The sequence below is a fragment of the Sphingopyxis sp. 550B genome (assembly GCF_057401805.1).
Genome location: NZ_CM171610.1, coordinates 654,759 through 711,287 on the forward strand (window position 1 = coordinate 654,759; position 56,529 = coordinate 711,287).

At 67.7% G+C, this 56,529-nt stretch carries 53 protein-coding genes and 1 tRNA gene (2 of these 54 running past the window's edge); 32 read left to right on the forward strand and 22 right to left on the reverse strand.

From position 1 onward, the window contains the following. Positions 1–1,789, reverse strand: partial view of a TonB-dependent receptor domain-containing protein gene (locus tag AC2S9W_RS03000; protein ID WP_067186430.1) — the 5' portion only. 581 nt of this gene lie to the left of the window's left edge; only the first 1,789 of its 2,370 coding nucleotides appear in the window; it begins with the start codon at positions 1,787–1,789; the stop codon falls past the left edge of the window. Between the two features lie 110 nt (positions 1,790–1,899). On the opposite strand from AC2S9W_RS03000, the gene AC2S9W_RS03005 reads away from it, so the two are divergent. Together AC2S9W_RS03005 and AC2S9W_RS03010 are read left to right on the forward strand one after the other, a co-directional pair. Then, positions 1,900–2,658 carry a response regulator transcription factor gene (locus AC2S9W_RS03005; RefSeq protein WP_286748612.1) on the forward strand — a complete coding sequence of 253 codons (759 nt, stop codon included), beginning with the start codon at positions 1,900–1,902 and terminating at the stop codon, positions 2,656–2,658. An 8-nt stretch (positions 2,659–2,666) separates the two neighbouring features. After that, the gene (locus AC2S9W_RS03010) at positions 2,667–3,995 is read left to right on the forward strand and encodes an ATP-binding protein (RefSeq protein ID WP_158682344.1); all 1,329 of its coding nucleotides are present in this window, start codon (positions 2,667–2,669) and stop codon (positions 3,993–3,995) included. Between the two features lie 21 nt (positions 3,996–4,016). On the opposite strand, the gene fdhD is transcribed toward AC2S9W_RS03010, so the two are convergent. Beyond that, a complete protein-coding gene (gene fdhD, locus AC2S9W_RS03015; RefSeq protein ID WP_082737382.1) occupies positions 4,017–4,847 on the reverse strand; it encodes a formate dehydrogenase accessory sulfurtransferase FdhD in 831 nt (276 codons plus the stop codon). Between the two features lie 138 nt (positions 4,848–4,985). Between fdhD and AC2S9W_RS03020 the strand changes: the two genes are divergently transcribed. Continuing rightward, on the forward strand, positions 4,986–7,253 hold the full coding sequence (locus tag AC2S9W_RS03020) for an FdhF/YdeP family oxidoreductase (RefSeq protein WP_486571611.1): 2,268 nt from the start codon (positions 4,986–4,988) through the stop codon (positions 7,251–7,253). Positions 7,254–7,339: 86 nt separating this feature from the next. Here AC2S9W_RS03020 and AC2S9W_RS03025 read toward each other — a convergent pair. Beyond that, positions 7,340–7,413: transfer RNA gene (locus tag AC2S9W_RS03025), tRNA-Gln, on the reverse strand. 154 nt (positions 7,414–7,567) lie between these two features. Here AC2S9W_RS03025 and AC2S9W_RS03030 point away from each other — a divergent pair. Together AC2S9W_RS03030 and AC2S9W_RS03035 are read left to right on the forward strand one after the other, a co-directional pair. Beyond that, on the forward strand, positions 7,568–8,872 hold the full coding sequence (locus tag AC2S9W_RS03030) for an FAD-dependent oxidoreductase (RefSeq protein WP_486571612.1): 1,305 nt from the start codon (positions 7,568–7,570) through the stop codon (positions 8,870–8,872). Further along, a complete protein-coding gene (locus AC2S9W_RS03035; RefSeq protein WP_067186441.1) occupies positions 8,872–9,294 on the forward strand; it encodes a DoxX family protein in 423 nt (140 codons plus the stop codon). Before AC2S9W_RS03030 ends, AC2S9W_RS03035 begins: the two co-directional genes overlap by 1 nt. 9 nt (positions 9,295–9,303) lie before the next feature. Here the strand turns inward: AC2S9W_RS03035 and AC2S9W_RS03040 are convergent, their stop codons facing one another. Next, positions 9,304–10,575: a dipeptidase gene (locus tag AC2S9W_RS03040; RefSeq protein ID WP_067186443.1), complete on the reverse strand. Its 1,272-nt coding sequence runs from the start codon at positions 10,573–10,575 to the stop codon at positions 9,304–9,306. Positions 10,576–10,734: 159 nt separating this feature from the next. Between AC2S9W_RS03040 and AC2S9W_RS03045 the strand changes: the two genes are divergently transcribed. After that, complete coding sequence (locus tag AC2S9W_RS03045) at positions 10,735–11,937, forward strand: M20 metallopeptidase family protein (RefSeq protein WP_082737383.1); 1,203 nt, start codon at positions 10,735–10,737, stop codon at positions 11,935–11,937. A gap of 60 nt (positions 11,938–11,997) precedes the next feature. After that, a complete protein-coding gene (locus AC2S9W_RS03050; protein WP_404950427.1) occupies positions 11,998–12,366 on the forward strand; it encodes a GxxExxY protein in 369 nt (122 codons plus the stop codon). Positions 12,367–12,421: 55 nt separating this feature from the next. Here the strand turns inward: AC2S9W_RS03050 and nadB are convergent, their stop codons facing one another. The 3 genes from nadB to AC2S9W_RS03065 are packed head-to-tail and all read right to left on the reverse strand — an operon-like array spanning position 12,422 to position 15,370. Then, positions 12,422–14,008: an L-aspartate oxidase gene (gene nadB, locus AC2S9W_RS03055; RefSeq protein WP_486571613.1), complete on the reverse strand. Its 1,587-nt coding sequence runs from the start codon at positions 14,006–14,008 to the stop codon at positions 12,422–12,424. Further along, positions 14,005–14,454: an endonuclease domain-containing protein gene (locus AC2S9W_RS03060; RefSeq protein ID WP_076077351.1), complete on the reverse strand. Its 450-nt coding sequence runs from the start codon at positions 14,452–14,454 to the stop codon at positions 14,005–14,007. Before AC2S9W_RS03060 ends, nadB begins: the two co-directional genes overlap by 4 nt. Further along, a complete protein-coding gene (locus AC2S9W_RS03065) occupies positions 14,447–15,370 on the reverse strand; it encodes an ABC transporter ATP-binding protein (protein ID WP_067111773.1) in 924 nt (307 codons plus the stop codon). The genes AC2S9W_RS03060 and AC2S9W_RS03065 overlap by 8 nt, the downstream gene beginning before the upstream one ends. A 109-nt stretch (positions 15,371–15,479) precedes the next feature. Here AC2S9W_RS03065 and AC2S9W_RS03070 point away from each other — a divergent pair, with 109 nt between their 5' ends. From AC2S9W_RS03070 to AC2S9W_RS03120, 11 genes are all read left to right on the forward strand, one after another. Then, on the forward strand, positions 15,480–16,040 hold the full coding sequence (locus tag AC2S9W_RS03070; RefSeq protein WP_424543360.1) for a DUF4402 domain-containing protein: 561 nt from the start codon (positions 15,480–15,482) through the stop codon (positions 16,038–16,040). Positions 16,041–16,091: 51 nt separating this feature from the next. Further along, entirely contained in the window at positions 16,092–16,295 is a 204-nt protein-coding gene (locus AC2S9W_RS03075) for a zinc-finger domain-containing protein (protein WP_424537896.1), read from the forward strand. Positions 16,296–16,358: 63 nt separating this feature from the next. Further along, positions 16,359–17,801, forward strand: coding sequence for a metalloprotease TldD (gene tldD / locus AC2S9W_RS03080; protein WP_486571614.1), 1,443 nt, complete (start codon positions 16,359–16,361; stop codon positions 17,799–17,801). 156 nt (positions 17,802–17,957) lie between these two features. Then, entirely contained in the window at positions 17,958–19,196 is a 1,239-nt protein-coding gene (locus AC2S9W_RS03085; protein ID WP_486571615.1) for a hypothetical protein, read from the forward strand. Between the two features lie 78 nt (positions 19,197–19,274). Continuing rightward, positions 19,275–19,673 (forward strand): hypothetical protein, encoded by a 399-nt coding sequence (locus tag AC2S9W_RS03090; protein ID WP_486571616.1) that lies wholly within the window; start codon positions 19,275–19,277, stop codon positions 19,671–19,673. A 216-nt stretch (positions 19,674–19,889) separates the two neighbouring features. Continuing rightward, positions 19,890–20,468, forward strand: coding sequence for a DUF924 family protein (locus AC2S9W_RS03095; protein ID WP_067186455.1), 579 nt, complete (start codon positions 19,890–19,892; stop codon positions 20,466–20,468). 34 nt (positions 20,469–20,502) lie between these two features. Continuing rightward, a complete protein-coding gene (locus AC2S9W_RS03100; RefSeq protein ID WP_067186457.1) occupies positions 20,503–21,066 on the forward strand; it encodes a pyridoxamine 5'-phosphate oxidase family protein in 564 nt (187 codons plus the stop codon). Beyond that, a complete protein-coding gene (locus AC2S9W_RS03105; protein WP_067111731.1) occupies positions 21,066–21,278 on the forward strand; it encodes a putative signal transducing protein in 213 nt (70 codons plus the stop codon). Before AC2S9W_RS03100 ends, AC2S9W_RS03105 begins: the two co-directional genes overlap by 1 nt. A gap of 65 nt (positions 21,279–21,343) precedes the next feature. Continuing rightward, complete coding sequence (locus tag AC2S9W_RS03110) at positions 21,344–22,039, forward strand: endonuclease/exonuclease/phosphatase family protein (protein ID WP_067186459.1); 696 nt, start codon at positions 21,344–21,346, stop codon at positions 22,037–22,039. 400 nt (positions 22,040–22,439) lie between these two features. Continuing rightward, positions 22,440–22,778 carry a P-II family nitrogen regulator gene (locus AC2S9W_RS03115; RefSeq protein ID WP_067112661.1) on the forward strand — a complete coding sequence of 113 codons (339 nt, stop codon included), beginning with the start codon at positions 22,440–22,442 and terminating at the stop codon, positions 22,776–22,778. Between the two features lie 19 nt (positions 22,779–22,797). Next, positions 22,798–24,147 (forward strand): ammonium transporter, encoded by a 1,350-nt coding sequence (locus AC2S9W_RS03120; RefSeq protein WP_067186460.1) that lies wholly within the window; start codon positions 22,798–22,800, stop codon positions 24,145–24,147. Between the two features lie 361 nt (positions 24,148–24,508). Here AC2S9W_RS03120 and AC2S9W_RS03125 read toward each other — a convergent pair whose 3' ends face one another. The 11 genes from AC2S9W_RS03125 to gluQRS form a co-directional block, all read right to left on the reverse strand. Next, positions 24,509–26,095, reverse strand: a complete 1,587-nt coding sequence (locus tag AC2S9W_RS03125; RefSeq protein WP_067186465.1) for a GMC family oxidoreductase — start codon at positions 26,093–26,095, stop codon at positions 24,509–24,511. A 104-nt stretch (positions 26,096–26,199) separates the two neighbouring features. Beyond that, positions 26,200–27,114: a sterol desaturase family protein gene (locus AC2S9W_RS03130; protein ID WP_067186467.1), complete on the reverse strand. Its 915-nt coding sequence runs from the start codon at positions 27,112–27,114 to the stop codon at positions 26,200–26,202. Continuing rightward, positions 27,107–27,589: a hypothetical protein gene (locus AC2S9W_RS03135; RefSeq protein WP_234002518.1), complete on the reverse strand. Its 483-nt coding sequence runs from the start codon at positions 27,587–27,589 to the stop codon at positions 27,107–27,109. The genes AC2S9W_RS03130 and AC2S9W_RS03135 overlap by 8 nt, the downstream gene beginning before the upstream one ends. Then, positions 27,586–28,020 carry a protein tyrosine phosphatase family protein gene (locus AC2S9W_RS03140; RefSeq protein ID WP_067112652.1) on the reverse strand — a complete coding sequence of 145 codons (435 nt, stop codon included), beginning with the start codon at positions 28,018–28,020 and terminating at the stop codon, positions 27,586–27,588. The genes AC2S9W_RS03135 and AC2S9W_RS03140 overlap by 4 nt, the downstream gene beginning before the upstream one ends. A 223-nt stretch (positions 28,021–28,243) precedes the next feature. Continuing rightward, positions 28,244–30,016, reverse strand: a complete 1,773-nt coding sequence (gene recQ, locus AC2S9W_RS03145) for a DNA helicase RecQ (RefSeq protein WP_067187212.1) — start codon at positions 30,014–30,016, stop codon at positions 28,244–28,246. Between the two features lie 8 nt (positions 30,017–30,024). Further along, complete coding sequence (locus AC2S9W_RS03150; protein ID WP_486571617.1) at positions 30,025–30,891, reverse strand: 3-hydroxyacyl-CoA dehydrogenase NAD-binding domain-containing protein; 867 nt, start codon at positions 30,889–30,891, stop codon at positions 30,025–30,027. Between the two features lie 135 nt (positions 30,892–31,026). Then, on the reverse strand, positions 31,027–32,013 hold the full coding sequence (egtD, locus tag AC2S9W_RS03155) for an L-histidine N(alpha)-methyltransferase (protein ID WP_486571618.1): 987 nt from the start codon (positions 32,011–32,013) through the stop codon (positions 31,027–31,029). Between the two features lies 1 nt (position 32,014). Next, a complete protein-coding gene (gene egtB, locus AC2S9W_RS03160) occupies positions 32,015–33,322 on the reverse strand; it encodes an ergothioneine biosynthesis protein EgtB (protein ID WP_486571619.1) in 1,308 nt (435 codons plus the stop codon). A 254-nt stretch (positions 33,323–33,576) separates the two neighbouring features. After that, positions 33,577–34,158, reverse strand: a complete 582-nt coding sequence (locus AC2S9W_RS03165) for a cob(I)yrinic acid a,c-diamide adenosyltransferase (RefSeq protein ID WP_486571620.1) — start codon at positions 34,156–34,158, stop codon at positions 33,577–33,579. A gap of 115 nt (positions 34,159–34,273) precedes the next feature. After that, the gene (locus AC2S9W_RS03170; protein WP_067113372.1) at positions 34,274–34,498 is read right to left on the reverse strand and encodes an HIG1 domain-containing protein; all 225 of its coding nucleotides are present in this window, start codon (positions 34,496–34,498) and stop codon (positions 34,274–34,276) included. 9 nt (positions 34,499–34,507) lie between these two features. After that, positions 34,508–35,359, reverse strand: a complete 852-nt coding sequence (gluQRS, locus tag AC2S9W_RS03175; protein WP_486571621.1) for a tRNA glutamyl-Q(34) synthetase GluQRS — start codon at positions 35,357–35,359, stop codon at positions 34,508–34,510. A 168-nt stretch (positions 35,360–35,527) separates the two neighbouring features. On the opposite strand from gluQRS, the gene AC2S9W_RS03180 reads away from it, so the two are divergent. From AC2S9W_RS03180 to ppc, 3 genes are all read left to right on the forward strand, one after another. Beyond that, positions 35,528–36,094, forward strand: a complete 567-nt coding sequence (locus AC2S9W_RS03180) for an HNH endonuclease (protein ID WP_067113387.1) — start codon at positions 35,528–35,530, stop codon at positions 36,092–36,094. A gap of 81 nt (positions 36,095–36,175) precedes the next feature. After that, positions 36,176–36,598, forward strand: coding sequence for a YbaY family lipoprotein (locus AC2S9W_RS03185; RefSeq protein WP_486571622.1), 423 nt, complete (start codon positions 36,176–36,178; stop codon positions 36,596–36,598). A 52-nt stretch (positions 36,599–36,650) separates the two neighbouring features. Continuing rightward, on the forward strand, positions 36,651–39,320 hold the full coding sequence (gene ppc, locus AC2S9W_RS03190; protein WP_286749727.1) for a phosphoenolpyruvate carboxylase: 2,670 nt from the start codon (positions 36,651–36,653) through the stop codon (positions 39,318–39,320). Positions 39,321–39,446: 126 nt separating this feature from the next. Here the strand turns inward: ppc and AC2S9W_RS03195 are convergent, their stop codons facing one another. From AC2S9W_RS03195 to AC2S9W_RS03205, 3 genes are all read right to left on the reverse strand, one after another. After that, positions 39,447–40,250: an SDR family oxidoreductase gene (locus tag AC2S9W_RS03195; protein WP_067113381.1), complete on the reverse strand. Its 804-nt coding sequence runs from the start codon at positions 40,248–40,250 to the stop codon at positions 39,447–39,449. 125 nt (positions 40,251–40,375) lie between these two features. After that, complete coding sequence (locus AC2S9W_RS03200) at positions 40,376–41,494, reverse strand: acyl-CoA dehydrogenase family protein (protein WP_286749726.1); 1,119 nt, start codon at positions 41,492–41,494, stop codon at positions 40,376–40,378. Positions 41,495–41,627: 133 nt separating this feature from the next. Then, positions 41,628–42,809: an acyl-CoA dehydrogenase family protein gene (locus tag AC2S9W_RS03205; RefSeq protein ID WP_067109766.1), complete on the reverse strand. Its 1,182-nt coding sequence runs from the start codon at positions 42,807–42,809 to the stop codon at positions 41,628–41,630. A 176-nt stretch (positions 42,810–42,985) separates the two neighbouring features. Here AC2S9W_RS03205 and AC2S9W_RS03210 point away from each other — a divergent pair, with 176 nt between their 5' ends. The 11 genes from AC2S9W_RS03210 (at position 42,986) to AC2S9W_RS03260 (ending at position 55,813) form a co-directional block, all read left to right on the forward strand. Continuing rightward, positions 42,986–43,858, forward strand: a complete 873-nt coding sequence (locus AC2S9W_RS03210; protein WP_286750112.1) for an SDR family NAD(P)-dependent oxidoreductase — start codon at positions 42,986–42,988, stop codon at positions 43,856–43,858. Beyond that, entirely contained in the window at positions 43,855–45,279 is a 1,425-nt protein-coding gene (locus AC2S9W_RS03215; RefSeq protein ID WP_286750113.1) for an MFS transporter, read from the forward strand. Before AC2S9W_RS03210 ends, AC2S9W_RS03215 begins: the two co-directional genes overlap by 4 nt. Then, entirely contained in the window at positions 45,276–46,715 is a 1,440-nt protein-coding gene (locus AC2S9W_RS03220; protein WP_286750114.1) for an MFS transporter, read from the forward strand. Before AC2S9W_RS03215 ends, AC2S9W_RS03220 begins: the two co-directional genes overlap by 4 nt. A gap of 113 nt (positions 46,716–46,828) precedes the next feature. Continuing rightward, a complete protein-coding gene (locus AC2S9W_RS03225; RefSeq protein WP_067109747.1) occupies positions 46,829–48,121 on the forward strand; it encodes an acyl-CoA dehydrogenase family protein in 1,293 nt (430 codons plus the stop codon). 114 nt (positions 48,122–48,235) lie between these two features. Continuing rightward, entirely contained in the window at positions 48,236–49,327 is a 1,092-nt protein-coding gene (locus AC2S9W_RS03230) for a Zn-dependent alcohol dehydrogenase (RefSeq protein ID WP_286750115.1), read from the forward strand. Positions 49,328–49,370: 43 nt separating this feature from the next. Continuing rightward, entirely contained in the window at positions 49,371–50,444 is a 1,074-nt protein-coding gene (locus AC2S9W_RS03235) for a phosphotransferase family protein (protein ID WP_486571623.1), read from the forward strand. Beyond that, positions 50,441–51,214 (forward strand): SDR family NAD(P)-dependent oxidoreductase, encoded by a 774-nt coding sequence (locus AC2S9W_RS03240; RefSeq protein ID WP_486571624.1) that lies wholly within the window; start codon positions 50,441–50,443, stop codon positions 51,212–51,214. The genes AC2S9W_RS03235 and AC2S9W_RS03240 overlap by 4 nt, the downstream gene beginning before the upstream one ends. Positions 51,215–51,216: 2 nt before the next feature. Beyond that, positions 51,217–52,020 (forward strand): SDR family NAD(P)-dependent oxidoreductase, encoded by an 804-nt coding sequence (locus AC2S9W_RS03245; RefSeq protein WP_486571625.1) that lies wholly within the window; start codon positions 51,217–51,219, stop codon positions 52,018–52,020. A 12-nt stretch (positions 52,021–52,032) separates the two neighbouring features. After that, positions 52,033–53,235: a serine hydrolase domain-containing protein gene (locus AC2S9W_RS03250; protein WP_486571626.1), complete on the forward strand. Its 1,203-nt coding sequence runs from the start codon at positions 52,033–52,035 to the stop codon at positions 53,233–53,235. A gap of 23 nt (positions 53,236–53,258) precedes the next feature. Then, complete coding sequence (locus tag AC2S9W_RS03255) at positions 53,259–55,292, forward strand: 3-hydroxyacyl-CoA dehydrogenase NAD-binding domain-containing protein (RefSeq protein ID WP_486571627.1); 2,034 nt, start codon at positions 53,259–53,261, stop codon at positions 55,290–55,292. Between the two features lie 290 nt (positions 55,293–55,582). Next, the gene (locus tag AC2S9W_RS03260) at positions 55,583–55,813 is read left to right on the forward strand and encodes a hypothetical protein (RefSeq protein ID WP_486571628.1); all 231 of its coding nucleotides are present in this window, start codon (positions 55,583–55,585) and stop codon (positions 55,811–55,813) included. 133 nt (positions 55,814–55,946) lie between these two features. Here AC2S9W_RS03260 and mmsB read toward each other — a convergent pair whose 3' ends face one another. Next, on the reverse strand, positions 55,947–56,529 hold the 3' portion of the coding sequence (gene mmsB / locus AC2S9W_RS03265) for a 3-hydroxyisobutyrate dehydrogenase (RefSeq protein ID WP_486571629.1). The gene runs 308 nt beyond the window's last position; the window shows 583 of its 891 coding nt (coding positions 309–891); its start codon lies beyond the right edge, outside the window; it ends in the stop codon at positions 55,947–55,949.

Sequence of the window (56,529 nt, forward strand, 5' to 3'; positions counted from 1 at the left end):
CGCAGGGTTGGACAACTGTCGAAGCGATCTTGTCCTTGAACTTGTTGTGGAACAGCGTGACGTTGATGCCGCTGTGTGGTGACGGGTTCCAGTAGAGCGCGATCTCGCTGTTGACGCTGGTCTCGGGCTTCAGATCGGGGTTGCCGATGAAGGGACTGGTGCCCTGGCTGCCGAAACCGCGAATGCCGTCGTAGAGATCGGTGGTCTTGGGCGTCTTGTAGCCCGTGCTGACCCCGCCCTTCAGCGTCAGGGTCGGGTTGATCTCGAAGTTGGCATAGAGGCGCGGGCTGAGATGCCCTCCGAACAGATTATGGTCGTCGTAGCGCAGCCCGCCGGTGACCGTGAACCCGTCGACGATGGTCCAGTTGTCCTCGGCGAACAGCGACCAGATCTTGTGGTCCTGCACGGCGTCGATCCCGCCGACCGATGCTTCGAGGCCGAAGACCCCGTCGTCGAGCGCCCCGTCGATATATTGGCCGCCGATCACGAAATGATGCCGGCCGGCGAAATTCTCGACCGGGATGTCGACGCGCGCGTCGAGCGTATATTGCGCACTTTCCAGCGTGCGAAGCGGGCGCGGCAGGAAGGTGGATTCGGCAAGCGCGCGGCGCTGCGCAGTCGTCAGCCCGGCATAGGCGCCGGTCCCGCTGTACATCTGTTGCAGCAGCAGGCGCTCGGCGACCGAGAAGGGCATGGTGCGGCCCTTGTTGTTCGTCTTCACATAGGCGAGCGAGACGAAGCTGCGCGCGAAGCCCCAGTCGCCATGATGCGTGACGGCCCAGTTGAGCCGGTCGAAGACCTGTTCTTCGGTATAGCCGACGCGCGGCTGCACGACGCCGCCGCTCGCGCGCCAGATGCTCTCGATCCCGTCGAGCGTCCCGAGCGGATAGGTGATCGCGCCGGTGCCGGGATTGACGATCGGCGTGTTGTCATAGACCTGCTTCGAATAATCGATGTCGAAGACGAAGCTGTGGTCGGGCGACGGAGTGAAGCTGATCGAGCCGCCATAGCTGCGGTTGGTGTTCTTCACCGTCTTGCCGCCGGTACCGAAACCCAGGCCGCGAACGTGCGATACGCCGGCCGGGTCGACCGCCGGCGCGAAATCGGGCTCGGACGGATAGCGCTTGTAGATCGAGCCGCGCAGCTTCAGGCCGATGACGCCGGGCACCACCGGGCCGCTGAGATTGGCGTCGAACGTCATGTCGTCGCCGAAGGCCGTATCCTCCTGGATGCTGCGGCCGATCGTCGCCGACCCGCTCCAGCGATCGAGAACCTTCTTGGTGATGATGTTGATCACCCCGCCCAGCGCGTCGGCGCCATAGAGCGTCGAGGCGGGACCGCGAATGACCTCGATCCGTTCGATGGCGTCGAGCGGCGGAATATGATTGAACTGGTTGCCGCCGAAGCTGTTGGGGTAGATGTCGCCATGATTGTTCTGACGCCGACCGTCGATCATGATCAGCGTATAGTCGGACCCCATGCCACGGATGCTGATCGTCCGCTGCCCGGTCTTGTCCGACGTCTCGCCGACGTCGACCCCCTCGATGTCGCGCACCGCGTCGATCAGCGTGATGTAGGGACGCTGGCGCAGCTCCGCCTCGGTCACCACGGTGATGCTGGCGGGCGCATCGGTGATCTTCTGCTCGAAGCCCGCCGCGGTGACGACGATGGCGTCGGACTGATCGTCCGCCTCGACCGCGCAGGCCGGAACGGCGATCAGCGCGGCCAGAACGGACAGGGCTGCGCCTTCGCCGAGGCGGAGCGTGCGAGCGCGAACAATAGTGGTCATTGTATTCCCCCGATATTGCGAATAATTAGCAAGAATGTCGGGGCGCGACCTGATGCCAAGCGGGCGTCCGGTCAATCCGGAATGCGCGAATGACAGGCAGGAGCAACACTTTGTTACAATTGGCGCCAGGCGACCGGCCGGTCCGGATACCGGCTATCGCGCACCACATCGTCATCGTCGACGACGATGCGGGCGTCCGCACGCTGCTCGCCCGCATCCTGCGCGAATGCGGCTACGACGTGACCGGCGCCGCCGACGGCCGCGAACTGGAGGCCGCCATGACCGAGCGTCCGGTCGATCTGGTCCTGCTCGACATCATGCTGCCGGGCGAAAGCGGCCTCGACATCTGCCGCATGGTGCGGGCGCGCAGCCAAGTCCCGATCATCATGATCAGCGCCCGCGGGCAGGAAAGCGACCGCGTCACGGGCCTGGACATGGGCGCCGACGACTATATCGCCAAGCCGTTCGGCCGGGCGGAGGTCCTTGCACGCGTGCGCGCGGTGCTGCGCCGCGTCAGCGACCCGCACGTGCCGCTCGACATTCCGGCGCCGGAGCAATTCGACTTCGCCGGCTGGCGCTATCATTCGCGGCGCTGCGAGCTGATTTCGCCGTCGGGCGCGGAGGTCGAGCTGACCGCGGCGGAGCATGAACTGCTGCTGGCGCTCCTGCGCCATCCGCAGCGCATGATCGGCCGCGAGCGGCTGATCGAGATGACGCGCAGCCGGATCGGCACGCCGAACGACCGCAGCATCGACGTGCTGATCAGCCGCCTGCGCCGCAAGCTGGGGGACGGACGGAAATCGCGGCCGATCATCCGCACGATCCGCGGCGGCGGCTACATGCTCGCGGTCGACGTCCGCGCCGACTGACGATGGCGATGCGGCACCTGCGATCGATGGGGATGGTCGGGCGGATCGCGCTCGTCGTGGCGGCGGCGCTGCTGCTCGAACTGCTCGGCAACATCGCGCTGCACCGCTGGCAGGAACCCGAACTCGTTTCGGCGGACCAGGTTCGCCGCATCGCCGCGCGGCTGGTCGAGGCGGAGCGTGTCGCGGTCGCCGCGCCGGTGCCCGACCGGGGGCGTGCGATGCATGCGCTCGCCGGCGACGGCATGACGCTCAACTGGGTGGCGCGGACCGTGATCACCGACATCGGCGCGGCGCCGGTCCGGCTCGGCGCGATGCGCGACCGGATGACCCGCAGCGAGCCGAGCCTGGCCGCGGGCGAGTTGCGGCTGACCCTGATTCCCTCCACCGCGCCGGGGCGGCGCGACCTTCTCGGCGCGCGCCGTCTTGCCGACGGCTCGTTCGTGACATTTCGCATCAGCCCCTTTCTGGGCGCCCCGCCGCGTCCGAACATGGTCGTCGCGATGCACCTGCTGCTGACGCTGAGCGTGCTGCTGGTCGCGGTTCTGATGGTTCGCGCGCTCATTCGACCGCTGCGCGATCTCGCCGAAGCCGCGGACGCGACGGGGCACGGCCGCACCGGCGCCTTCCGCATCGACGGGCCGCCCGAGGTCCGCCGCGTCGCCGCCGCCTTTTCCGCGATGCAGGCGCGGCTGATCCGGACGATGGACGATCATACGCAATCGCTGATCGCCGTGTCGCACGACCTGCGCACGCCGATCCAGCGCCTGCATCTGCGCGCATCGCTGATCGACGACCCCGAGACGCGCGAAGCGATGGCCGTGGACCTTCGCGAGATGGAACATTTCATCGGGTCGACGCTATCCTATTTCCGCAGCGGCGATGAGGAAGCGCCCCGGCTCGTCGACCTTGCGGCCATCGTGACGACCGCGGTGGACACGGCCGCGGATCTGGGGGCCGACATCCGCTATCAGGGGCCAGACAGGTTCGAGACGATGGCGAGGCCGGTGGCGATGAAGCGCGCGATCACCAACCTGATCGACAACGCCCGCCGTCATGCGCGGCGGATCGACGTATCGATGCACACCGACCCCGAAGCCATAGCGATCGACATCGACGACGACGGACCCGGCATTGCCCCCGAGCTGCGCGCGGAAGCCGTGCTGCCGTTCCGGCGTCTGGAGGTCGGAGCAGCGCAACGGCCCGGCGGCGCCGGTCTCGGCCTCGCGGCCGCCGACCGCGCCATGGCCACAATGGGCGGAAAGCTGATCCTCGCCAACAGTCCGCTCGGGGGCCTGAAGGCTCGTCTGGCCTTTCCGAATTCCACCGAAGGGGCTTGAGACTGACGGATTCCGGCATCGTCATCCGATATTGCCGTGACGGTCGCAGACGACGAGCGCCGCGTCCGGCCGCGCGAGCGCGACCAGCGTCAGGCCCGCCTTCGCCGCGCGTTCGACCGCGAGGCTGGTCGGCGCAGAGATGGTGACCAGCACCGGGCAGCCGGCGCGAACGGTTTTTTCCACCAGCTCGTAGCTGCAACGCGCGGTGAGCAGGATGAAACCGGTGCCGGGGTCGATGCCTTCGCCGGCGAGCGCCCCGATCAGCTTGTCGAGCGCATTGTGCCGCCCGACATCCTCGCGGGCGCGCAGGATCGCGCCGTCGGGCGTACAGAATGCCGCGGCGTGCACCGCGCCCGTGGCCTGCCCCAGCGGCTGATGATCGTGCAGCGCCGCCAGCGCGCGGGCGATCGCGCCGCGATCGGTCGCGATCCGCGCCTTCACCTCGGGCAGCGGCCTCAGGACCTGGGCGATATTCTCCATCCCGCAGATGCCGCAACTGCTTTCGGTGACGCGCAGCCGCGCGCGATCGAAGGCCCGGTCGGCATGTTCGGCGGGCAAGGCGATGCGGGCGACCATCCCCCCTTCGACTGCGTGAACATCGACCGAAAGGATCTGGTCGATCCGCTCGATCATGCCCTCGCTGAGCGCGAAACCGAGGGCGTAATCCCGCAGATCGGACGGCGTCGCCATCATGACCGCATAGCCGATTCCGCATATCTCGATCGAGACGGGCATCTCGATCGCAATGCTGCGCCGCAGTTCGGAATCGCCCGGATCGGCCAGGCCGATCCGGCGCACCGCAAGTTCGATGGTCCGTAATTCGGGCAAGATCGTCGTACCTCGTTCACGCATCGTCTGGCGGACCGGCCGTGGTTCGGCGCGCGCGGGGCCGCAGCTTCCCCATTCTCGCACGAGACCGGGATGCGATAGCCGGTGGAAAAGGAGCGCCCGACGTGCTTAGTTGCCCCGACATATGGGACATGGCTGATCATGGCTGACGACACTCCGCGCTACAAGCCCTACGACCGCCCGGCCGGAGGCTGGGGCGCGGCCGCGGCGACCGCCAAGGTGCTCCTCGAACAGAGCGTCGTCACCAAGGGGTCGCGCGCGTTGCTCGCCATGAATCAACCGGGCGGCTTCAAATGCCCGAGCTGCGCCTTTCCCGACGCCGACTGCAAGAAGACGCTGGAATTCTGCGAAAACGGCGCGAAGGCGCTGGCGCATGAGGCCACGAAGTTCCGGGTGACGCGCGAGTTCTTCGCCGAACACAGCGTCACCGCGCTCATGGAGAAATCCGACTATTGGCTCGAAATGCAGGGACGCCTCACCGAGCCGATGCGGTACGATCCGGCGAGCGACAGATATGTGCCCTGCCCATGGGACGAGGCCTTCGCGCTGATCGGCGAGCATCTGCGCGCGCTCGACAGCCCGCATGAAGCGGAATTCTATACGTCCGGCCGAACGCCCAACGAGGCCGCCTTCCTTTATTCCATCTTCGTGCGCCAGTTCGGCACCAACAATTTTCCCGACTGCTCGAACATGTGCCACGAGCCGACGAGCCGGGGCCTGCCGCCGTCCATCGGGGTCGGCAAGGGCACGGTCGTGCTCGAGGATTTCGAGCATGCCGAGGCGATCTTCATCATCGGACAGAATACCGGCACCAATTCGCCGCGCATGATGACCAATCTGGTCGAGGCGCGCAAACGCGGCATCCCGATCGTGGCGATCAATCCGATGCCCGAACGCGCGCTCATCAAGTTCACCGAGCCGCAGGACGTCGTCCAGATGGCCACATTCGGTTCGACGCCGATCGCCAGCGAATTCGTCCACGTCCGAATCGGCGGCGATCTGGCGATACTCAAGGGCATGATGAAGGTCATGTTCGAGCGCGAGGCGCAGGGCGAGCCGGTCCTCGACCACGCCTTCATCGCCGAGCATACGTCGGGCCTGGAGGCGGTGCGCGACGAGGTGATGGCGCTCGACTGGGCCGACATCGTCGCCCATTCCGGCGTCGAGGAAGACCAGATCCGGCGATGCGCCGAAATCTACATCCGCTCGAAGGCGACCATCATCTGCTACGGCATGGGACTGACTCAGCATCAACTGGGTTCGCAGCTCGTCCAGCAGGTCGCGAACATCCTTCTCCTCAAGGGCAATTTCGGTCGGCCGGGCGCCGGAATCTCCCCCATCCGCGGCCATTCCAACGTCCAGGGCGACCGGACCGTCGGCATCAACGAAAGGCCCTCGCAGGCCTATCTCGACCGCGTGCGCGATGTCTTCGGGTTCGAACCCCCGCGCGAGCATGGGCACCACACCGTCGAATCGGTGGAGGCGATGCTGAAGGGCACCGCGAAGGTCTTCATCGGCATGGGCGGCAATTTTGTCCGCGCCGTGCCCGATACCGATCTGGCCTATTCGGCGATGCGCGGGCTGGCGCTGACCGTCGGCATCGCCACCAAGCTCAACCGCGGCCACCTCGTCCATGGCCGCGACGCGCTCATCCTGCCGGTGATCGCACGCTCCGAACGGATCGAGACGGCGGCGGGCGAGCAGTTCGTCACGATCGAGGATTCGATGTCGAACGTCACGGCGTCGCGCGGCGTGCTGGAGCCCGCGAGCGAACATCTGAAGTCCGAGGTGGAGATCGTCTGCCGCATCGCGATGGCGACGCTTCCCGACAGCCGGATTCCCTGGGAATCCTATATCCACGACTATGGCCTCATCCGTGACCGGATCGCCGACGTCTATCCCGAAATCTACGCCGACTTCCCGGCGCGGATCCGGGACCCGAAGGGATTCCATCTCGACATCCCGCCGCGGCGGCTGGTCTGGCCGACCCCGAACGGCAAGGCGAATTTCCTGCTGCTGCCGGGTCTGGAAGTCGACGCGCGGGTCGACGACCCCGCGATGCTGAGGCTGGCGACGGTGCGTTCGCACGATCAGTTCAACACGACAATCTACAGCTACAGCGACCGCTATCGCGGCGTCTACAACGATCGCATGATCCTGTTCATGAACGCGGACGACCGCATCGCGCGCGGGCTGGAAAAGGGCGCGACCGTCGCGCTCGAAACGATCAGCACCAACGGGGTTCGGCGGCGGGTCGATGCGCTCACGATCATCGACTATCCGATGCCGCGCGGCGCGGTCGCAGGCTATTACCCCGAACTCAATCCGCTGCTGCCGCTCGACCATTACGACCGGATGAGCGGCACGCCAGCGGCCAAATCGATTCCGGTCCGCGTGGTGCCCGCCTGAACCTCCGCACCGGCAGGAGATTCCCATGGCGACCGCGACGCCCGATTTCGCAGCGGGCCGAGCATTCGATCATGCAGCATTTGCGATGGATGCCCCGCGAGGATTCGAACCTCGATAGACGGAATCAGAATCCGTAGTCTTACCATTAGACGACGGGGCAATGAGGCGGGCGCAATATGATTGCGCGACCGTCCTGTCAAGGCCGGTACGCCCATGCACAAGCACGCTTGCCCTCGCGCGAATCGCCGCTAGCATCGCGTCGATAACAATGGGGCCGCTCCCCGGGTGCAGGCCCCGCCGATGGAGGTGGACTGATGCGTCATGTCGCGATCGTCGGGTCGGGCCCGGCGGGCTATTATACCGCCGAAACCTTGCAGAAAGCCGACGATATCGCGATCGACGTCATCGACCGCCTGCCCGTCCCCTATGGCCTGATCCGCACCGGAGTCGCCCCCGACCATCAGTCGATCAAGGCGGTGTCGCGGCGCTATGAAGGCGTCGCGCTGACCGACAATGTCCGCTTCGTCGGCCATGTCGCGGTCGGCAGCGATGTCGGCATCGACGAACTGACCGATCTTTACGACGCCGTCGTGCTCGCCACCGGCGCGCCGCACGACCGGCCGCTCGCGATTCCGGGGGCCGACCGCCCGGGCGTGATCGGCAGCGCGGCCTTCGTCGGCTGGTACAACGGCCACCCCGATTTCGCCGACCTGAATCCGCCGCTCGACGCCCCCGGCGTCGCGGTGATCGGCAACGGCAATGTCGCGCTCGACGTCGCGCGCATCCTCGCCAAGACGCCCGCCGAGTTCGCCGGCAGCGACATCGTCGCGCACGCGCGCGAAGCGCTGGCGGCGAGCGGCGTGCGGCATATCCACATCCTCGGCCGCCGCGGCCCGCACCAGATCGCGATGACGCCGAAGGAGCTTGGCGAGCTGGGCCATCTCGAGCGCGCCAGCCCGCGCGTCGACCCCGCCGACCTGCCGCCCGAGGGCGACGACGCGATGCTCGAACCCGGCATGCGCAAGTCGGTGACGCATCTGCGCAGTTTCGCCGCCAATCCGGTCGCCAAGCCGGTGACGATCGATTTCGACTTCTTCGCCATGCCGGTCGCGATCGAGGGCACCGAGAGCGGGAACGGCCGCGTCCAGCGCGTCATCGTCGAGAAGACCGAACTCGACGCCGAACTGCGCAGCCACGGCACCGGCGAGCGCTACGCGATCGAGGCGGGGCTGGTGATCAGCTGCATCGGTTACCAGACGCCGCCGATCCCCGGCGTCCCCTATGAGCATGGCCGCGGCCGCTTCGCCAACGACGAGGGGCGCATCCTGCCCGGCCTCTATTGCGTCGGCTGGGCAAGGCGCGGGCCGAGCGGAACGATCGGCACCAACAAGCCCGACGGCATGCACATCGCCGAGATGGTGCTCGCGGACATCGGCCGCGGCGCCGACAAGGCGGGACGCCCCGGCCTCGACGCGCTGCTCGCGAGCCGCGGCGTGTCGCCCGTCACCTTCCGCGACTGGCGGCGGATCGAGGACGCCGAGGTCAAGGCCGCGCTCGACGGCAATCCGCGCGAGAAGTTCACCAGCGTCGAGGCGATGCTCGCCGCGATCGGCCGCTGATGGAGCATGCCCGCGCGGCGCTGCGCTGGCTGCTCGCGCTCGCTTATGCCTATGCGGGCTACCGACATCTGGCGACACCCGCGCCCTTCCTCGCCATCACCCCGCCGTGGGTGCCGCAGCCTGCTTTCGTCGTCGCGGCGACCGGCGTTGCGGAGATCGCAGGGGCAGCGGGGCTGCTTTTTCCCGCCATGCGCCGGACGGCCGGCTGGGCGCTCGCCCTCTATGCGCTGTGCGTCTGGCCCGCCAATGTGCATCATGCGGTTCATCATATCGCGATCGACGGCACGACGCTGGGCTGGGGATATCACGCGCCGCGCCTCGCCGCACAACCTCTGATCATCTGGTGGGCGCTATGGACGAGCGGCGCAATCGAATGGCCGTTCGGGCGACGGCACGCCCGCGAGCGCGCACGCCGACCATAGCGCGCAGCGCTATTTCACGACCGGGGTTTCGATCGGCGGTTGCCCCTTGCGGCTCGCGGCATAGGTCTCGACCGCCTTCAGCACGCGCAGCATGTTGCCGCTGGCGATCTTCTGAAGCTCGGCCTGCGTGTAGCCGCGCTTCGCCAACTCGACGAATAGCGCCGGATAGCCCGACACGTCCTCCATCCCGACCGGCGCCGAATCCATACCGTCATAATCGCCGCCGAGCCCGATGTGGTCGACCCCGATCGCTTTCTTCAGATAGTCGACATGGTCGGCCACCTTCGCGACATCGGTCGTCGGCGCGGGGTTCGCCCTGTCCCAGTCGGCCAGCGCCCTTTTCGCCGCGGCGGGATCGCCCGGATACTGCGCCTTCAGCCGCGCCTGCTCGGCGGTGCGCGACAGGCCGTGCGCGCGGACGTCGGCATCGAGGAAGCCGGGCAGCAGCACGACCATGACGATGCCGCCGTTCGCCTTGACGAGCGGGAGCACCGAATCGGGGACGTTGCGCGGATGATCGTTGATCCCGCGCACTCCCGAATGGCTGAACATCACCGGCGCGCGCGACGCTTCGAGCGCGTCCTTCATCGTCGCCTCGCTGGTGTGGCTGAGGTCGACGATCATGCCGAGGCGGTTCATCTCCTGCACCACCTGGCGCCCGAAATCGGTCAGCCCGTCGTGCACCGGCGCATCGGTGGCGCTGTCGCCCCACGGGGTCGCCCGGCCGTGCGTCAGCGTCATGTAGCGCGCGCCGAGCGCATACATGTCGCGCAGCACCGCCAGCGAGGAGGCGATCGACTGGCCGCCTTCCATCCCCAGCATGCCGGCGATCCGGCCCGCCTTCATCGCCTTTTCGAGCTCGGCCGAATTCGTCGCCAGAGCGAGGTCGTCGGGATAGCGCGCGATGAGCCGCTTCATCACGTCGATCTGTTCGAGCGTCTGCACGACCGCTTCGGATTCATCGTCGTTCGACGGGACGTAGACCGACCAGAATTGCGCGCCGACGCGCCCCTTGCGCAGCCGCGCAAGATCGGTGTGCATCGGCTGAACCGGCGGCGTCGCGCCGGGCTTCGCGGTGTGCTGCGTGTCGCGGAAATCGAAATCGTTGATCATGTTGCCCACGCGCCCGCGCAGCGCCCAGGGCACGTCGTTGTGGCCGTCGAACACCGGCGCGGCCTTGAGCGCGGCCTCGGCGACCGCCTCGGGCGACGACTGCGCCGCGGCGGGAACGGAAACAAGGGCGAGGGCGGCAAGGCCGCCGAGGAGCATGGTTCTGGTCATGGGGCGCGACCTTAAGCGCCGCGACGCGGAAATCGAGCCCCAATTTCGATCGTCGATGCCAGCCGCACCCCGCGGCGCGGCGGTCCGGCTTGACGCGCGAGTCCGCGCGGCGCAGCATTGCCGTTTCGCCGCGCATCTTTCGTCTGGAGAAATATCAACATGACCGACATGGCCCGAGGCTGGCCCACCGAAGCCGAGACGCTTCTCGACGACCTCGTCACCCTGCGCCGCGCGATCCACCGCGAACCCGAGCTGGGCCTGCAGAATCCGAAGACGCTCGCGAAGATCAAGGATGCACTCGCCGGACTGCCGCTCGAACTGCGCGAGGGGCCGTCGACCACCGGCCTGGTCGCCATCCTCCGCGGCCCCGCCAACGGCCGCACCGTGCTGCTGCGCGGCGACATGGACGCGCTGCCGCTGGTCGAGGACACCGGACTCGATTTCACGTCCGAAACCAGCGGCGCGATGCACGCCTGCGGGCACGACACCCATGTCGCGATGCTCGTCGGCGCGGCAAAGCTGCTGTGCGCGGCGCGCGAGCGGTTGGCCGGCACGGTGATGTTCATGTTCCAGCCGGGCGAGGAGGGGCACCACGGCGCGCGCTTCATGCTGGAGGACGGCCTGCTCGATCCGCTGCCCGATGCTGCCTTCGCGCTCCACATCATGCCCAACGCACCGCACGGCGTCTTCGCCGGGCGCGCCGGGCCGCTGCTCGCCTCGTCCGACGTGCTCCAGATCACCGTCAAGGGCGCGGGCGGCCATGCCTCGATGCCGCAGGACGCGGTCGACCCGATTCCCGTGGCCTGCGAGATCGTCACCGCGATCCAGACGATGGTGACGCGCCGCGTCTCGGTCTTCGACCCCGCGGTCGTCACCGTCGCGAAGATCGCGGCGGGTACGACGTACAACATCATCCCAGAAACGGCCGAGATGCTCGGCACGATCCGCACCCTGTCGCCGCACTGCCGCGCGATGGTCGCGAAGGAACTGAAGCGCCTCGCCCCCGCGATCGCCGAAGCGCACGGCTGCACCGCCGAGGTGGATATCGAGGAAGGCTTCCCCGTCACCATCTGCGACAGCCGCGCCGTCGCCTTCGGCCAGTCGGTGGTCGAATCGACGTTCGGCGAGGCGGCGTGGCTGACGATGGACAATCCGGTGATGGGCGCGGAGGATTTCTCCTACGTCCTCGAAAAGGTGCCCGGCGCGATGTTCTGGCTGGGCGCGAGCGAGGCAGGCAGCGACTGGCGGTCGTGCTGCGGCCTGCATTCGAACCGCATGGTGCTCGACGAAAAGGTCATGGCACGCGGCGCGGCGCTCCACGCGGCGCTGGCGGAACAGTTTCTGAGCGAGGGGTTCGGATAGAGAAAATCTCACGCAAAGGCGCGAAGGCGCAAAGGAGGGGCGATATTGGATATCGAGGAATTGGCGAGAATCACCGTCGATTGCGGATTTCATTTGCACAAGAATCTGGGTCCGGGACTGCTCGAATCGGTCTATGAGGCGATCATGTTCGACCAACTCGCACGTCGTGGCCTCGGCGTTCAGAGACAGGCGCCGATTCCGATCCGCTATGATGGCGTCGAATTGCCCGAAGGCTTTCGGGCCGACCTTCTGATCGACGGAAAATTGCTCGTCGAACTCAAATCGGTGGAGCGGCTATCGCCGCTGCACGGCAAACAGGTGCTGACCTATCTTCGCCTGCTCGACCTTCCGCTCGGCCTGCTCATTAACTTTGGCGGTGAAACCTTCAAAGAGGGCATCCGGCGCGTCGCGAACAATTATCGCGGCTGACATATTTTCTTCTTTGCGCCTTCGCGCCTTTGCGTGAGATTTTCCTACGCCAACCTCAAGGCACCAAGACCGTGTCGACCGCCTCGGGCAGCATGTCGGGATAGTCGAGCGTATAGTGCAGCCCGCGGCTTTCCTTGCGGTGGAGGGCGCTGCGGACGATCAGTTCGGCGCATTGTAGCAGGTTGCGCAGTTCGATCAGGTCGGTCGTCACGCGGAAATGGCCGTAATAATCCTCGATCTCGTGCGTCAGCATGTTGATGCGGTGCTGCGCGCGTTCGAGCCGCTTGGTCGTGCGGACGATGCCGACGTAATTCCACATGAAGCGGCGAATCTCGGTCCAGTTCTGCTTGATGACCACCTCTTCATCCGAATCGGTGACGCGGCTTTCGTCCCACGGGCGGATCGCGGGGGGGGCGTCGAGTTCGTCCCAGCGTGCGACGATGTCGCGTGCCGCCGCCTCGCCGAACACGAAGCATTCGAGCAGGCTGTTCGACGCGAGGCGATTCGCGCCGTGCAGCCCGCTTTCGGTGCATTCGCCCGCGGCGTAGAGGCCGGGCAGGTCGGTGCGCCCGGCGAGGTCGATCAATACTCCGCCGCACGTATAATGCTGCGCCGGCACCACCGGGATCGGCCCCGTCGTCATGTCGATGCCGAGCGTCAGCAGCTTTTCGTGGATGTTCGGGAAATGCCCCGCGACGAAAGCGGGATCGCGGTCGCTGATGTCGAGGTGGACATAGTCGAGGCCGTAGCGCTTGATCTGGTCGTCGTTCGCGCGCGCGACGACGTCGCGCGGCGCCAGTTCGGCGCGCGGGTCGTAATCGGGCATGTAGCGGTGGCCGGTCACCGGATGCTTCAATATCCCGCCTTCGCCGCGCACCGCCTCGGTGATCAGGAAATTCTTGACCTCCAGATTGTAGAGGCAGGTCGGGTGGAACTGCATCATCTCCATGTTGGAGACGCGCGCGCCCGCGCGCCACGCCATCGCGATGCCGTCGCCGGTCGCGCCGCGCGGCGCGGTCGAGAATTGATAGACGCGCCCCGCCCCGCCGCTGGCAAGGATCGTCGCGCGGCCGACATGCGCGTGGACCTGCCCGGTCGCCTCGTCGAGCGCATAGACGCCCCAGACGCGGCCCGACCCCGAATAGCGTTCCTCGTGCCGGCCGGTGATCAGGTCGATGCACGCCTGTCCCGGCAGCAGCGTGATGTTCGGGTGCTCCTCCGCCGTCTTGAGCAGCGCCGCCTGCACTGCCCAGCCGGTCGCGTCGTCGACATGGACGATGCGGCGGTGCGAATGCCCGCCCTCGCGCGTCAGATGCAGCGCGCCTTTTTCCATGTTGAAGGGGACGCCCATCTGGATCAGCCGTTCGATGGCATGCGGCGCATTCTCGACGACGCACTCGACCGTTTCGCGCCGGTTGAGCCCCGCGCCCGCGACCATCGTGTCCTCGATATGATTTTCGAACGTGTCGCCGGCGTCGAGCACCGCCGCGATCCCGCCCTGCGCCCAGGCGGTCGACCCGCCGGTCAGATTGCCCTTGGCGAGGACGAGCACCCGGCAATGGTCGGCAAGGCTGATCGCCGCGGTCAGCCCCGCGGCACCGGAGCCGATGATGATGACGTCGTGGGATGCTGCTCCGGTCATGCGCCTCCCCTCCCGCAGGCGGGAGGGGTCGGGGGTGGGCCCGAATTCAACGCGGCAAGAATCGCCATCAACACACCTTCCAGATTCGACACAACATCGGCGTTTGCAAAACGTAGCGTCTGATACCCTTGCGAGCGCAGATAGCCATCCCTGCGCCGATCTTCATCCTGTCGCGATTCATGAGAGATACCATCGAGTTCGACGACCAGCTTTGCTTCGCGACAAAGAAAATCGGCCACATAGGGGCCTATCGGCATTTGCCTGCTGAATTTCCAGCCTTCGAGCTGGCGCCTGGACAATGCGCGCCATAATATTCGTTCGGACGGCGTGGCTTCCCGGCGAAGCCTTTGCGCTTTCAGCGTCTCGCGCGGGCGAAACTTGCGGACAGGCCCACCCCCGGCCCCTCCCGCCTGCGGGAGGGGAGGAAAAGCGCTGCTTTCATCCATTCGCCGCCCGCGTCAGGTTCAGGAACACGTCCTCCAGATCGGCTTCGCGCGTCGAGACGTCGACGATGCCGTGGCCCATCGCATTCACCGCCGCGAGCACCTCGCCCGCGTTCATCCGGTCCTTGTTGTAGGCGATGGCGAGCCCGCGCTCGCCCTCGCGCTCGACCCGGTCGAAGGCGGGGTGCGACGGCAGCACGGTGATGTCGCGGTCGAGCGTGACCACCACCACCTTCTCTCGCGCCATGTCGACCATCTCGCGCGTCGGCTTGTTGGCGATCAGCCGGCCGTGGTTGATGATCGCGATGCGATCGCACAGCTCCTCGGCCTCTTCCAGATAATGGGTGGTCAGCACCACGGTGACGCCGCGGTCGTTGAGGCGCTGGACATAGTCCCAGAGCTGCTGGCGAAGCTCGATGTCGACCCCGGCGGTCGGTTCGTCGAGGACGATGATCGGCGGCGAGTGGACCATCGCCTTGGCGACGAGCAGGCGGCGCTTCATCCCCCCGGACAGAGTGCGGGCGTAGGCGTCGCGCTTGTCGGCGAGGTGCACCGCGGCGAGCAGTTCGTCCGAAATGCGCTGCGCCTTCGGCACGCCATAGAGTCCGGCCTGGATCTCGAGAGTCTCATAAGGGGTGAAAAAGGGGTCGAAGACGATTTCCTGCGGCACGATGCCGATCGAATATTTGGCGTTGCGCGGGTCGGCGTCGATGTCGAAGCCCCAGATGCTGGCACGGCCGCTCGTCTTGTTGACCAGCCCGGCGAGGATGTTGATCAGCGTCGACTTGCCCGCGCCATTGGGGCCGAGCAGGCCGAATATCTGCCCGCGCGGCACCTCGAAGCTGACATGGTCGAGCGCCTGCTTGCCGCCGGCATAGATTTTGGAGACGGCGTCGATGCGGATCGCGGCTTCACTCATCGCGCCTCCATAGCCTTCGCCCCGCGCGGACGAAAGGGGCTGGACGGCAAGCATTTCTTTACCACGATGGGCAACGCTATTTTCCGACATCGACGCTAGAGGAAAGCGGGTGAGGACCAGACACACCCTATCCCCGCAGCCCCTGCTGCGCGGCATCGCCGCCTGCGCGCTCGCCATGGCCCCGGCCATCGGCGCGCCGGCCTTCGCCCAGGCCAGCGCCCAGGGCGAAGCGGACGCCATCGTGCTGCGGCCGCTGTCCTTCTTCAAGGTGAGCGACCTCGATTTCGGCGACATCGTCGCGTCGAACGGCGCCGGAACGGTGCGCGTCGCCCCCGACGGCGCGCGCACACGCACCGGCGGCGTCACGCTGGCCGGCGGCGGCGGCGAACCGGCGCGCTTCGCCGGCCTCGGCAGCTATAACCGGCAGGTCAACATCTCGCTCGGCGCCAACAGCATCTGGATCACCGGGCCCGGCCAGCGGATGCGCGTGCGCGATTTCGAGATCGGCAGCACGCCGACCGCGATGCTGTCGACCGCGCCGACGCGCTTTCGCATTACCTCCACGCTCGGCAATTTCAATTTTCCGGTCGGCGCGACGCTCGAGGTCAACGCGAATCAGGCACCGGGCGATTACAGCGGCAGCTTCACCATCACGCTCGACTATCTCTGACCGTCCGCAGCCGATTGCCGAGGCCCGCCGCGCTTGCTATGGGCGCCGGCGATGACCAACGCTGCCCCCGCCCCCGAAACGCTCCGCGTCTCGAAAACCCGCATTGCCTGCGACGGCACAGGCGACGGCCTCGCCCATGCCGCGCTCGGCCACCCGCGCGTGTGGCTGGAGATCGATCCCGACGACGGCTTCATCGACTGCGGCTATTGCGATCGCCGCTTCGTGCTGATCGGCGGCGTCGCCGATCACGACTGAGGTCGGCAGCCAAATTCGGATCGCGCCCTTTCGCGGGCGCGCCGACCCGCCTATATCGGGGCGATGACAAGCCCGACCGACCCCCGCCGCTTCCTCTATCGCGCCGACGCGCTCGACCCCGACCTTGCGCAGCGCCTTGCGCGCGAAGCGCTCGCCCAGGCCGACGACGGCGAACTCTACCTGCAATATCGCGCCACCGAGAGCTTCGGCTTCGACGACGGACGGCTCAAGACCGCCGACTATTCGACCGACGCCGGTTTCGGCCTGCGCGCCGTGTCGGGCGAGATGACGGGCTTCGCGCATGCGAGCGACATCAGCGCCGGTGCGATCCGCCGCGCCGCCGAGACGCTGGCGCTGCTCGACCCCGCTAGGCAGGCGCACGCCGCGCCGCCGCCGCGCACCAACCGCCACCTCTATGACGAGGCGAACCCGCTCGACCTCATTCCCTTCGCGAAGAAGGTCGATCTCTGTCAGAAGGTCGACGCCGCCGCGCGCGCGCGCGACCCGCGCGTCGTGCAGGTGTCGGTCGCGCTTGCGGGAAGCTGGTCGGTGGTCGAGATCGTCCGCGCCGACGGCTTCCTCGCCACCGACATCCGGCCGCTCGTCCGCCTGCACGTCAGCATCGTCGTCGAAGAGAACGGCCGGCGCGAAAGCGGCTATTTCGGACTCGGCGGCCGCTACATGTACGACCATCTGCTCGAGGAGGCGCAGTGGAACCGCGCGATCGACGCGGCGCTCGACCAGGCGCTCGTCAACCTGCGCGCGGTCGATGCCCCGGCGGGCGAGTTCACCGTGCTGCTCGGCCCCGGCTGGCCCGGCGTGCTGCTGCACGAGGCGGTCGGCCACGGGCTGGAGGGCGATTTCAACCGCAAGGGCACCAGCGCCTTTTCGGGCCGCATCGGCGAGCGCGTCGCCGCCCCCGGCGTCACCGTAGTCGACGACGGCAGCCTCGAAAGCCCGGTTGGCGGCGGCCGCCGCGGCTCGCTGTCGATCGACGACGAGGGGACGCCGACCGGCGAGACGGTGCTGATCGAGGACGGCATCCTCAAGGGCTATATGCAGGACCGCCTCAACGCGCGGCTGATGGGCGCCGAGCCGACGGGCAACGGCCGCCGCGAAAGCTTTGCCCACGCGCCGATGCCGCGGATGACCAACACCTTCATGCGCGGCGGCAGCGACGATCCCGCCGAACTGCTGAGCCGCGTCAAGACCGGCATCTTCGCCAAGAGCTTCGGCGGCGGGCAGGTCGACATCGTGTCGGGCAAGTTCGTCTTTTCCTGCACCGAGGCCTACAGGATCGAGAACGGCCGGATCGGCGATTCGATCAAGGGCGCGACGCTGATCGGCGACGGCCCGAGCGTGCTGACCAAGGTCGTCGGCATTGGCAACGACATGGCGATCGACGAGGGCATCGGCATCTGCGGCAAGGGCGGCCAGAGCGTCCCCGCCGGCGTCGGCCAGCCGACGCTGCTGGTCAGCGGCCTGACGGTGGGCGGGACGGCCTGACGGCCCAGCCCGTCCCATTCCTCTGAATGATGCGCCCTGTGATGTGCGTCATTGGCTTGGCGCTTTGGGCCGGGCAACCTATAAGCCCATAAAGCACAAGAATATTCGGGCCGCGCCATCCGCCGGGATTGATCCCGATGACAGGGGAGGATTGACATGCGTTCGAGTCTGCATTTCGTTTCCGTGGCGGCGATCGCCGCGATGCTCGCCGCCGTTCCGGGATCGGCGCAAAAGACGAGCGGCCCCAAGGAACGCTATGAGATGGACGTCGCGACCGCGTCGGGCTTCGCGGCGATGGCGGCCGGCGGCGGCGGCATGGGCAGCGCGCTCGGCATGATGTTGGGCGGCGGTCCCGACAGCAAGGTAGCGCATACGCTCGACCTCCGGCTCGGATCGAATCAGGCGCCGACCAGCCCGCCGGTACGCGCCGACCATTATTTCGAGCCGCAGGCGAAGCTCGGCAAGTCGGTGCCGCTGCTCGGCCCCGAGCCCGGCAAATGGGCGCCGCGCGAGGAAACCAGCGACGCGATGCCCGACGGGTTCGAGCGCCCGAAGGGCCGGATGCTGCTGTTCTGGGGCTGCGGCGCCAAGGCCGGGCCGGGGCAGCCGGTGATCATCGACTTCGCGAAACTGGCGGCGGGACAGATGCCGCCGAACCTGTTCACCTCCACCGTCCCGCGCATTCGTGAGGTGACGACGGGCAACAGCAAATCCTACGCCGGATGGCCGAACAGCAAATCGTCGAAGCAGCCGCCGAAGGATTCGTCGCTGCTCGGCGCGCACCGCATCGCGGGCAATGTCGGCCCCGACATCAGCTTCACCCTCGCGCAGGATTATATGCCGGCGCTGAATGCCTCGACCGCGCAGCAGGCGGACGGGTCGATCCTGATCCGCTGGAACCAGCTTGCGCCCGCGACCGGCTATGTCGCCTGGGCCTTCGGGGGCATGGACCGCGGCGGCGCCGGCGGCGACATGGTGTGGTGGACGAGCAGCAGTGCGCGCGAATTCGGCGGCGGGCTGTGGGACTGGCTGCCGCCCTCGGTCGTCGCCAATCTGGTCACTAAGAAGATCGTGATGCCGCCGACGCAGACGAGCTGCCAGATCCCCGCCGAGGTCAAGAAGGCGTCGGGCGAGATGCTGATGGGCAACCTCAACGCCTTTGGGCCAGAGGCCAACTTCGCCTATCCGCCGAAGCCCGCGGGCAGTGCGGTGTGGAACATCGACTGGACGGCGAAGGTGCGCTTCCGTTCGCACACCATGCTGATGATCGGCGCCGATTTCGGGGGCATGGGCGCGGCAGGCGGTGCCGGCGACGCGAGCGCGCCGGCCGAAAAGCCCAGGAAGAAGAAGTGCAAGGGGCCGCTCGGCATACCATTGCCCGACGGAGCGTGCTGACCGACGAGTCAGGCCCGGTTCACGCGGATGCGGCTAGAGCGAACCGAGGGTGAGGATAACAACCTAAGGAGTCGAGCCATGCGTTCGCTTGTTCCCGTCCTCATCGCCGCCACGGCGCTCGCCGCGACGCCAGCCGTCGCGAAAGAGAAGCTCGCGCCCGAGGCGCAGCTCGCCAAACTGCTTGAAGGCCGCACCGCCGGCGAGCCGCAGGATTGCATCACCCTGTCCTCGGTCAGCGATTCGCAGGTGATCGACAAGACCGCGATCGTCTATCGCATCGGCGGCACCTTGTGGGTCAACCGGCCCACTACCGGCGCCGAATCGCTGAACGACGACGTCGTGCTGGTGACGAAGCTGCCGACCGGGCGGCTGTGCAGCATCGACACGGTCGAACTGCACGACCGCACCAGCCATTTCTATCGCGGTTTCGTCGGCCTCGGCAAATTCATTCCCTATCGCCGGGCCGCATCCGACTGACGCCGCCCGCGCGCGCGACGGCGTTCCTTCGAGCATGGTGTCGTCCCCAGCGCAAGCCGGGGTCCGATACGCAGCGCTACCTGACCTGGACCCCGGCTTTCGTCGGGGAACAGGGCGGTCGATATCCGGAAGGGATATGCGCCGGCTTGATCCCAAGGGCGCGGCAATCCAGAGTGCGCCCGCCATCATGAGACCGTCACCCGAAAGGACCCCGCCATGACCGACGACGACGACAGGCCGCCGCCCGCGCCGCCTGCCGATTGGGCGCAGCAATTGCTGGGCTTCTGGTTCGACGCCCACGGCATGGCCGACTGGTATGGCGGCGGTCCCGAATTCGATGCGGCGGTGCGCGAACGCGCGGCCGACTGGCACGCCGCGCTGCGGTCGCAGCCGGCCGCGGCCTTTCTGTCGGACCCCGATACCGCGCTCGCCGCGGCCATCCTGTTCGATCAGGTGCCGCGCAACATCTTTCGCGGCCATGCCGACGCCTTCGCCACCGACAGCCTCGCCCGCGCGATCGCGCGCGGCATCGTCGAGCGCGGCTGGGACAAGGCGTGGCCCGATACGCGGCGCCAGTTCGCCTATCTGCCGTTCGAACATAGCGAGGACATCGCCGACCAGCGCGAATCGTTGCGCCTGATGGGCGAACTCGCCGATCCGATCTTCCTCGACTATGCGCAGAAGCATTTCGCGATCATCGACCGTTTCGGCCGCTTTCCGCACCGCAACGCCGCGCTCGGCCGCGCGACGCGCCCCGAAGAGCAGGCCGCGATAGAAGAAGGCAGCAATTGGTGACGGAATCCGCCTCCGTCCCGCCGGAGCATCCGATATGGCCGAATTTTTCGACGCGCTGACCGACCGGCACATCGCCTTCATCGCGAAGCAGCCGGTCTTTTTCACCGCGACGGCGGCGCGCGACGGGCGGATCAACCTGTCGCCCAAAGGCTATGCCGACAGCTTCCGGGTGCTGTCGCCGACGCGGGTCGCATGGCTCGACCTCGGCGGGTCGGGCAACGAGACGCACGCCCACCTCGCCGCCGACGGGCGCATCACCCTGATGTTCTGCGCCTTCGACCGCAGCGCGCTGATCCTGCGCATCTATGGCCGGGGCCGCGCCGTACTGCCGCAGGATGCCGGATGGGACGATCTGGCACGCCATTTCACCCTGCTCCCCGGAACGCGGCAGATTTTCGACATCGCCGTCGACAGCGTGCAGACGAGTTGTGGCTGGGGCGTGCCGCGGATGGCATTGGAGCAGGAGCGCGACACGCTGCAGAAATATCACCGCCAGGCCGATGCCGGCGAATGGGTCGAGAAACATCAGGGCCGCACGCGCAGCATCGACGGCCTGCCGACCCGGCCGACCGACCGCTATATCGAGGGAGCCGCCTGATGCCGCTGGTCGAACTGATCCGCCTGCCGAACGGAGCCGAGGCCGAGCTGCTGCGCGGGCGGCTCGAAAGCGCGGGGGTGCACGCGGTGTGCTTCGACGCCGGAATGAACATCGCCGAAAGCGTCGGGCTGATGATCCCGGTGCGGGTGATGGTCCTCGACGAGGAACTCGCCGAGGCACGTGCGCTGCTCAGGGAATTTGACGTCGGCTAGATGCAACCCCATCTCACTCCCGTTCGTGTTGATGACAGCCCCATGAAAGACAGACGCTTCCGCCGATGATCAAGGTCGCCAGTTACAATATGCGCAAGGGCATCGGGCTCGACCGCCGCCGCGATCCCGGCCGCGTGCTGTCGGTGCTCGGCGAACTCGACGCCGACATCGTCGCGCTGCAGGAGGCCGACCGCCGCTTCGGCGCCCGCGCCAGCGCGATTCCGCCGCACATGTTCGAGGATCATAGCGATTATGTTCCGGTCGCGCTCGACGGCCGGCCGCTCAGCCTCGGCTGGCACGGCAATGCGCTGCTCGTGCGGCGCGGCGTGGAGATCGAAGAAAGCCATTCGCTGCACCTGCCGACGCTCGAACCGCGCGGCGCGGTCGCGGCGACGGTGCGCATCGGCGACACGCGGCTGCGCGTCGTCGGCATGCACCTCGACATATCGGGCCTGCGCCGCCGCCAGCAGGCGCGCGCGATCCTGAGCCATGTCGCCGAGGGCGAGCCTTTGCCGACGATCCTGATGGGCGATTGTAACGAATGGCGCGCGACGGGCGGCTGCCTTGCCGACTTCGGCGCGCAGCACCGGCCGGTCGACACCGGCCACAGCTTCCACAGCCGCCGCCCGGTCGCCCGGCTCGACCGCATCTTCGCCTCGCCTGAACTGGAAGCCGTCGACGCCGGCGTCCACCAGAGCCCGCTCGCCGCGCGCGCCTCCGACCATCTGCCGATCTGGGCGCGATTCAAGGCCGGCGACTGAGCGCGCTCCCGTCGAAACCGGCGGATCGCGCGGGACACCCGCTATGTCATTGCAAGGCTCCCTCAGGAGCCGCGGCAATCCCAGCCACCGTCGTTCCGCCTCGAACGAGATGACAGCGAATGGACTCGTCATTGCGAGCGGCGAAGCCGCGCGGCAATCCAGAGCGTGCGGTAACCGCCCTCGATTGCTTCGCTCCGCTCGCAATGACGAGGCTCCGGGATCGCATCTCGCGGCGATAGCCTAAATTTTAGGCACATCTACGACATGCTGCTTATTTCTCGAACGAATAATGTTATCGTAATCCAAAGTTTGACATAAAATGTCGCGCAAATCCTGTGCCGTGTCCGATCTGGCACGGCTGTTGCACCGCAGCATGATGCCACAAGCGAAAGGGGGCATCATGAAGCTGATCCTGGCGATCATCAAACCATATAAGCTCGACGAGGTGCGCGAGGCGCTGACCGCGCTCGGCATCGCCGGCATGACCGTGACCGAGGCGAAGGGCTTCGGACGGCAGAAGGGGCAGACCGAAATCTACCGCGGCGCCGAATATGCGGCGAACATGGTGCCCAAGGTGCGGATCGAGCTTGTCTGCGACGACGGAATCGCACCGCGCGTCGTCGAAACGCTGCAGCAAAGCGCCGCCACCGGCGCGATCGGCGACGGCAAGATCTTCGTGCTCGACGTCGGCCAGGCGGTGCGCATCCGCACCGGCGAGACCGGCGAGGCGGCGCTGTAAAATGACCAAGGGGACTGATATGACGTTCGCACAGAAAATGGCGGCAGCCACCGGCGCCGCCGGTCTCGCGCTGATCGCCGCGACACCCGCCTGGGCGCAGCAGGCCGCGCCCGAAGCCGCCGAAGCCGTTGTCGAAGCCGTTGTCGACAAAGGCGACGTCGCCTGGATGATGACTGCGACCGTGCTGGTGCTCACGATGATCCTGCCCGGCCTCGCGCTCTTCTACGGCGGCCTCACGCGCACCAAGAACATGCTGTCGACGATGACGCAGGTCGGCGCCGCCGCCTGCCTCGCGATGCTCGTCTGGGTCTGTTACGGCTACGGCCTCGCCTTCGGCCCCGAAGGCAATGCCTTCATCGCCTGGGGCAAGTTCTTCCTGTCGGGCGTCACCGCCGACAGCCTCGCCGATACGTTCAGCGACGGTTTCAAGCTGCCCGAATATGTCTTCATCAGCTTTCAGATGACCTTTGCCGCGATCACCCTCGCGCTGGTGCTGGGCGCGACGGTCGAGCGGATGAAATTCGCGGCGGTCATGGTGTTCGGCATCGTCTGGCTGACGATCGTCTATTTCCCGATCGCGCACATGGTGTGGGCGGCGGGCGGCCTGTTCTTCGAAATGGGCGCGCTCGATTTCGCCGGCGGCACCGTCGTGCACATCAACGCCGGTGTCTCGGCGCTGGTGGCGGCGCTGATCCTCGGCAAGCGCATCGGCTATCAGAAAGAGATCATGGCGCCGCACGCGCTGACGCTGACGATGGTCGGCACCGGCCTGCTGTGGGTGGGCTGGTTCGGCTTCAACGCCGGGTCGGCGCTCGAAGCAAACGGTTCGGCGGCGCTGGCGATGATCAACACCTTCGTCGCCACCGCGTCGGCCGGGCTGTTCTGGATGATCGCGGAGAAGGTCGCGGGGCACAAGCCGTCGGCGCTCGGCTTCTGCTCGGGCATCATCGCCGGGCTGGTCGCGGTGACGCCCGCCGCCGGCAACGCGGGGCCGTTCGGCGCCATCGTCCTGGGCGCGGCGGCGTCGGTGATCTGCTTCTACATGGTGACCGTCCTCAAGCCGCGGCTCGGCTACGACGACTCGCTCGACGCCTTCGGCATCCACGGCGTCGGCGGCATCGTCGGGGCGCTCGGCACCGCCATCGTCTATGCCCCCGGTCTCGGCGGGCCCGGCGGGGCCGATTATGCGATCGGCGGCCAGTTCGTCACGCAGGTGCTGGCGGTCGGCACGACGATCGTCTGGGCCGGCGTCGGCACCGCCATCGCCATCACCGTCGCCAAGGCGCTCACCGGGCTGCGCGTCAGCGAGGAGGTCGAGCGCGAAGGGCTCGACCTCGGCGAACATGGCGAGCGCGCCTACACCTATTGATCGACCGGACAGGACACCCGCCGCCGCACGCTCTCCTCTTCGAAAAAGGCGGCGGGGTCCGACGAGGTTCCTCCTGCGAACCACTCAGGCCGGGACGGATGTCCCGGCCGTTTTTTGTGCACCGGGCCGCTGCACAAGACGGGTGCAGCATTGCCTGCAAATTAGGCCTTTTCATCCCCTCATTAATATGGCATTCAGCCTGTCATGAGTTTCAGGAGGGGAGAGCCTGAAAGGCTGGGCCGGGACGCAAGTTCCGGCCCTCTTTTTTTTACCTTGCCCATCCGCGGGGCCGGAAACGCCCTTTTTGCAGGCGCTTGCCGTGCCGCCATATAGCGATTCGCCGAATCGACGGTAGCGCCGGTCAGCCTAGCGCCGCCGCGACGAAATCGGCCGCGCGCTCGCCGATCATGATGCTCGGGGCGTTGGTGTTGCCGCTGACCAGCCGCGGCATGACGCTCGCGTCGGCGACCCACAGCCGCTCGATCCCGTTCGCCTTCAGCGTCGGATCGACCACGGCGTCCGCGTCGCTGCCCATGCGGCAGGTGCCGACCGGGTGATAGACGGTGTCGGCGCGGCTGCGGATCAGCGCGTCGAGCGCCGCATCGTCGTCGAGGTCGATCGGATGGCGGTCGGCCCCGGCATAACCGGACAGCGGCGGCGCGGCGACGATCCGGTGCATCATCCGCACCCCGGCGCGCAGGACGGCCATGTCGCGGTCGTCGGTCAGGAAACCGGGGTCGATCAGCGGCGCGGCGGCGGCATCGGCGGACGCCAGCGTCACGCTGCCGCGACTTTCGGGGCGCAGCACGCAGGCGTGGCAGGAAAAGCCGTGCCCCTTCACCTTGGCGCGGCCGTGATCCTCGAGCATCGCGGGGACGAAATGATATTGGATATCGGGCGCGGGCAGGTCAGGGCGCGATTTCCAGAAGCCGCCCGCCTCGGCGAAACAGGTGGTCATGATGCCGGTGCGCCTGCGGCGATGCTCGACGATCGCCTTCACCATCCGCCATGTGCCGCCGAGGCTGTCGCCGAACGGCTCGGTCGAGCGCGTCTCCCAACTCGACACATAGTCGATATGATCCTGCAGATTCGCGCCCACCCCGGCGCGGTCGAGGGCGACGTCGATGCCATGTTCGCGCAGATGCGCAGCAGGACCGATACCCGACAGCATCAAGATCTGCGGGCTGCCGAAGGCCCCCGCCGACAGGATCACGCCGCCCGCGGCGCGCAGCGTCTCTCGCCCCCGGCCGCGGCGGATCACCACCCCGGTCGCGCGCCCGTCCTCGATCAATATCCGCTCGACCAGCGCCCCGGTCCGGATATCAAAATTGGCGCGCCCGCGCAGCGGCTCGACATAGGCGCGCGCCGCCGACCAGCGCTCGCCCGCCTTCTGCGTCACCTGATAGAGGCCGAAGCCTTCCTGCTGCGCCCCGTTGAAATCGGGGGTGCGCGGCAGTTGCAACGCCGCCGCGCTTTCGACGAAACGCCGGCTCGTCACATTGGGCCAGCGCTGGTCCATGACGTTCAGCGGCCCGTCGCCGCCGTGAAAATCGTCGGCGCCGCGCTCGTTGCCCTCGCTGCGCTTGAAGTAGGGCAGCACGTCGGCATAGCCCCACCCCGTCGCGCCCAGTTCGGCCCACTGGTCGTAGTCGAAGGCGTTGCCGCGGATATAGACCATCGCGTTGATCGCGCTCGACCCGCCGAGCCCGCGCCCGCGCGGCTGGTATCCGACGCGCCCGTTCAGCCCGGCCTGCGGCACCGTGTCATATTGCCAGTTCGACGCCTTGGGGATGAAGGGCATGAAGCCCGGCGTCTTGACCCGCACCGTATCGTTGCGCCCGCCCGCCTCGACCAGGCAGACGCGCCGCCTTCCATCCGCGGCAAGCCGTCCCGCCGCCGCGCTTCCCGCGCTGCCGCCGCCGATGACGATGATGTCGAACTGATCCATATGCCGCTCCCCTCGCCACCCGCTCGGTGGTCCATCGCGACTTACATGAATGTCATTAGATGGCGAGGCAAGCCCATTACGCCTCGCTCGCGAAGCGATGGCGCTTACTCCGCCGCCTCTTCCACCGCGTGCCGCGCGCGCCAGCGGTCCTTGATCATGTCGCTGGTCAGCCGGCTGCCGTCGTGGCTCCAGCCGGGTTCGCGCCAGACATAGTCGAGCTTGTGCCGCCACGGCGCAGCCCATACGTCCTTGGCGATGCCGACCCATTCGTGGACCGCGGCCCACAGGATGTTGAAGCTGCCGAGCTGCTTGACGATGCCGTAGCGCACCGGATCTTCGTCGCGTTCGGGGACGAAGCTGCCGAACAGCTTGTCCCAGACGATGAAGACGCCGGCATAATTGGCGTCGAGATAGCGCGGGTTGACCCCGTGATGGACGCGGTGGTGCGAGGGCGTGTTCATCACCGCCTCGAACCATTTCGGCATCCGCCCGATTGCTTCGGTATGGATCCAGAACTGATAGATCAGGTTGAGCCCGCCGCAGAAGAAGACCATCGCCGGCGGAAAGCCGATCAGGAACAGCGGCAGGCGGAAGAGGAAGGTCAGGCTGAAGAAGCCAGTCCACGTCTGCCGCAGCGCGGTCGAGAGATTATAATGCTGCGAACTGTGGTGAATGACATGGCTCGCCCAGAACCAGCGCACGCGGTGCGCGCTGCGGTGAAAGGCGTAATAGGCAAGGTCATCGAGCAGGAAGCAGAGCAGCCACGCCCACCACCAGTGCCGCAGGTCGAGGCCGATGTCGAACAGGCGATATTGATAGACCCACACCGCCATGCCGACCACCGCCGCGCCGACGAAGGCGCCGGCGACCTGGCTGCCGGTGCCGAGCATCAGCGAGGTCAGCGTGTCGCGCGCTTCATAGCGGCTGCGGTCGCGGCGCAGCGACACGATCATCTCGACGATCAGCAGGAGGATGAACGCCGGAACCGCATAGACGACGGGATCGGGCAGCTTATCCATGGCTCGCCGCCCCTTCCGGCGCGCGCGCCGCGGCGGCGGCGATCCGCTCCGCCGCGGGCGGCGCCGCCGCGCGATCCGACAGCGCCCGCATCCGCGCCGCCCACACCCCGGCATCCTTGCCGAGCTGGAGCGTCACCGCGCCGAAGGTCCGCTCGGGCGTGGCGAGGGTCAGGAAATTCTTGTCGAGCCGCCCGATCACGCTGGCGTCGACGGCGCGCGCCGCGAAATGGTTGCCGTGCGCGCGGACCAGCATCATCCGCCCCTCCGCGTTGCGGACGATCGCCGCATAGCCCGCACGGTCGCGCGCGACGTCGACCCCGCCGAACCCCGTCTCGGCTTCCTCGGCGAGGCGGATCGCGTGGGCGGCGTCGGCGATGCGCGGGTCCGCGCCGAGCCCCATCGCCTTCACCAGCCAGGCGACGAACAGCACCGCGACCAGCGACGCGGCAAGCTGGATCAGCGCGCCCGCCGTCACGCGTCGCCCGCCAGCGCGTCCATCATCGGACGCAGCGCCGCCAGATCGTAGCCCGCCCGCGCGGCAGCGGCGCAGATCGCGTCGACATCGTCGCCGGCGCGCGCGCGCGTCAGCGCCCACAGATGCGTCGAGCGCGTGCCCGAGCGGCAATAGGCGAGCACCGGCCCCGTCGCGTCGCGAAGCAACGTGTCGAGCGCGTCGAGCTGCGCGTGGCTGAACCCCGCATGGCCGATCGGAATCGCGGCATAGGCCAGCCCTTCGGCCGCGCAGGCGTGCGCGATGGCATCGCCCTGCGGCGCCGCGCTGTCCTCGCCATCGGGACGGTTGTTGACGACAAGCGCGAAGCCCGCCGCCTTCGCCGCGGCGACATCCTCGAGGTCGATCTGCGGCGCGACGCTGTAATGGTCGGTCAGGGGACGAAAATCGCTCATGACGCGATGTATAGGCCAGCCGCATTTGCTGACAAGCGTGAAGGTGCGCGGTCTGCGATCCTGTCGGGCAAGGGTGAGGGCAGCGCGGCGGCTGGGAGGTGGTGAGCGGACATTGCCCGGCCCCGCTCGTCATCCCGGACTTGATCCGGGATCCATTCACGCAGCGTCGGATGAATGGATCCCGGATCAAGTCCGGGATGACATACAGTTCGCTTTCTCACGCTCAATACTGCCGGATCACCTCCAGAAAGGCATCGCCCCATGCCTCCAGCTTCTTTGCGCCGACCCCCGGGATCGTCGCCAGTTCGGCCCGCGTCGAAGGTCGCTCACTCGCCATCGCGCGCAGCACCGCGTCGTGGAAGACGACATAGGGCGGCACTCCCGCCTCCGCCGCCAGCTCGCGCCGGATCGCGCGCAGCGCTTCGAACAACGGATCGCCGACCGGATTCGCCGCCGCCCGGTCGGCGCGCCCGCCGCGACGCGCCGGCCGCGCCGGGGGTTCGGCGATCAGCACCGGCGCCTCACCCTTCAGCACCGGCCGCGCCGCCGGGCCGAGCATCAGCCCGCCATGCTCGGTGGTCGCCAGCGCCTCGCGCGCCATCAGGCTGCGCACCAGCGGCTTGATCAGCCGTGCCTCCTCCCCCGCGACGATGCCGAAAACCGACAGCTTGTCGTGGCCGCGCTGGACGATGCGCTCGTCGCTCCGCCCGGTCAGTACCGCCTCGACATGCCCCGCGCCGAAGCTCTGTCCGGTGCGATAGACGGCGGAGAGCAGTTTCTGCGCGAGCACCGTCGCGTCGACCTGGCGCGGCGGGTCGAGGCAATTGTCGCAATTGCCGCAGCGTTCGGGCGGATGCTCGCCGAAATGGCGCAGCAGCAGCGCGCGGCGGCATTCGACCGTCTCGACCAGCGCCGCGAGCGCGTCGAGCCGCGTCCGCTCGCTCGCGACGCGCGCCTCGGGCAGTTCGGACAGGCGCATTCGCGCCCGCGCGAAATCGTCGGCGCCCCACAGCATCAGCGCCTCGGCCGGGTCGCCGTCGCGGCCCGCGCGCCCGGTTTCCTGATAATAGCTCTCGATCGACTTAGGCAGGCCCGCGTGCGCGACGAAGCGCACGTCGGGCTTGTCGATCCCCATGCCGAAGGCGACCGTCGCGGTGACGATGCCCTCCTCCGACGTGACGAAATCATGCTGCACCTGCGCGCGCCGTTCGGGATCGAGCCCGGCGTGATAGGCGGCGACCGGCCGTCCCGTCGCCGCCGCGAGGCTGGCCGCCATGCGCTCGGTCCCGTCGCGCGTCGGGCAATAGACGATCCCCGGCCCCGGGTTGGCGGTGATGAAGGCGGCAAGCTGCTTCGCCGCGCCGACGCGCGGCATCACGCGGTAGCGGATGTTCGGCCGGTCGAAACCCGCGAGCACCAGCCCGTCCTGCGGGATACCCAGTTGGACGAGGATGTCGGCGCGAGTGTGGCGATCGGCGGTCGCGGTGAGCGCGAGCCGCGGCACGTCGGAAAAGGCGTCGAGCAGCGGCCTGAGCAGGCGGTAGTCGGGCCGGAAATCATGTCCCCATTCCGAAACGCAATGCGCCTCGTCGATCGCGAACAATGCGGGCCTGCGCGAGTCGAGCAGCGCGCGGAATCCTTCGCCGGTCGCGCGTTCGGGCGCGACGTAGAGGAGGTCGAGCAGCCCCTCGCGATAGGCCTGCCGCGTGTCGGCATGGTCGGCGTCGGCGCTGGTCAGCGACGCCGCCCGGATTCCCGCCGCCCGCGCGCCGCGCAGCTGGTCGTGCATCAGCGCGATCAGCGGCGAAACGACGATCACGCAGCCGTCGAGCGCAACCGACGGAAGCTGGTAGGTCAGCGACTTGCCCGCCCCGGTCGGCATCACCGCGAGCGTGTGGCGCCCCGCCATCACCCGCTCCACCACCTCGGCCTGGCGGCCGCGGAAGGCGTCGAAGCCGAAGGTCGATTTGAGGAGCGGGAGAAGCGTATCGGTCATGGCGGCGGTCACCGCGTCGGCACGGGCTCCGCCCCCGTCCAGTCATAGAAGCCGCGCCCGGCCTTGCGGCCGACCCATCCCGCCTCGACATATTGGACGAGCAGCGGCGCCGGGCGGAACTTGGGGTCGCCGGTGCCGCTGTGCAGCACGCGGATGATTTCGAGACAGGTGTCGAGGCCGATGAAGTCGGCGAGCGTGATCGGCCCCATCGGATGGTTGAGCCCGAGCCGGCAGCCGGCGTCGATGTCGCGCATCGTCGCGACGCCCTCGCCCAGCGCGAACACCGCCTCGTTGATCAGCGGCATCAGCACGCGGTTGACGATGAAGCCAGGCGCGTCGTTGGCGTGGACGATCTCCTTGCCGAGGCCGCGGCCATAGGCCTCGACCGCCGCGAGCGTCGCGTCGCTGGTGGCAAGGCCGCGGATCAGTTCGATCAGCCCCATCACCGGCACCGGATTGAAGAAATGGACGCCGATGAAGCGCGCGGGGTCGGGCGCCGCCTGCGCGAGGCGGGTGATCGGGATCGAGCTGGTGTTGGTCGCGAGGATCGCGGTGTCCGACAGATGCGGCCCGACGCTGGCGAAGATCGCACGCTTGATCTCCTCGCGCTCGGTCGCCGCCTCGATGACGAGGTCGGCGGGGGCGAAGGCGGCATGATCGGCGACGGGGGCGATGCGGGCGAGCAACGCGTCGGCGGCGTCCGGCGTCATCTTCTCCTTTGCAACGAGGCGGCCGAGCACCTTGGCAATGCCCGCCTTGCCCGCCTCGGCGCGCGCGAGGTCGACGTCGGCGAGCAGCACGTCGTGCCCCGCGCCCGCCGATACCTGGGCGATCCCTGCGCCCATTTGCCCTGCCCCGATGACGCCGACGATCATATGCTGCCCTTTCCAATTGGCGGCACCGGCCCGCTGCCCCGCCCGGCCTCCCATCAGGACGCTGTCGTCGGAAGGCGGGTCGGGGAGTGGGCTGGTGCCGGTTCCCGGCGTCAGTCGGGAAAAGCGATCGCGCCGTCAAGGGGCGGAGCGGGGCTCGGTCGCTTCGGCGAGGATCAGCGCGAAGGCGGGATCGGCGTCGTCCCACGTCGCGAGCGGGGTCCAGCCGCCGGCGCGCAGCAGCAGGCTGGCATCACGCGGGCCGTATTTGTGGCTGTTCTCGCTGTGGATCGTCTCCCCCTTCGCCATGCGATAGCGTTGCCCGTCGACGGTGAACGCCATGTCGCACGCGGCGACGAGATGCATCTCGATCCGCGCCTGCCCATCGTTCCAGACCGCGCGGTGAAGGAAATTCTCGATCGCGATATCGCCCTCCAGCTCGCGGTTGATGCGTTCGAGCAGGTTGCGGTTGAAAGCGGCGGTGACCCCCGCCGGATCGTCGTAGGCGGCGATCAGCGTCGCGCGGTCCTTGATCCGGTCGATCCCGATCAGGAGGCGCGAGCCGTCGCCCAGCGCCGCGCGCCAGTTGCGCAGCAGGTCGACCGCGCTGGCCGCGACCATGTTGCCGATCGTCGATCCGGGAAAGAAGCCGAGCTTGGGCAGCGCCGCGATCTCGCGCGGCAGCAGGACGCGCTGGGTGAAGTCGGCCTCGACCGGATAGACGGGAAGGCCGGGAAAGCGCGCCGCGAGGTCGGCGGCGCTGTCGCGCAGCATCGTCCCCGACAGGTCGACGGGCACATAGGCGGCGGGGGCGATGGCATCGAGCAGCAGCGGCGTCTTCGTCGCGCTGCCCGATCCCAGTTCGACCACCGCGCGGCCCGGGCCGATCGCCGCGGCCATCGCGGCGGCATGGCGCTTCAGCAGGTCGGTCTCGCTGCGCGTCGGATAATATTCGGGGAGCGCGGTGATATCCTCGAACAGCGCCGATCCGGTCGCATCGTAGAGCCAGCGCGCCGGAATCGCCTTCTGCGCCTGCGACAGTCCGGCGCGGACGTCGGCGCGAAAGGCGGTGTCGACCCCGGCGGCATCGGCATCGACCTGCCGCAGATGACGGACAACGCCCATGTCAAAGGTCCCGCGCGAGGCGCAGACCGGTGAACTGCCAGCGCTGATGCGGATAGAAGAAATTGCGGTAGGAGGCGCGCACATGGCCGCGCGGGGTCGCGCAGCTGCCGCCCTTGAGCACGAACTGGCCGCTCATGAACTTGCCGTTATATTCGCCGACCGCGCCGGGCGCGGGGCGGAAACCGGGATAGGGTCGATAGGCGCTGCCGGTCCATTCCCACACGCTGCCGAACATCTGTTGCAGTCCGGTGGCGGCGGCCCGTGCCGCGGGCTGCACCGGCTCCGCCGCGTCGAGTTGCTGCCCCGCGGCCGGGTCGAGCGGCGCGGCGGCGGCCTCCCATTCATGCTCGGTCGGCAGCCGCGCGCCGGCCCAGGCCGCGAAGGCGTCGGCCTCGAAGAGGCTGATGTGCGTCACCGGCGCGTCCGGGTCGATCTCGCGCCAGCCCGACAGGGTGAAGCAGCGCCCGTCGCGCCAATAGGCGGGCGCGTCGACGTCCTGCGCCTGCACCCAGGCCCAGCCGTCGCTGAGCCACAGCGACGCGGTGCGATAGCCGCCGTCGGCGATGAACTGCTGCCATTCGCCGTTGGTCACCGGACGGCTGGCGAGTGCGTGCGGCGTCAGAAGCATGGAAAAGCGCGGAACTTCACAGTCGAATGCGAAGCCGTCGCCGTCGTGGCCGACCGCCACGATACCTTCCGCGCCGGTGACCCAGGTCAGCGCGCCCGCCGGGTCGGGTGCGGATGCGGAAGGCGCGGAAGAGCGCGCGGCTTCAAACGCGAATCGCGGTTCGGGCTCCCATAGCGCGGGGCCGAGCGGGTTCTGCGCGAACAGATGCTTGATGTCGGTGAGCAGCAATTCCTGATGCTGCTGCTCGTGCTGGATGCCGAGTTCGATCAGCGCGTGCGCGGCGGGCGGCAGGCCGGGCAGCGCCGCCTGCACCGCCGCATCGACATGGTCCCGCCACGCGCGCACCTGATCGAGCGACGGACGCGTCAGCAGCCCGCGGCGCGCGCGCGCGTGGCGCGGCCCCTCCGCCTCGTAATAGCTGTTGAAGAGATAGGGGTAGCGGTCGTCGAACAGCCGATAGCCGGGTTGGTGATCGCGCAACACGAAGGTTTCGAAAAACCATGTCGTATGCGCGAGATGCCATTTGGCGGGCGAAGCGTCGGGCATCGACTGCGCGCTCGCATCAGCGTCCGACAGCGGCGCCGCGAGGTCGAGCGTCAGTTGCCGCGTCGCGGCGAAGCGCCGCGCCAGATCGGAGACACCGGAAAGCGAAGCGGACGAAACATCTATTCGGCTGGCCATGTCGAGACAATCCGCGAGAGGGCGATTCGGTTTCGCGAGCGGGGAACTATGCGCGGATAGGCAGCGATTGTAAAGAACATATAGGGAACGCCATCGGATGCCCTCTTGCCTTCCAAGGCGGCCGGGAGATGCTCCCCGGCGGAAGCCGGGGCCCGGATCGCGCGCCGGTGACAAACCATCGGGACCCCGGCTTTCGCCGGGGAACGGGCTTATCGGAAAGATAATCGCGTCCTCCCGAAGAGGGGGCCCACGCGTCAGCGCGTCGCGCCGGGTTTCCAGAGGATGTCGCCGCCCGCCGCGGCGTTCAGGTGGCGCGTCAGCACGAACAGATGGTCCGACAGGCGATTGAGATAGGCGAGCGCGAGCGGGTTGAGGGCGCGGTCCGCCCCCGCCGCGACCGCCGACCGCTCGGCGCGGCGCGTCACCGCGCGTGCGAGGTGGAGCCGCGCCGCCGCTTCGCCGCCGCCGGGCAGGATGAAGCTGCGCAGCGGATCGAGCGCGGCGTTCATCGCGTCGATCTCCGCCTCCAGCCGTTCGATCTGGCCGGGGACGATGCGCAGCGCCATATCGTGCGTGCCGAAGCCGTGCTCGGCATCGGCGGGGGTCGCGAGGTCGGCGCCGAGGTCGAACAATTCGTTCTGGATGCGGGCCAGCATCGCCGCTTCGTCGCCGTCCGCGGGCAGCGCCGCGACCGCGATGCCGATCGCGCTGTTCGCTTCGTCGACGTCGCCGACCGCCTGCATCAGCGGCGCCGACTTGGCGATGCGCGAGCCGTCGACGAGCCCCGTCGTGCCGCGATCGCCGGTGCGGGTGTAGATCTTGTTGAGCTTGACCATGGGATTCCTACGGAGAGCTCGGCACCGGCCCACGCCCCCCGGCCTCCCAAACAGCGTAACATTGCGTTGGGAGGCCGGGTGGGGCGTGGGCCGGTGCCGCATACGGGCGAAGCGCTCAGGAACCGGCCGCCGTCACACCGATGATGATGAGCAGGATGATGGTGATCGCCTGCCATTTGATGCGGGCCATCATCATCCGGTTCTGCATCACCTGATTGTCGTGGATCGCCCCCTCGGTCGTGGCGCGATGCCCCTGCGCGAAATAGATGAGACCCCGCGCGAGCGAGAAAAGGACGAGACCGGCCGCAACGACGACCGCGAGGACGAGCAGAATCTGCATTCCCCCTATTTAGGCCATCCGCAGCGAATATCCAGCGGGAAGGCGCCCGGCGCGCAAATCATTCGCCAGCGCGCCCCCGTCGGCGCCCTTTTCGCGCAGCATCGCGAGCGTCGCGGCGCCGTCGCGCTTGGCGAGCCGCCGGCCGTCGGCGCCGCAGACGAGCGCGTGGTGGCGATAGCGCGGCGTCGGCAGGGCGAGCAGCGCCTGAAGCAGCCGGTGAACATCGGTCGAGGCGATCAGGTCGGCGCCGCGCACGACGTGCGTCACCGCCATCGCGGCATCGTCGATCGTGCTCGCGAGATGATAGCTGGCCGGCGCGTCCTTGCGCGCGAGCACGACGTCGCCGTGCGCGGCCGGATCGGCGAGCCGCGCGCCCTGCCCCTCCTCCTCCCAGCGAAGCGGGCCCGCGAGCACCGCGGCGCGCCGCATGTCGAGCCGCCAGCAATGCGGCTCGGCTGCGCGGCGCCGCTCGCGCTCGGCGGCGGTCAGGCGGCGGCAGGTGCCCGGATAGAGGGGACCAGCGGAACCGTGCGGCGCCGCGAGGCTGGCGGCGATGTCGGCGCGGGTGCAGAAACAGGGATAGACGAGCCCGCGCGCCGCCAGATCGGCGAGCGCCGCGGCATAGGCGTCGAGATGCGCCGACTGGCGCACCGGCGCACCGTCCCACGCCAGCCCGAGCCAGGCGAGGTCGTCGAGCGCCGCCGCGACATGGCTTTCGCGCGAGCGGCCGCCGTCGATGTCGTCGATGCGGATTCGGAAGCGGCCGCTCGCCGCGCGCGCCGCATCGTGCGCGAGCAGCGCGCTGTAGGCGTGGCCGAGGTGCAGCTCGCCGGTCGGGCTGGGCGCAAAGCGGGTCAGCATCGAACGGCGCCCTTATCCATATGCTGTGGCGAAACGACAGGGGACTTGCCACATATTGCGGCACATGCCCCCTTGACGTCGGATTCCGTTGCGTGATGTAATGCTGCTGTCACTCGGGAAAGGCAGTGGCGCGCCATCCCGCACCACAGGGGGTTGCGCAGCGAAGCCATGTTCCATCCCGATCTTGCCCGCCATCCCGATCATTGTCCCGCGCTGGTCCTCAACGCCGACTATACGCCGCTGAGCTATTATCCGCTGAGCCTGTGGTCGTGGCAGACCGCGGTCAAGGCGGTTTTCCTCGACCGCGTCACCATCGTCGAGAATTACGAGCGCGAAATCCGGTCGCCGACGCGCACCATGCCGATCCCCAGCGTGATCGCGCTGCGCCAATATGTGAAACCGTCGCAATATCCCGCCTTCACGCGCTTCAACCTGTTCCTGCGCGACCGTTTCGCCTGCCAATATTGCGGATCGGGCAAGGATCTGACCTTCGATCATGTCGTGCCGCGCCGGCTGGGCGGGCGAACGAGCTGGGAAAATGTCGCGACCGCCTGCGCGCCGTGCAACCTGAAGAAGGGCGGCCGCACACCCGCGCAGGCGCACATGCCGCTGCACCGCCAGCCGTGGCGCCCGACGAGCTGGCAGCTTCAGGACCACGGCCGCGGCTTTCCGCCCAATTATCTGCACGAAAGCTGGATCGACTGGCTGTACTGGGACGTGGAACTGGAAGGCTGAACGGCGCGTATCGGGACGGGTCAGCCGGGGGTCATTCGCGCCGCCCTAGCCGGCCGGCAGCCTTTTCGCAGGAGAACAGCCGTGGTTCCCATCGCCCGCGCCGTCGCGCTCAGCTTCACCGCCCTGTCGCTCGCCGCCTGCGCGACGATCATGCCGTCCGAAGAGCCCGTCACGGTGACCGGCAGCATCGCCTATCGCGAGCGTATCGCGCTGCCGCCGACGGCGCAGGTCGAAATCCGGCTCGACGACGTCAGCCTCGCCGACGCCCCCGCGCGCACGCTGGCACGGCAGGCCTTTACCGCCGACGGCCGGCAGGTGCCGTTCGCTTTCTCGCTGACCGTCGACCGGAACCGGCTCGATCCGCGCCACACCTATGCCGTCGCCGCGCGGATCAGCGATGCCGACGGCCGGCTGATGTTCATCACCGACACGCACAACGGCGTCGATTTCGCCGGCAAGGCGCGGGTCGACATGGGGACGCTGAATCTGGTCCGCGCGCGCTGACCGCGCGACGCGCCGCTTGACCGCACCCCTTCGCAGGTGCAGCAAAGGCGCCATGAACCAGCCGATCCAGATCAGCCAGAATCCCGACATCCGCTATCTCGGGCGGATATTGGGCGAGGTCATTCGCGCGCAGGGCGGCGAGACGCTGTTCCGCCGGACCGAATATATCCGCTCGGCGAGCGTCGACCGGCATCGCGGCATCGCGGGGGCCGAGGCGATCGACCCGGGGCTCGACGCGCTGAGTCTCGACGACACGATCGCCTTCGTGCGCGGCTTCATGCTCTTTTCGATGCTCGCCAACCTGGCCGAGGACCGGCAGGGCGTCGCCGCCGAGCCCGGGGCGACGGTGGCGGCGGCGCTCGAGCGGCTGGCGGCGGAGGGAATCGACGGCGATGCGGTGGCGGCACTGCTGGAGCGGGCGCTGGTCGCCCCGGTGCTGACCGCCCACCCGACCGAGGTGCGCCGCAAGTCGGTGCTCGACCATAAGAACCGCATCGCCGAACTGATGCGGCTGCGCGACGCGGGGCGCGACGAAACGCCCGAGGGCGACAGCGTCGAAGCGGCGATTCGCCGCCAGATCGCGCTGCTGTGGCAGACGCGGCCGCTGCGCACCGAACGCTTGTTCGTCGCCGACGAGATCGACAATGCGCTCACCTATCTGCGCGACGTCTTTCTGCCCGTCGTGCCGCGGCTCTATGCGCGCTGGGAAAAGGAGTTGGGGCGGCGCCCCGCGAGCTTCCTGCGCGTCGGAAGCTGGATCGGCGGCGACCGCGACGGCAATCCCTTCGTCACCGCCGAAACGCTGGAGACGGCGACCGGACGCAACGCGGCGGCGGTGCTCAGCCATTATTGCGACGCGGTGCACGCGCTCGGCACCGAGCTGTCGGTATCGCAGACGCTGGCCCCGGTGCCCGAAACGGTCACGGCGCTCGCCGATGCGAGCGGCGACGAAGCGCCGAGCCGCAGCGACGAACCCTATCGCCGCGCGCTGTCGGGCATCTATGCGCGGCTGTGCGCCACCCATGTCGCGATCATCGGCCACCCGCCGCCGCGCCCGTCGATGCTGGCGGGCGAGCCCTATGCCGCGCCCGCCGATTTCCGCCGCGACCTCGTCACCCTCGCCGACGGGCTGTCGGCGGGGGGCGAGGGGCAGCTCGGCGGGCTCGGCGCGCTGGGGCGGCTGATCCGCGCGGTCGAGGTCTTCGGCTTCCACCTCGCGACGCTCGACATGCGCCAGAACAGCGCGGTGCACGAGCGCGTGCTCGCCGAACTGCTGCGCGTCTCGGGCGTCGAGGGCGATTATCTGGCGCTGGACGAGGAGGCGCGCGTCGCGCTGCTGCGCCGCGAACTGGCGGTCGACCGGCCGCTCGCCGCGCCATGGCATCGGTGGAGCGAGGAAACGGCGGGCGAACTGGCGATCGTCCACGCCGCCGCCGCGATCCGCGCGCGGCTGGGGCGCGAGGCGATCTGCCAGTGGATCATCAGCAAGGCCGAAAGCCTGTCCGACCTGCTGGAGGTCCATGTCCTCGCGCGCGAGGCGGGGCTGTGGTCGGGCGACGCCGACGATGCGCTGATGGTCGTGCCGCTGTTCGAGACGATCGCCGACCTCGATCAGGCGCCCGCGATCATGGCCGCCTATTTCGCGCTGCCCGAGATCGCGCAGCGCGTCGGCGCGCGCGGGTCGCAGGAAGTGATGATCGGCTATTCCGATTCGAACAAGGACGGCGGCTATCTGACCTCGACCTGGGGGCTGCATCAGGCATCGGCGGCGCTGACCCCGGTGTTCGCGGCGGCGGGCACCGCGATGCAGCTGTTCCACGGCCGCGGCGGCGCGGTCGGGCGCGGCGGTGGCAGCGCCTTTGCGGCGATCCGCGCACAGCCCGCGGGCACGGTGCAGGGCCGCATCCGCATCACCGAGCAGGGCGAGGTGATCGCGGCCAAATATGGCACCGCCGATAGCGCCGCGACCAATCTGGAGGCGATGGTGTCGGCCAGCCTGCTCGCCAGCCTGGAGCCCGAGGCGAAGAGCGCGGCCGATGCGGCGCGCTTCGCGGGCGCGATGGATGCGCTGTCCGATCATGCCTTCGCCGCCTATCGCGGGCTCGTCTACGACACGCCGGGCTTTCGGGATGTCTTCCGCGCGATGACGCCGATCGCGGAGATCGCGACGCTGAAGATCGGGTCGCGCCCGTCGAGTCGGACGAAGAGCAGCGCGATCGAGGACCTGCGCGCCATTCCCTGGGTGTTCAGCTGGGCGCAGGCGCGCACGATGCTGCCCGGATGGTACGGGACGGGCGAGGCGTTCGCCGCCTTCCCCGACCAGACGCTGCTCGCCGAGATGGCGGCGGGCTGGCCCTTCTTCGCGGCGCTGCTCGACAATATGGAGATGGTGCTCGCCAAGTCCGACATGGGGATCGCGGCGCGCTATGCCGGGCTCGCGAGCCATATCGACGGGCATGACGCGATCTTCATGGCGATACGTGACGGCTGGCAGCGCGCGCACGACGGCCTGCTGCGGATCACCGGCCAGTCGCGGCTGCTGGAGAAGAATCCGGCGCTCGAAGCGTCGATCCGGCTGCGCCTGCCCTATATCGAGCCGCTCAACCTGCTCCAGATCGAGCTGATGAAGCGCCACCGCGCGGGCGAGACCGACCCGCGCATCGCCGAGGGCATCCAACTGACGATCAACGCGATCGCGACGGCGCTGCGGAATAGCGGGTAGCGCAAAGCTCAACCATCACCGTTCGCATCGAGCGAAGTCGAGATGCCCATCGGGAAAGCGAAGCGCAAGACCGACGGGTGTCTCGACTTCGCTCGACACTAACGGAGCGAGGGTCTGGGGATTCGATCAGGCGTCGATGCTGGTCTTCAGGTCGCCGTGGACCAGCCCGCCGTCGACAGCGATCGTGTCTCCGACGACATAGTCGCCCGCCTTCGACGCGAGGAAGATCGCGGCGCCGGCCATGTCCTCCGGCGCGCCGATGCGCTTCACCGGAATGCTCTTCGCGACCGCGTCGCCATGGTCGCGCGCCGCCTTGTTCATGTCCGACTGGAAGGCGCCCGGTGCGATCGCGGTGACGATGATATGATCCTGCACCAGCCGCGCCGCGAGGCGCTTGGTGAGGTAGAGGATCGCCGCCTTCGACGCGTGATAGCTGTATGTCTCCCACGGGTTGAGCCGCATGCCGTCGATCGAGCCGATGTTGATGACCTTCGCCGGCCGGTCCGCCGTGCCCGCGGCCTTGAGCAGGCCGTGCAGCGCCTGCGTCAGGAAGAAGGGCGACTTGACGTTGATGTCCATCACCTTGTCCCAGCCCGCCTCGGGGAAGCCCTCGAACGGTTCGCCCCACGCGGCGCCGGCGTTGTTGACGAGGATGTCGAGCCGCTCCTCGCGCGCCTCGAGTTCCTTCGCGAGGCCGCGGCATCCCTCGACCGTCGACAGGTCGACCGGCAGGCCGACGACCTTGCCGGGGTAGCGGCTGTTGAAATCCTCGACCGCCGCCTCGACCTGCGCCGTCTTGCGCGCCGAGATATAGACGCGCGCGCAGCCCGCAGCGAGGAAGCCCTCGACGATCATCGCGCCGATCCCGCGCGAGCCGCCGGTGACGAGCGCGATGCGGCCGTCGAGGCCGAACATGTCAGTGAGGTTCATAGGATTATCTCTCTTCCGTTCGTGCTGAGCTTGTCGAAGCACCGTTCTTCCCCGCGACGCCCGAAAGAAGGGACGGCCCTTCGACAAGCTCAGGGCGAACGGGGTTTGAAAACTCCTAGGCGGACTTAGTATCCGTTCATCCGAGCAACCTGGTCGATGTGGTAATGCACGTCGCCCATATATTCGGCGAGCGCGCGGTCGCGCTTCATGTAGAGGCCGATGTCATATTCGTCGGTCATGCCGATGCCGCCGTGCATCTGGACGCCCTCGCGCACCGCGAGATTGGCGGCGCGGCCGGCCTTCGCCTTGGCGACCGAGACCATCAGCTTCGCGCCCTCGCTGCCCTCATCGAGAAGCTGCTGCGCCTTCATCACGGTGGCGCGCGCGACTTCCATCTCGCCATAGAGATGCGCGGCGCGGTGCTGGAGCGCCTGGAACTCGCCGATCAGCTTGCCGAACTGCTTGCGTTCCTTGAGGTAGGTGACCGTCATGTCCATCGCGCCCTGCCCGACGCCGACCATCTCGGCCGCGGCGCCGGTGCGGGCGGCGGCAAGCAAGGCATTCAGCACCGCCTCGCCCGCGTCGACCTCTCCGATCACCGCGTCGGCGTCGACCTCGACGCCGTCGAGCGTGACGTGGCTCGCAAGGCTGCTGTCCACCAGGCGGCGCGGGTCGGCGGTCAGCCCCTTCGCATCCCTGGGCACCGCGAACAGGGTGAGGCCGCCGTCGGTCTTCGCCGCGACGATGCTCATGTCGGCGACATGGCCGTGGAGGACGAAACTCTTCTTGCCGTCGAGGCGGAAACCGTTGCCGGCGCGCGTCGCGGTCGTGGCGATGCGGTCGGGGCGGTGCTTGGCGCCCTCGTCGATCGCCAGCGCGACGATTGCCTCGCCCGCCGCGATCGCGGGAAGCCAGCGGTCGGCCTGCGTCCCGCCTGCCTTCGCCAGCGCGGCGACCGCGCCGACGCTGGTCGACAGGAAGGGCGACGGCGTCAGGTTGCGGCCGATCTCCTCGAGCACGATGCCCGCCTCCATGTGGCCCATGCCGAGGCCGCCGTGCGCTTCCGACACCAACATGCCGGGCAGGCCCATTTCGACGAACTGTCCCCACAGATCGCGCGAGAAGCCGGTGGCATCGGCGCTGTCGCGAAGCTGGCGGAGGTGCGCGACCGGCGCCTGTTCGGCCACGAAGGGCGCGACGCTGTCCTTGAGCATCGCCTGGTCGTCATTGTGATAGAGCGGCATAGAAACTCCCTCTCCCCTTCAGGGGAGAGGGCCGGGGAGAGGGGAAGTCGCCCCGGCCCTCTGAAAAACACCAACGGAAGTGGGGTGCGTCCCCCTCTCCCAACCCTCTCCCCTGAAGGGGAGAGAGCTATTTTCACGCCCCCGGCAGATCCAGGATGCGCTTGGCGATGACGTTGAGCATGACCTCGCTCGTCCCGCCCTCGATCGAATTGGCCTTGGTGCGCAGCCAGGTGCGCGCGCGCGCGCCGCCCTTGCTGTCCTCGCTGTCCCATTCGAGCGCCTCGCTGCCGCCGCCCGCCATCACCAGTTCGTGGCGGCGCTTGTTGAGCTCGGTCCCGACATATTTCATCATGTTCGACGACGCGGGATGCGCGCGGCCGGTCTTCCACATGTCCATGAACCGCTCGCCCATCGCGCGATAGGCAAAGACGTCGACGTCGAACGCCGCCATTTCGGCGCGCAGGATCGGGTCGTCGAGCTCGCCCTGCTCGTTCCGGCCGATCGCCTTCGCGAAGGCGCCGCCGATGCTGACCATGTCGCCGCCCGCGCCGCCGCCCGAGATCATCTCGCGTTCGTGCCCGAGCAGATATTTGGCGACGTCCCAGCCGCGGCCCACCTCACCGACGAACTGCGTCTTCGGCACCTTCACATCGTCGAAGAAGGTCTCGCAGAAGGGGCTGTTGCCGCTGATCAGCAGGATCGGCTTGGTCGTGACGCCGGGGCTCTCCATGTCGAAGAGCATGAAGGTGATGCCCTGATATTTGTTCGCCTTGTCGGTGCGGACGAGGCAGAAGATCCAGTCGGCCTTGTCGGCATAGCTGGTCCAGATTTTCGACCCGTTGACGACCCAGTGATCGCCCTTGTCTTCGCCGAAGGTTTGCAGGGACACGAGGTCGCTGCCCGAACCCGGTTCCGAATAGCCCTGACACCAGCGGATTTCGCCGCGCGCGATCTGGTTCAGATAATGGACCTTCTGCTCCTCGGTCCCGAACTTGAGCAGCGCCGGGCCGAGCATCCAGATGCCGAAGCTGTCGAGCGGCGAGCGCGCGTGGATGCGCTTCATTTCCTGGCGCAGGATCTTCGTTTCTTCGGGGCTGAGGCCGGCGCCGCCATATTCCTTCGGCCAGTCGGGAACGGTGTAGCCCCTGGCGACGCACGCTTCGAGCCACTGTTTCTGCGCCGCGTTCTTGAACACGAACTTGCGTCCGCCCCAGCAGACGTCGTCCTCGTCGCGCACGGGCTCGCGCATTTCGGGGGGGCAATTGGCTTCCAGCCAGGCACGCACCTCGGCGCGGAAAGCGTCCGGATCGCTCATCTTCACAGGCTCCTCTTCTGCCGCGCAAACTAGTAGGACTCGGCAAGTTTACGCAAGCGTCAACTTGGATGCGACAAGCTGCCGCTACGGCGCCGTAGCGTCGGTTTGCGAGCCGTTGACGCGCCTTCCCGTGCGCCTAAGCTGGGTGGCAAAAGAAAACGGGAGAGCAGACAATCATGCGATTCGCAGGCAAGGTCGCCGTCGTCACCGGCGCGGCATCGGGGATCGGCAAGGCCGCCGTTCTGAAACTGGCGAGCGAAGGGGCTCACGTCTTCGCCGCCGACATCGACGAAGCCGGCGGGCAGGCGCTCGCCGCCGCCTCGAACGGCCGGATCGATTTCATCCGCTGCGACGTGACGCAGCCGGCCGACATCGAGGCGCTGATGAACGCCGCGGCCGCGAAGGGCGGCGGCATCGACATCGTCTTCAACAATGCCGGCGCGGGCGGCGACCGCGCCCCGATCGACGAGATCACGCCCGAGGGCTGGGACCGCACGATGGACCTGCTGCTGAAATCGGTCGCGATGGGCATCCGCTATGCCGCGCCGCACATGAAGGGGCGCCCCTCCACGAAAAGCGGGGGCGCGAGCATCGTCAACACCGCGAGCGTCGCGGCGCTGGGCGCCGGCTATTCGCCGACCGCCTATGCCGTGGCGAAGGCGGGGGTGCTGCACCTGACCAAGGTCGCGGCGACCGACCTCGCGCAATATGGCATCCGCGTCAACGCGATCTGCCCCGGCTTCATCAACACCAACATCTTCACCGAATCGCTCGAAGTGCCCGAAGCGAGCAAGGACGCCGCGAAGGCGATCATCGCCGACATGAGCGCGCACGCGCAGCCCGTCGCGCGCGGCGGCCAGCCGGAGGACATCGCCAATGCGGTCGCCTATCTGGCGAGCGAGGACGCGGGCTTCATGACCGGCACCCACATGCTGGTCGACGGCGGGCTGACGATCGGCCAGCGCCATGCCTGGGACCCCAATGAACCGGGGATGTTCGACGCGCTGACGGCGATGGAGGAAGCGGCGAAGGCCGGGGCGGCCGCGTGACCGCCGCCGCGGCGGAGGCGCGGCTGCCGCTGCGCCTCAAACTCTATCACGGCCTCGGCAGCATCGCCTATGGCGTGAAGGACAACGGTTTCTCGACCTTCCTGCTGCTTTTCTACAATCAGGTGCTGGGGATGGACGCGAAGCTGGTCAGCCTCGCGCTGATGCTCGCGCTCGTGCTCGACGCCTTCGTCGATCCGGTGATCGGCTACCTGTCCGACCAGACGCACACGCGCTGGGGCCGGCGGCTGCCGTGGCTCTATTTGGCGCCGATCCCGCTCGCCTTCGCCTGGTTCGCGCTGTGGACGCCGGACGCCGACGCCGCGCCCGGCTTCTGGCACCTCGTCATCGTCGCGATGATCGTGCGCAGCCTGGTGTCGTGCTGCGAGGTGCCGTCGGTCGCGTTGCTTCCCGAACTGACGCGCGATTACGACGAGCGGACGACGCTGATGCGCTATCGCTTCCTGTTCGGCTGGGCGGGCGGGCTGCTGATGCTCTTCCTCGCCTATGACGTCTTTCTCGCCAAGTCGCTGCTGCAGGTCGAGGGCTATTATCAATATGGGCTGTTCGGCGGACTGCTGATGGCGGCGACGGTGCTGGTCTCCGCCGCCGGGCAGCATCGCTGGGCGGCGCGCTGGCCCGAACGCAAGCCGTCGACGCTGCGCATCGGCACCGCCTTTCGCGAGATTCGCGAGGCGCTGAGCCATCCGGCCTTCCTCGTCCTGCTCGCGGCGGGCGCGATCGCCTATACGAGTCAGGGGGTGACCTTCTCCATCTCCAACTATCTCTATATCTTCATCTGGCGCTTCTCGCCCGGCGCCTTCATGCTCTATCCGTGGGTGCTGTTCGCGAGCGTCGTCGGCACCTTCCTGCTCGTCGGCCCGGCGCACCGCCGCTTCGGCAAGCGCGCGACCGCGATCGCCGGCGGGCTGATCGGCATGGCCTTCTGGGTCACGCCGTTCCTGCTGCGCCATTTCGGCGCCTGGCCGGTCGAGGGCAGCACCGCCTCGACCGCCGGCCTGTTCGTCTTCTTCTTCCTCGCCAACCTGTTCAGCGTCGCGGTGATGATCTCCGGCGGGTCGATGATTGCCGACATCGTCGAGGCGTCGGAGGTCGAGACCGGGCGGCGCAGCGAGGGCACCTTCTTCGCCGGCAATTTCTTCATGCAGAAATGCGCGACCGGGCTCGGCATCTTCGTCACCGGGCTGCTCGTCGATATCGCGGGCATCCCCGAAAAGGCCGACCCGGCCAAGGTTCCCGAGGCGGTGATCGACGATTTCTCGCTCTATTACTGCGTGCTGGTGATCCTGTTCGCGGTCGTCTCTTCGCTGATCTTCCGCTATTATCCGATCGACCGCGCCGACCATGAGGCGCGCGTCGCGGCGCTGGCGAGCGCGCAGGCGGCGGCAGAGGAGCAGCGATGACCGCCGCGCCGCTCGCGGGCCTGCTGCCGACGCGGATCAAGCTCGCGCACGGGCTGGGCAGCGTCGCGCTGGGGGTGAAGGAGGCGGGGCTCACCACCTTCTTCATGATCTATTACAACCAGGTGCTCGGCTTCGACCCGCGCATCGTGTCGCTGGTGCTGATCGGCGCGATGTTCGTCGACGGGCTCGCCGACCCGCTGATCGGCCGCCTGACCGACGCAACGCGCACGCGGCTGGGGCGGCGGCTGCCGTGGCTCTATGGCGCCGCGGTGCCGATGGCGATCGCCTGGACGCTGCTGTGGCTGTCGCCCGACATCGCGACCCATTCGACGCTGGGCCTCGCACTCAACCTGATCGCGGTGCGCATCCTGGTGTCGGCGTGCGAGATTCCGTCGATCTCGCTCGTCGCCGAGCTGACCCACGACTATGACGAGCGCACCGCGCTGATGCGCTATCGCTTCCTGTTCGGCTGGCTCGGCGGGCTGCTCGCGACCGCGCTCGCCTATGGCTATTTCCTGAAATCGGACGATCCGGGCCAGAACGGCCTGCTCGATCCTTCGGGCTACGCCGCCTTCGGGCTGTTCGGCGCGGTGCTGATCCTCGTCTCGACGCTGGGCTCGGCGGCCGGGCAGCATCGGCGGATCATGACGCTGCCGCCGCGCCCGCCGGTGCAGCGCCACGGGCTCGCGATGCTCGCCGACATCGCGCTCGCCTTCCGCAATCCCGCCTTCCTGGCGCTGACGAGCGGGGCGCTGTTCCTCGTCACCGGCTATGCGACGATGATCGCGTCGGTCAATTACATGATGCTCTATGTCTGGCAGCTCAGCGATGCGCAGCTCGCCTGGTATCCGGCCGGGCTCGCCATCGCGGTGTTCGGCGCCTTCTTCGCGGTCGGCCGCGCGCACCGCCGCTTCGGCAAGCGCGACACCGCGGTCGGCGCGATCCTGTTCAGCGGCGCGGTTGGATTCCTGCCCTATGCCGCGCGCAACCTCGGCTGGTGGGCCGAACTGGGCGGCTGGCCGTCGATGATCCTGCTGCTGGTCTTCATGACCGTGTCGCTGCTCGGTTTCGTCGTCGCGACGATCTCCGCCTCGTCGATGGTCGCCGAGATCGTCGAGGCGCACGAGGTCGAGCACGGGACGCGGATCGAGGGGGTCTTCTTCGCCGGCTATCTGATGACCCAGAAATTCGGCCAGGCGCTCGGCATCTTCCTGGTCGGCGAACTCGTCGTCTTCGCCGGGCTCGGCGACCGCGTCCGGCCCGAGGATCTGGCGCCCGGCACCGCCACCGCGCTGGCGTGGGCCTTCACGGGCGCGATGGTTTTGATCTCCATCATCGCCGCGCTGCTGCTGCGCCGCTATACGATCGACCGGGCCGGCCACGAGGCCCGCCTCGCCGCCCTCGCCTCGACCAGGCGCGAGGGGCCGACACCGTAGCGGAAGATTGCGCGCGCTTTGCGCTTCGGGCAATTTTCTGCGCCGCGGGACTTGGCAAAGGGGGGCGAATCGGCCCATAGGCTTACGTGAACGTAAAGGGAAAGGAAGCTGCGATGGATTTCGACCTCACCGATCGGCAGAAGCACTGGCAGGGCCGGGTGCGCGAATTCATCGAACGCAAGGTGCGGCCCGCGGTCCCGACCTACAAGGAGCAGGATGCGGCGGGCGATCGCTGGAAGGTGATCCAGATCGTCGAGGACCTGAAGGCCGAGGCGAAGGCTGCAGGCATCTGGAACCTGTTCATGCCGCCGCGCAGCGACGCGCATCATCATGTCGACGAGACGTTCGAGTTCGAGGGTCCCGGCCTCACCAACCTCGAATATGCGCTGTGCGCCGAGGAGATGGGCCGCGTCGGCTTCGCGAGCGAGGTGTTCAACTGTTCGGCGCCCGACACCGGCAACATGGAGGTGTTCCATCGCTACGGCACCGCCGCTCAGAAGGAAAAATGGCTGAAGCCGCTGATGAACGGCGAAATCCGTTCGGCCTTTTTGATGACCGAGCCGCAGGTCGCCTCGTCCGATGCGACCAATATCGAGACGCGGATCGAGCGCGACGGCGACGATTATGTGATCAACGGCACCAAATGGTGGTCGTCGGGCGCGGGCGATCCGCGCTGCAAGGTCGCGATCGTGATGGGCAAGACCGACTTCGGCGCCAAGCGCCACCAGCAGCAGTCGATGCTGGCGGTGCCGATGGACGCGCCGGGCATCAACATCATCCGCCACCTGCCCGTCTTCGGCTATGACGACGCCCCGCACGGCCATATGGAAATCGAACTGAAGGACGTGCGCGTCAACGCCGAGGATGCGATGCTGCTGGGCGAGGGCCGTGGGTTCGAGATCGCGCAGGGCCGGCTCGGGCCGGGGCGCATCCATCACTGCATGCGCACGATCGGCGTCGCCGAGGAAGCGCTGGAGAAGATGTGCCGGCGGCTCCAGTCGCGCGTCGCCTTCGGCAAGACGATCGCCGAGCACAGCATCTGGGAACAGCGCATCGCACGCGCGCGCATCGATATCGAGATGACGCGCCTCCTGTGCCTGAAGGCGGCCGACATGATGGACAAGGTCGGCAACAAGTCGGCGGCGGCCGAGATCGCGATGATCAAGGTGCAGGCGCCGTCGATGGCGCTGCAGATCATAGACGACGCGATCCAGGCGCATGGCGGCGGCGGCGTCAGCGAGGATTTCGGCCTCGCCAAGATGTATTCCGGGCAGCGCACGCTGCGCCTTGCCGACGGGCCGGACGAGGTTCACGCGCGCGCCATCGCCCGCATCGAGCTTGCCAAGCATTCGGCGGCGCTGAACGACCCGGGCTTTTCGTCGGGCGACGTCGGGGTTTCGCGTTAAATCTTGAACCGTTCGCCCTGAGCCTGTCGAAGGGCCGTTCTTTTCTTTTGACGACATGAAGGAAGAACGGTGCTTCGACAAGCTCGGCACGAACGGCAATGAGGGAAGCATAGAATGACCAAAGCCGCCGTCCTGATCGAACCCGGCAAGCCGCTCGTCATCGAGCAGATCGTCGTCGACGCGCCCGGCCCGCACGAGGTGCGCATCCGCACCGCCGCCTGCGGCCTGTGCCATTCGGACCTGCATTTCATCGACGGCGCCTATCCGCACCCGCTGCCCGCGATCCCGGGCCACGAGGCGGCGGGGATCGTCGAGGCGGTCGGCAGCGAGGTGCGCACGGTCAAGCCCGGCGACGCGGTCGTCACCTGCCTGTCGGCCTTCTGCGGCCACTGCGAATTCTGCGTGACGGGCCGCATGTCGCTGTGCCTCGGCGGCGACACGCGGCGGCCGGCCGGATCGGCGCCGCGCATCACGCGGCCCGACGGATCGCCCGTCAACCAGATGCTCAACCTCAGCGCCTTTTCGGAGGTGATGCTGGTCCACGAACATGCCTGCGTCGCGATCGACCCGGATATGCCGCTCGACCGCGCCGCGGTGATCGGCTGCGCGGTGACGACGGGCGCGGGAACGATCTTCAACGCCTGCAAGGTCACGCCGGGCGAGACGGTCGCGGTCGTCGGCTGCGGCGGCGTCGGCCTCGCGACGATCAACGCCGCGAAGATCGCGGGCGCGGGGCGCATCATCGCCGCCGACCCGGTGCCCGAGAAGCGCGAGCTGGCGATGAAGCTGGGCGCGACCGACACGGTCGACGCGCTCGCCGACGATGCTGCGAAGCAGATCGTCGAGATGACCAGGGGCGGCGTCGATCATGCGATCGAGGCGGTCGGGCGCCCGGCTTCGGCAAAGCTCGCGGTGGCGTCGCTGCGCCGCGGCGGCACCGCGACGATCCTGGGCATGATGCCGCTCAATGAACAGGTTGGGCTCGGCGCGATGGACCTGCTCGCGAGCAAGAAGCTGCAGGGCGCGATCATGGGCGGCAACCGCTTCCCGGTCGACATTCCGCGACTGGTCGATTTCTACCTGCGCGGACTGCTCGACCTCGACAGCATCGTCGCCGAGACGATTCCGCTCGAGAAGATCAACGAGGGATTCGACAAGATGAAGAAGGGCGATGCCGCGCGGTCGGTGATCGTGTTCGATCAGTGATCCTCCATCCCCTTGCTCAGCCCGAACGGGAAAAGAGGCCCGCATGACGACAGCAATGGACGCACAGAAACTTTTCTCCGGCACCGTCGCGCCCGAGGGCGCCGACATCCTCGACGAGGCGAAGCTGACGGCGTGGATGGAAGCGAATGTCGAAGGCTTTCAGGGACCGCTGACGCAGAGCAAGTTCGCCGGCGGCCAGTCGAATCCGACATACAGGATCGCCTCGCCGTCCGGCAATTATGTGCTGCGCCGCAAGCCCTTCGGTCCGCTGCTCCCCTCGGCGCACGCGGTCGACCGCGAATACAAGGTGCAGGCGGGGCTCCACAAGATGGGCTTCCCGGTCGCGCGCCAGTACGGGCTGTGCACCGACGAAAGCGTGGTGGGAAGCTGGTTCTATGTGATGGACATGGTCGACGGCCACACCATCTGGGACGGGTCGATGCCGGGATCGACGCCGGAGAATCGCCGCGCCACTTATGATGCGATGATCGACACGCTCGCCGCGCTGCACGGCGTCGATGTCGCAGCGGCGGGATTGTCCGATTTCGGCAAGCCGGGCAATTATTTCGGCCGCCAGGTCGACCGCTGGACCAAGCAGTACAGGCTGTCCGAAACCGAGACGATGGACGAGATGGAGCGGCTGATCGCGTGGCTGCCCGCGACGCTGCCCGAACAGACGCGCACCAGCGTCGTCCATGGCGACTATCGCATCGACAACATGATCTGGGCCAGCGATCGGCCGCAAGTGCGCGCGGTGCTCGACTGGGAATTGTCGACGCTCGGCGATCCGCTCGCCGATTTCACCTATGTCGCCATGGCGTGGGTGACCGAAAACGGCGGCCGGTCGGGCGTCGCCGACCTCGACCGCAAGGCGCTGGGCATTCCCGAGCTCGAAGAGATGGTCGAGCGCTATTGCGCGGCGACCGGGCGCGACAGCGTGCCCGACATGAACTGGTATTTCGCCTATAATTTCTTCCGCCTCGCGGGCATCATGCAGGGGATCAAGAAGCGCGTCATCGACGGTACCGCTTCCTCCGCCCATGCGAAGGAGATGTCCGAACGCGTCCTGCCGCTCGCGCAGCGGGCGTGGGAGTTTGCCAGAAAGGCCGGCGCATGAATCTGTTCGACATGCAGGGCGAGGTCGCGCTGATCACCGGATCGTCGCGCGGCATCGGCAAGGCGATCGCCGAGGCGATGGCCGCGCACGGCGCAAAGGTCGTGATCTCGAGCCGCAAGCAGGACGCCTGCGACGCGGTGGCGGCGGAGATCAACGCGCGGCACGGCGCAGGCACCGCAATCGCCGTTGCCGCGAACATCTCCTCGAAGGAGAACCTGCAGCATCTGGTGGACGAGACGGTGGCCGCCTTCGGCCCCGTCACCGCGCTCGTCTGCAACGCCGCCTCCAATCCCTATTACGGTCCGTCGGCGGGGATCAGCGACGATGCGTTCCGCAAGATTCTCGACAACAACATCCTGTCGAACCACTGGCTGATTCACATGTGCGCCCCGGCGATGACGGCGGCGGGCAAGGGGTCGATCACGATCATCAGCTCGATCGGCGGGCTGAAGGGATCATCGATCATCGGCGCTTATTGCATCTCGAAGGCCGCCGACATGCAGATGGCGCGCAATCTGGCCGACGAGTTCGGACCCGCCGGCGTGCGCGTGAACTGCATCGCGCCGGGCCTGATCAAGACCGATTTCGCCCGCGCGCTGTGGGAAAATCCCGACACGCTGGAGGTTTCGACGCGCCGGTCGCCGCTGCGCCGCATCGGCGAGCCGCACGAGATCGCGGGCGCCGCGGTCTTTCTCGCGAGCCCGGCGGGCGGCTTCACCACCGGCCAGACGATCGTCATCGACGGCGGCAACACATCGAGCGGAGGCTGAATATGGGCGCTTTGGACGGCAAGATCGCGATCATTACCGGCGCGGGCAGCGGCATCGGCCGCGCGAGCGCGCTGCGCTTTGCCGCCGAGGGGGCAAAGCTGGTCATCGGCGACAAGACGGCAGCGGTGCATGACACGGCGCAGGCGGTGAAGGATGCGGGCGGCGAGGTCGTCGCGCTCGAAATCGATGCAGGGGTCGAGGCCGACGTCGCGAAGCTCGTCGCAGCCGCCAAGGAGACTTACGGCGGGCTCGACATCGCGTTCGCCAACGCCGGGATCATCGGCGACATGGGCGGCATCTTCGACATCACGCCCGAAGGTTTCGCCGAGACGCTGCGCGTCAACCTGATCGGCCCGGCGCTGATGGTGAAGCATGCCGGCAAGGCGATGGTCGACCAGGGCCGCGGCGGCGCAATCGTGCTGACCGCAAGCGTCGCGGGGATCAATTCGGGCGCGGGCCCGGCCGCCTATTCGGCGTCGAAGGCGGGGGTCATCAACCTCGCCAGGACCGCGGCGCAGCAGATGACAAGCGCCAATGTCCGCGTCAATGCGATCTGCCCCGGCCTGACCGAAACGGGGATGACCCGGCCGACCTTCGACTATGCCAAGGAAAAGGGCGTCACCCACAAGATCGGCCAGCTCAATCCGCTGAAGCGCGCGGGGCAGCCCGAGGAGCTGGCGAACGTCGCCCTCTTCCTCGCGAGCGACCAGGCGAGCTATGTCAACGGGCAGGCGATCGCGGTCGACGGCGGCCTCACCAGCTCGCACCCGGTGACGCGCCAGCTTCTCGGCCAGACCTCGCACTAGAACGGAGACGATATGGGTCACGGTTTCGACACGGCACGGTTGGATCGCATTCCAGCTTTTCTGTCCGCCAAATATGTGGAGACGGGCCGCCTGCCGCATGCCGCGACGCTGGTGTCGCGGCGTGGCGAGATCGCGCATCTGTCGTGCATCGGCGACGGCCGCCCCGGATCGGCGCTGAAGGAGGATGCGATCTTTCGCATCGCCAGCATGAGCAAGCCGATCACCTCGGTCGCCTTCATGACGCTGGTCGAGGAAGGCAAGGTCGCGCTGAGCGACCCGCTGGTCAAATTTTGCCCCGAGTTCAGGGACACCGGCGTGTTCGTCGCGGGGGGCGGCAACGTCCCCTTCCTGACCCGGCCGCCGGCGCGACCGATCCTGATGGTCGACCTGCTCCGCCACACCGCCGGGCTGACCTACAGCTTTCAGGAACGGACGCCGGTCGACGCCGCCTATCGCAAGACGAAGATCGACGATTTCGACGCAGACTACACGATGGACGGTTTCATCGAGGGGCTGGCGAAGATTCCGCTGCAATTCGACCCCGGCGCGCATTGGAACTATTCGATGGCGACCGACGTGCTGGGCGCGGTGATCGAACGGATCGAGGGCAAGCCCTTCGCCGCGGTGCTCAAGGAGCGCATCTTCGATCCGCTCGGCATGGCCGACACCGGCTTTCAGGTGCCCGCCGACCAGCAGCACCGGCTGACCGACTGCTATGCCTTCGACCCGAAGGAGAAGATGAAGCCGTTCGACAGCGGCGACCGCAGCCGATGGGCCAAGGCGCGCAGCTTCCATTCGGGCGGCGGCGGGCTCGCCTCGACGCTGCACGACTATCACCGTTTCTGCCTGATGCTGCTCGGCGGCGGCAAGCGGGAGGGGACGCGAATCATCAGCCGCAAGACGCTGGACCTGATGACGGCGAACCACCTGGTCGGCGGCGGCGACCTGACGCAGCACAGCGTCGGCATCTTCAGCGAGGACGAGAATGCCGGGGTCGGCTTCGGGCTTGGCTTCGCGGTCACGCTCGACCCCGCGCATGCGGGCATTCCCGGTTCGGCGGGCGATTATTATTGGGGCGGCATGTTCTCGACCGGTTTCTTCGTCGATCCGGTCGAAGAGATGTGCATGGTCTTCATGACCCAGCTCATGCCCTCTTCCACCTATCCCGTGCGGCGCGAGGTCAAGACGCTCGTCCACGCCGCGATCGACGATTGATCATTAGACCAAGGAGTTCTCCCATGTCCGAAGATACCCCCGTCAGCGTCACGATGCAGAAGGACGGCGACGTCGCCGTCATCATCGTCAACAATCCGCCCGTCAACGCGCTGTCCTGGCACGTCCGCCAGGGCCTCGAGGATAATTTCAAGGCGGCGCTCGCCGACGATGGCGTCAAGGCGATCGTGCTGCGCTGCGACGGCGGCACCTTCATCGCCGGCGCCGACATCAGCGAGTTCGGAAAGGCTCCGCGCGGTCCCGATTTCAACGCCGTGCTCAACATGATCGAGGCGGCGTCGAAGCCCGTCGTCGCGGCGATCCACGGCACGGCGCTGGGCGGCGGTCTCGAAACCGCGCTCGTCTGTCACTATCGCGTCGCCGTTCCGTCGGCGAAGCTGGGCGTGCCCGAGGTCAAGCTGGGACTGCTGCCCGGCGCGGGCGGCACCCAGCGGCTGCCGCGCGTCGTCGGGATCGAGGCTGCGGCGACGATGACCTCGCTCGGCGATCCCGTCCCCGCGCCCAAGGCGAAGGAGATGGGCCTGGTCGACGAACTGGCGGGCGAGGACAGCCTCGCCGCCGACGCGATCGCTTTCGCGCGCGCGAAGATCGCCGACGGCCCGCGCCCGACGCGCGAGCGCGCGGTGTTCGGCGACGTCGGCGTGATCGAGCAGCTCAAGACCAAGAATGCCAAGCGCTGGCGCGGTTTCGAGGCGCCCTATGCCAACCTCGCCTGCGTCGAGGCGGCGACGCGGCTGCCGTTCGAGGAAGGGCTCGCCTTTGAGCGGCAGGAGTTCATGAAACTGATGATGGGCAGCCAGTCGGCGGCGCAGCGCCACATCTTCTTCGCCGAGCGCCAGGCGGCGAAGATCGACGGCCTGTCCAAGGACATCAAGCTGCGCGACGTGAAGAAGGTCGGCATCATCGGCGCCGGCACGATGGGCGGCGGCATCATGATGAACTTCCTGCAGAAGGGCTTCCCCTGCACGATCGTCGAGATGCAGCAGGAAGCGCTCGACCGCGGGCTGGGCGTGGTGCGCAAGAATTACGACGCGAGCGCCGCGAAGGGCCGCTTCAAGCCCGAACAGGTCGACCAGATGATGGGCCTGATCACCCCGGCGCTCGAACTGGAAGCGCTCGCCGACTGCGACCTGATCATCGAGGCGGTCTATGAGAATATGGACGTCAAGAAGGAAATCTTCGGCAAGCTCGACAAGATCGCCAAGCCCGGCGCGATCCTCGCGTCGAACACCAGCTATCTCGACGTCAACGAGATCGCGGCGTCGACCGGCCGCCCCGGCGACGTGCTCGGCATGCATTTCTTCTCGCCCGCCAACGTCATGAAGCTGCTCGAGGTCGTGCGCGGCGACAAGACCGCCGACGACGTCCTCGCGACCGCGATGGCGATCGGCAAGAAGATCGGCAAGGTCGCGGTGGTCGCGGGGGTGTGCCACGGCTTCATCGGCAACCGCATGCTCGCGCCGCGCCAGATCGAGGCGCAGAAACTGCTGCTCGAAGGCGCGACCCCGGCGCAGGTCGACAAGGTACACGTCGATTTCGGCATGCCGATGGGGCCGTTCCAGATGAGCGACCTTGCCGGCGTCGACATCGGCTGGCACCGCGACCCCAACCGGATCGAAAGCATCCGCGACGCGCTGTGCGCCGAGGGCCGCTGGGGCCAGAAAAAGCAGGCGGGCTTCTATGACTATGACGACAAGCGCAATCCGTCGGAGAGCGCGCGCGTCGCCGAGATCATCGAGCAGTTCCGCGCGAAAGCGGGCGTCGAGAAGCGCGAGATCAGCGATCAGGAGATCGTCGAGCGCACCCTCTATCCGATGGTCAACGAGGGCGCGCTGATCCTGTCCGAGGGCAAGGCGCAGCGCGCGAGCGACATCGATGTCGTGTGGATCTATGGCTATGGCTGGCCGGTCTATCGCGGCGGCCCGATGTTCTGGGCCGGGCTGGAAGGCACCGACAAGATCGCCGCGGCGCTGGAAAAGCACGGTTTCGAAGTCGCACCGCTGCTGAAGGAAAAGGCGGCGGCGAAGGCGGGATTTTGACACGAATCCCCCCTCCTCTTCGGAAGAGGGGCGTTGAAGCATGATGATATTGGATTGACCCACTTCATCATTGCGAGCGGAGCGAAGCAATCCAGAGCGGTTTACGCTACTCTGGATTGCCGCACGGCGTCGCCGCTCGCGGGTGACGATGCCATTCGATGGCATCGCGTTCCGATTCGTCCCGATGCGGAGCAAATGGCGCCGTCTTCGTCAAAGCACCCCTCCCCGCCCTGCCGAAATCTTGCGATTCAGCGTTAAAACGTTGGCAAGCGCTGCCGTCAGGGTAGAGCATGACCGCCATGCTCCTCGTCGCCGCCCTGTCGCTCGCCGCGAGCACCCCGGCTGCCGCACCGGCGCCGCAACCGACCGCGGTCGGCGTCGCGCAGGCGCGTATCCTCGCCCCCGCCGAGGTGCGGCGGGTGAACGGGCGGGTCGAGGTGCGGACCGGCCGAAAAGACGCGCCGACGCAGGTGCATCGCACCGACCGCCGCGATGGCGGCGAAACGGCAGATTTCTATTGAACCGCGCGTGCCGGGAATGAGCGGCCCATCACGTTCATCGTCACCTCGGACCTGATCCGGGATCCATTCAAACCAGCGCCGGGAAAATGGATCCCGGATCAAGTCCGAGGTGACGAGGAATGTGGCACCCGCATCAAAGGGGACACCGTGAGCCCTGCAACGTCTGGATAATCGCCGAGAAATCGCGGCCCTGCTCGTCCGCCGCGACGAAGGCTTCGTAGAGTTCGCGCGCGCGGCTGCCCATCGGAACGTCGGCGTCGACGCTTTGCGCCGCCTCCATCGCAAGGCGCAGGTCCTTGAGCATCAGCGTCGCCGCGAAGCCGCCCTTGTAGCCATTGTCGGCGGGGGTCGTCGGACCGACGCCGGGGAACGGCGCATAGCTGGTCAGCGACCAGCACTGCCCCGACGAGACGCTGGCGATGTCGAAGAATTTCTGCGGATCGAGCCCGAGCTTCTGCGCGAGCGCAAGGCTTTCGCAGGTCGCGATCATCGAGGCGCCGAGCAGCATGTTGTTGCAGATTTTCGCCGCCTGCCCCGCGCCCGCGTCGCCCGCGTGGATCACTGCCTTGCCCATCTTCGCGAGGATCGGCTGCGCGCGCGCGAAGCCTTCGTCGGTGCCGCCGACCATGAAGGTCAGCGTCCCCGCATTGGCTGCCGCGATGCCGCCCGATACCGGCGCGTCGACCGCGACGAGGCCCTTCGCGGTCGACGCCTCG

Bases quoted from the DNA above. Each gene is read 5' to 3' on its own strand.
- AC2S9W_RS03010 (WP_158682344.1), top strand. From the start codon at position 2,667: ATGCGGCACCTGCGATCGATGGGGATGGTCGGGCGGATCGCGCTCGTC.
- fdhD (WP_082737382.1), bottom strand. From the start codon at position 4,847: ATGCGTGAACGAGGTACGACGATCTTGCCCGAATTACGGACCATCGAA.
- AC2S9W_RS03020 (WP_486571611.1), top strand. From the start codon at position 4,986: ATGGCTGACGACACTCCGCGCTACAAGCCCTACGACCGCCCGGCCGGA.
- AC2S9W_RS03030 (WP_486571612.1), top strand. From the start codon at position 7,568: ATGCGTCATGTCGCGATCGTCGGGTCGGGCCCGGCGGGCTATTATACC.
- AC2S9W_RS03035 (WP_067186441.1), top strand. From the start codon at position 8,872: ATGGAGCATGCCCGCGCGGCGCTGCGCTGGCTGCTCGCGCTCGCTTAT.
- AC2S9W_RS03040 (WP_067186443.1), bottom strand. From the start codon at position 10,575: ATGACCAGAACCATGCTCCTCGGCGGCCTTGCCGCCCTCGCCCTTGTT.
- AC2S9W_RS03045 (WP_082737383.1), top strand. From the start codon at position 10,735: ATGACCGACATGGCCCGAGGCTGGCCCACCGAAGCCGAGACGCTTCTC.
- nadB (WP_486571613.1), bottom strand. From the start codon at position 14,008: ATGACCGGAGCAGCATCCCACGACGTCATCATCATCGGCTCCGGTGCC.
- AC2S9W_RS03060 (WP_076077351.1), bottom strand. From the start codon at position 14,454: ATGGATGAAAGCAGCGCTTTTCCTCCCCTCCCGCAGGCGGGAGGGGCC.
- AC2S9W_RS03065 (WP_067111773.1), bottom strand. From the start codon at position 15,370: ATGAGTGAAGCCGCGATCCGCATCGACGCCGTCTCCAAAATCTATGCC.
- AC2S9W_RS03075 (WP_424537896.1), top strand. From the start codon at position 16,092: ATGACCAACGCTGCCCCCGCCCCCGAAACGCTCCGCGTCTCGAAAACC.
- tldD (WP_486571614.1), top strand. From the start codon at position 16,359: ATGACAAGCCCGACCGACCCCCGCCGCTTCCTCTATCGCGCCGACGCG.
- AC2S9W_RS03085 (WP_486571615.1), top strand. From the start codon at position 17,958: ATGCGTTCGAGTCTGCATTTCGTTTCCGTGGCGGCGATCGCCGCGATG.
- AC2S9W_RS03090 (WP_486571616.1), top strand. From the start codon at position 19,275: ATGCGTTCGCTTGTTCCCGTCCTCATCGCCGCCACGGCGCTCGCCGCG.
- AC2S9W_RS03095 (WP_067186455.1), top strand. From the start codon at position 19,890: ATGACCGACGACGACGACAGGCCGCCGCCCGCGCCGCCTGCCGATTGG.
- AC2S9W_RS03100 (WP_067186457.1), top strand. From the start codon at position 20,503: ATGGCCGAATTTTTCGACGCGCTGACCGACCGGCACATCGCCTTCATC.
- AC2S9W_RS03105 (WP_067111731.1), top strand. From the start codon at position 21,066: ATGCCGCTGGTCGAACTGATCCGCCTGCCGAACGGAGCCGAGGCCGAG.
- AC2S9W_RS03110 (WP_067186459.1), top strand. From the start codon at position 21,344: ATGATCAAGGTCGCCAGTTACAATATGCGCAAGGGCATCGGGCTCGAC.
- AC2S9W_RS03115 (WP_067112661.1), top strand. From the start codon at position 22,440: ATGAAGCTGATCCTGGCGATCATCAAACCATATAAGCTCGACGAGGTG.
- AC2S9W_RS03120 (WP_067186460.1), top strand. From the start codon at position 22,798: ATGACGTTCGCACAGAAAATGGCGGCAGCCACCGGCGCCGCCGGTCTC.
- AC2S9W_RS03125 (WP_067186465.1), bottom strand. From the start codon at position 26,095: ATGGATCAGTTCGACATCATCGTCATCGGCGGCGGCAGCGCGGGAAGC.
- AC2S9W_RS03130 (WP_067186467.1), bottom strand. From the start codon at position 27,114: ATGGATAAGCTGCCCGATCCCGTCGTCTATGCGGTTCCGGCGTTCATC.
- AC2S9W_RS03140 (WP_067112652.1), bottom strand. From the start codon at position 28,020: ATGAGCGATTTTCGTCCCCTGACCGACCATTACAGCGTCGCGCCGCAG.
- recQ (WP_067187212.1), bottom strand. From the start codon at position 30,016: ATGACCGATACGCTTCTCCCGCTCCTCAAATCGACCTTCGGCTTCGAC.
- AC2S9W_RS03150 (WP_486571617.1), bottom strand. From the start codon at position 30,891: ATGATCGTCGGCGTCATCGGGGCAGGGCAAATGGGCGCAGGGATCGCC.
- egtD (WP_486571618.1), bottom strand. From the start codon at position 32,013: ATGGGCGTTGTCCGTCATCTGCGGCAGGTCGATGCCGATGCCGCCGGG.
- egtB (WP_486571619.1), bottom strand. From the start codon at position 33,322: ATGGCCAGCCGAATAGATGTTTCGTCCGCTTCGCTTTCCGGTGTCTCC.
- AC2S9W_RS03165 (WP_486571620.1), bottom strand. From the start codon at position 34,158: ATGGTCAAGCTCAACAAGATCTACACCCGCACCGGCGATCGCGGCACG.
- AC2S9W_RS03170 (WP_067113372.1), bottom strand. From the start codon at position 34,498: ATGCAGATTCTGCTCGTCCTCGCGGTCGTCGTTGCGGCCGGTCTCGTC.
- gluQRS (WP_486571621.1), bottom strand. From the start codon at position 35,359: ATGCTGACCCGCTTTGCGCCCAGCCCGACCGGCGAGCTGCACCTCGGC.
- AC2S9W_RS03180 (WP_067113387.1), top strand. From the start codon at position 35,528: ATGTTCCATCCCGATCTTGCCCGCCATCCCGATCATTGTCCCGCGCTG.
- ppc (WP_286749727.1), top strand. From the start codon at position 36,651: ATGAACCAGCCGATCCAGATCAGCCAGAATCCCGACATCCGCTATCTC.
- AC2S9W_RS03195 (WP_067113381.1), bottom strand. From the start codon at position 40,250: ATGAACCTCACTGACATGTTCGGCCTCGACGGCCGCATCGCGCTCGTC.
- AC2S9W_RS03200 (WP_286749726.1), bottom strand. From the start codon at position 41,494: ATGCCGCTCTATCACAATGACGACCAGGCGATGCTCAAGGACAGCGTC.
- AC2S9W_RS03205 (WP_067109766.1), bottom strand. From the start codon at position 42,809: ATGAGCGATCCGGACGCTTTCCGCGCCGAGGTGCGTGCCTGGCTGGAA.
- AC2S9W_RS03210 (WP_286750112.1), top strand. From the start codon at position 42,986: ATGCGATTCGCAGGCAAGGTCGCCGTCGTCACCGGCGCGGCATCGGGG.
- AC2S9W_RS03220 (WP_286750114.1), top strand. From the start codon at position 45,276: ATGACCGCCGCGCCGCTCGCGGGCCTGCTGCCGACGCGGATCAAGCTC.
- AC2S9W_RS03225 (WP_067109747.1), top strand. From the start codon at position 46,829: ATGGATTTCGACCTCACCGATCGGCAGAAGCACTGGCAGGGCCGGGTG.
- AC2S9W_RS03230 (WP_286750115.1), top strand. From the start codon at position 48,236: ATGACCAAAGCCGCCGTCCTGATCGAACCCGGCAAGCCGCTCGTCATC.
- AC2S9W_RS03235 (WP_486571623.1), top strand. From the start codon at position 49,371: ATGACGACAGCAATGGACGCACAGAAACTTTTCTCCGGCACCGTCGCG.
- AC2S9W_RS03240 (WP_486571624.1), top strand. From the start codon at position 50,441: ATGAATCTGTTCGACATGCAGGGCGAGGTCGCGCTGATCACCGGATCG.
- AC2S9W_RS03245 (WP_486571625.1), top strand. From the start codon at position 51,217: ATGGGCGCTTTGGACGGCAAGATCGCGATCATTACCGGCGCGGGCAGC.
- AC2S9W_RS03250 (WP_486571626.1), top strand. From the start codon at position 52,033: ATGGGTCACGGTTTCGACACGGCACGGTTGGATCGCATTCCAGCTTTT.
- AC2S9W_RS03255 (WP_486571627.1), top strand. From the start codon at position 53,259: ATGTCCGAAGATACCCCCGTCAGCGTCACGATGCAGAAGGACGGCGAC.
- AC2S9W_RS03260 (WP_486571628.1), top strand. From the start codon at position 55,583: ATGACCGCCATGCTCCTCGTCGCCGCCCTGTCGCTCGCCGCGAGCACC.